The sequence below is a fragment of the Acinetobacter haemolyticus genome (assembly GCF_900406815.1).
Taxonomy (GTDB): domain Bacteria; phylum Pseudomonadota; class Gammaproteobacteria; order Pseudomonadales; family Moraxellaceae; genus Acinetobacter; species Acinetobacter haemolyticus_A.
The window spans coordinates 1-57,671 of sequence record NZ_OVCN01000014.1 but is presented as its reverse complement, the minus strand read 5'-3'; the positions used below and the strand labels follow the sequence as shown (position 1 = coordinate 57,671).

50 protein-coding genes (1 of these 50 running past the window's edge) are annotated in these 57,671 nt (G+C 41.3%); 15 read left to right on the top strand and 35 right to left on the bottom strand.

Going from position 1 to position 57,671, the window contains the following annotated elements:
- From DK207_RS11160 to mhpT, 4 genes are all read right to left on the bottom strand, one after another.
- Nucleotides 1-338, bottom strand: the 5' portion of a protein-coding gene (locus DK207_RS11160) for a MarC family protein (RefSeq protein ID WP_109441238.1). It extends 280 nt beyond the left edge of the window; 338 of the gene's 618 nt are visible here — the first part of the coding sequence; its start codon is at nucleotides 336-338; its stop codon lies off the left edge, out of view.
- A 70-nt stretch (nucleotides 339-408) separates the two neighbouring features.
- Nucleotides 409-816: a J517_1871 family lipoprotein gene (locus DK207_RS11155; protein ID WP_416224675.1), complete on the bottom strand. Its 408-nt coding sequence runs from the start codon at nucleotides 814-816 to the stop codon at nucleotides 409-411.
- A gap of 150 nt (nucleotides 817-966) precedes the next feature.
- Nucleotides 967-1,425, bottom strand: coding sequence for a MarR family winged helix-turn-helix transcriptional regulator (locus DK207_RS11150; protein ID WP_109441236.1), 459 nt, complete (start codon nucleotides 1,423-1,425; stop codon nucleotides 967-969).
- A 74-nt stretch (nucleotides 1,426-1,499) separates the two neighbouring features.
- Complete coding sequence (mhpT, locus tag DK207_RS11145; RefSeq protein ID WP_109441235.1) at nucleotides 1,500-2,732, bottom strand: 3-(3-hydroxy-phenyl)propionate transporter MhpT; 1,233 nt, start codon at nucleotides 2,730-2,732, stop codon at nucleotides 1,500-1,502.
- A gap of 261 nt (nucleotides 2,733-2,993) precedes the next feature.
- Here mhpT and DK207_RS11140 point away from each other — a divergent pair, with 261 nt between their 5' ends.
- The 8 genes from DK207_RS11140 to DK207_RS11105 all read left to right on the top strand — a co-directional run bounded on the left by DK207_RS11140 (nucleotide 2,994) and on the right by DK207_RS11105 (nucleotide 12,650).
- Complete coding sequence (locus DK207_RS11140) at nucleotides 2,994-3,833, top strand: p-hydroxycinnamoyl CoA hydratase/lyase (RefSeq protein ID WP_171293673.1); 840 nt, start codon at nucleotides 2,994-2,996, stop codon at nucleotides 3,831-3,833.
- A 37-nt stretch (nucleotides 3,834-3,870) separates the two neighbouring features.
- Complete coding sequence (locus DK207_RS11135; RefSeq protein ID WP_109441233.1) at nucleotides 3,871-5,322, top strand: aldehyde dehydrogenase; 1,452 nt, start codon at nucleotides 3,871-3,873, stop codon at nucleotides 5,320-5,322.
- Between the two features lie 81 nt (nucleotides 5,323-5,403).
- Nucleotides 5,404-7,290, top strand: a complete 1,887-nt coding sequence (locus DK207_RS11130; protein WP_171293672.1) for a feruloyl-CoA synthase — start codon at nucleotides 5,404-5,406, stop codon at nucleotides 7,288-7,290.
- Between the two features lie 75 nt (nucleotides 7,291-7,365).
- Complete coding sequence (locus DK207_RS11125; protein ID WP_109441231.1) at nucleotides 7,366-8,505, top strand: acyl-CoA dehydrogenase family protein; 1,140 nt, start codon at nucleotides 7,366-7,368, stop codon at nucleotides 8,503-8,505.
- A gap of 82 nt (nucleotides 8,506-8,587) precedes the next feature.
- The gene (locus DK207_RS11120) at nucleotides 8,588-9,838 is read left to right on the top strand and encodes an OprD family porin (protein ID WP_213066239.1); all 1,251 of its coding nucleotides are present in this window, start codon (nucleotides 8,588-8,590) and stop codon (nucleotides 9,836-9,838) included.
- A 57-nt stretch (nucleotides 9,839-9,895) separates the two neighbouring features.
- The gene (locus tag DK207_RS11115) at nucleotides 9,896-10,432 is read left to right on the top strand and encodes a DUF3237 domain-containing protein (protein ID WP_109441230.1); all 537 of its coding nucleotides are present in this window, start codon (nucleotides 9,896-9,898) and stop codon (nucleotides 10,430-10,432) included.
- A 41-nt stretch (nucleotides 10,433-10,473) separates the two neighbouring features.
- Nucleotides 10,474-10,863 (top strand): PaaI family thioesterase, encoded by a 390-nt coding sequence (locus DK207_RS11110; protein WP_109441285.1) that lies wholly within the window; start codon nucleotides 10,474-10,476, stop codon nucleotides 10,861-10,863.
- A 32-nt stretch (nucleotides 10,864-10,895) separates the two neighbouring features.
- The gene (locus DK207_RS11105) at nucleotides 10,896-12,650 is read left to right on the top strand and encodes a tannase/feruloyl esterase family alpha/beta hydrolase (protein WP_109441229.1); all 1,755 of its coding nucleotides are present in this window, start codon (nucleotides 10,896-10,898) and stop codon (nucleotides 12,648-12,650) included.
- 71 nt (nucleotides 12,651-12,721) lie between these two features.
- On the opposite strand, the gene pobA is transcribed toward DK207_RS11105, so the two are convergent.
- Nucleotides 12,722-13,936, bottom strand: a complete 1,215-nt coding sequence (pobA, locus tag DK207_RS11100; protein ID WP_109441228.1) for a 4-hydroxybenzoate 3-monooxygenase — start codon at nucleotides 13,934-13,936, stop codon at nucleotides 12,722-12,724.
- 140 nt (nucleotides 13,937-14,076) lie between these two features.
- Here pobA and DK207_RS11095 point away from each other — a divergent pair, with 140 nt between their 5' ends.
- A complete protein-coding gene (locus tag DK207_RS11095; protein WP_109441227.1) occupies nucleotides 14,077-14,892 on the top strand; it encodes an IclR family transcriptional regulator domain-containing protein in 816 nt (271 codons plus the stop codon).
- Nucleotides 14,893-14,965: 73 nt separating this feature from the next.
- On the opposite strand, the gene DK207_RS11090 is transcribed toward DK207_RS11095, so the two are convergent.
- The 10 genes from DK207_RS11090 to DK207_RS11045 form a co-directional block, all read right to left on the bottom strand.
- Nucleotides 14,966-16,666, bottom strand: coding sequence for an NAD-dependent malic enzyme (locus DK207_RS11090; RefSeq protein WP_109441226.1), 1,701 nt, complete (start codon nucleotides 16,664-16,666; stop codon nucleotides 14,966-14,968).
- Between the two features lie 292 nt (nucleotides 16,667-16,958).
- Nucleotides 16,959-17,345: a carboxymuconolactone decarboxylase family protein gene (locus DK207_RS11085; RefSeq protein WP_109441225.1), complete on the bottom strand. Its 387-nt coding sequence runs from the start codon at nucleotides 17,343-17,345 to the stop codon at nucleotides 16,959-16,961.
- Nucleotides 17,346-18,797: an NAD-dependent succinate-semialdehyde dehydrogenase gene (locus DK207_RS11080; RefSeq protein ID WP_109441224.1), complete on the bottom strand. Its 1,452-nt coding sequence runs from the start codon at nucleotides 18,795-18,797 to the stop codon at nucleotides 17,346-17,348.
- Between the two features lie 210 nt (nucleotides 18,798-19,007).
- Nucleotides 19,008-20,180: a hypothetical protein gene (locus tag DK207_RS11075; protein ID WP_109441223.1), complete on the bottom strand. Its 1,173-nt coding sequence runs from the start codon at nucleotides 20,178-20,180 to the stop codon at nucleotides 19,008-19,010.
- 25 nt (nucleotides 20,181-20,205) lie between these two features.
- Nucleotides 20,206-21,606 (bottom strand): purine-cytosine permease family protein, encoded by a 1,401-nt coding sequence (locus DK207_RS11070; RefSeq protein WP_109441222.1) that lies wholly within the window; start codon nucleotides 21,604-21,606, stop codon nucleotides 20,206-20,208.
- Nucleotides 21,607-21,925: 319 nt separating this feature from the next.
- Nucleotides 21,926-23,395, bottom strand: coding sequence for a (Z)-2-((N-methylformamido)methylene)-5-hydroxybutyrolactone dehydrogenase (tgnC, locus tag DK207_RS11065; protein WP_109441221.1), 1,470 nt, complete (start codon nucleotides 23,393-23,395; stop codon nucleotides 21,926-21,928).
- A gap of 10 nt (nucleotides 23,396-23,405) precedes the next feature.
- Nucleotides 23,406-24,443 (bottom strand): flavin-dependent trigonelline monooxygenase oxygenase component, encoded by a 1,038-nt coding sequence (tgnB, locus tag DK207_RS11060; protein WP_109441220.1) that lies wholly within the window; start codon nucleotides 24,441-24,443, stop codon nucleotides 23,406-23,408.
- A 2-nt stretch (nucleotides 24,444-24,445) separates the two neighbouring features.
- Nucleotides 24,446-25,378 carry a flavin-dependent trigonelline monooxygenase reductase component gene (gene tgnA / locus DK207_RS11055; protein ID WP_109441219.1) on the bottom strand — a complete coding sequence of 311 codons (933 nt, stop codon included), beginning with the start codon at nucleotides 25,376-25,378 and terminating at the stop codon, nucleotides 24,446-24,448.
- Between the two features lie 30 nt (nucleotides 25,379-25,408).
- Complete coding sequence (locus tag DK207_RS11050) at nucleotides 25,409-26,200, bottom strand: alpha/beta fold hydrolase (protein ID WP_109441218.1); 792 nt, start codon at nucleotides 26,198-26,200, stop codon at nucleotides 25,409-25,411.
- Nucleotides 26,169-26,771, bottom strand: a complete 603-nt coding sequence (locus DK207_RS11045) for an amino acid synthesis family protein (RefSeq protein ID WP_109441217.1) — start codon at nucleotides 26,769-26,771, stop codon at nucleotides 26,169-26,171. Before DK207_RS11045 ends, DK207_RS11050 begins: the two co-directional genes overlap by 32 nt.
- A 152-nt stretch (nucleotides 26,772-26,923) precedes the next feature.
- Here DK207_RS11045 and DK207_RS11040 point away from each other — a divergent pair, with 152 nt between their 5' ends.
- Nucleotides 26,924-27,586 carry a GntR family transcriptional regulator gene (locus DK207_RS11040; RefSeq protein ID WP_109441216.1) on the top strand — a complete coding sequence of 221 codons (663 nt, stop codon included), beginning with the start codon at nucleotides 26,924-26,926 and terminating at the stop codon, nucleotides 27,584-27,586.
- A 56-nt stretch (nucleotides 27,587-27,642) separates the two neighbouring features.
- Nucleotides 27,643-27,930 carry a DUF1330 domain-containing protein gene (locus DK207_RS11035; RefSeq protein ID WP_109441215.1) on the top strand — a complete coding sequence of 96 codons (288 nt, stop codon included), beginning with the start codon at nucleotides 27,643-27,645 and terminating at the stop codon, nucleotides 27,928-27,930.
- Nucleotides 27,931-28,003: 73 nt separating this feature from the next.
- Here the strand turns inward: DK207_RS11035 and DK207_RS11030 are convergent, their stop codons facing one another.
- The gene (locus DK207_RS11030) at nucleotides 28,004-29,056 is read right to left on the bottom strand and encodes a fatty acid desaturase (protein ID WP_109441214.1); all 1,053 of its coding nucleotides are present in this window, start codon (nucleotides 29,054-29,056) and stop codon (nucleotides 28,004-28,006) included.
- Between the two features lie 188 nt (nucleotides 29,057-29,244).
- On the opposite strand from DK207_RS11030, the gene DK207_RS11025 reads away from it, so the two are divergent.
- Nucleotides 29,245-30,264: an AraC family transcriptional regulator gene (locus tag DK207_RS11025; protein WP_109441213.1), complete on the top strand. Its 1,020-nt coding sequence runs from the start codon at nucleotides 29,245-29,247 to the stop codon at nucleotides 30,262-30,264.
- A gap of 60 nt (nucleotides 30,265-30,324) precedes the next feature.
- On the opposite strand, the gene DK207_RS11020 is transcribed toward DK207_RS11025, so the two are convergent.
- From DK207_RS11020 to DK207_RS10975, 10 genes are all read right to left on the bottom strand, one after another.
- Complete coding sequence (locus tag DK207_RS11020; RefSeq protein WP_109441212.1) at nucleotides 30,325-31,698, bottom strand: amidohydrolase; 1,374 nt, start codon at nucleotides 31,696-31,698, stop codon at nucleotides 30,325-30,327.
- Between the two features lie 27 nt (nucleotides 31,699-31,725).
- On the bottom strand, nucleotides 31,726-32,622 hold the full coding sequence (locus DK207_RS11015) for a bile acid:sodium symporter family protein (protein ID WP_109441211.1): 897 nt from the start codon (nucleotides 32,620-32,622) through the stop codon (nucleotides 31,726-31,728).
- A 44-nt stretch (nucleotides 32,623-32,666) separates the two neighbouring features.
- Nucleotides 32,667-34,052, bottom strand: a complete 1,386-nt coding sequence (locus DK207_RS11010; protein WP_109441210.1) for an OmpP1/FadL family transporter — start codon at nucleotides 34,050-34,052, stop codon at nucleotides 32,667-32,669.
- A 232-nt stretch (nucleotides 34,053-34,284) separates the two neighbouring features.
- Entirely contained in the window at nucleotides 34,285-35,775 is a 1,491-nt protein-coding gene (locus tag DK207_RS11005; RefSeq protein ID WP_109441209.1) for an amino acid permease, read from the bottom strand.
- Between the two features lie 175 nt (nucleotides 35,776-35,950).
- Nucleotides 35,951-36,925 carry a succinylglutamate desuccinylase gene (astE, locus tag DK207_RS11000; protein ID WP_109441208.1) on the bottom strand — a complete coding sequence of 325 codons (975 nt, stop codon included), beginning with the start codon at nucleotides 36,923-36,925 and terminating at the stop codon, nucleotides 35,951-35,953.
- 89 nt (nucleotides 36,926-37,014) lie between these two features.
- On the bottom strand, nucleotides 37,015-38,355 hold the full coding sequence (astB, locus tag DK207_RS10995; protein WP_109441207.1) for an N-succinylarginine dihydrolase: 1,341 nt from the start codon (nucleotides 38,353-38,355) through the stop codon (nucleotides 37,015-37,017).
- 33 nt (nucleotides 38,356-38,388) lie between these two features.
- A complete protein-coding gene (astD, locus tag DK207_RS10990; protein ID WP_109441206.1) occupies nucleotides 38,389-39,858 on the bottom strand; it encodes a succinylglutamate-semialdehyde dehydrogenase in 1,470 nt (489 codons plus the stop codon).
- Nucleotides 39,858-40,901, bottom strand: coding sequence for an arginine N-succinyltransferase (gene astA, locus DK207_RS10985; protein ID WP_109441205.1), 1,044 nt, complete (start codon nucleotides 40,899-40,901; stop codon nucleotides 39,858-39,860). Before astA ends, astD begins: the two co-directional genes overlap by 1 nt.
- A gap of 21 nt (nucleotides 40,902-40,922) precedes the next feature.
- Nucleotides 40,923-42,128, bottom strand: coding sequence for an aspartate aminotransferase family protein (locus DK207_RS10980; RefSeq protein ID WP_109441204.1), 1,206 nt, complete (start codon nucleotides 42,126-42,128; stop codon nucleotides 40,923-40,925).
- Between the two features lie 79 nt (nucleotides 42,129-42,207).
- Entirely contained in the window at nucleotides 42,208-43,482 is a 1,275-nt protein-coding gene (locus tag DK207_RS10975; RefSeq protein ID WP_109441203.1) for a Glu/Leu/Phe/Val family dehydrogenase, read from the bottom strand.
- 222 nt (nucleotides 43,483-43,704) lie between these two features.
- Here DK207_RS10975 and DK207_RS10970 point away from each other — a divergent pair, with 222 nt between their 5' ends.
- Complete coding sequence (locus tag DK207_RS10970; protein WP_109441202.1) at nucleotides 43,705-44,127, top strand: Lrp/AsnC family transcriptional regulator; 423 nt, start codon at nucleotides 43,705-43,707, stop codon at nucleotides 44,125-44,127.
- Between the two features lie 73 nt (nucleotides 44,128-44,200).
- On the opposite strand, the gene DK207_RS10965 is transcribed toward DK207_RS10970, so the two are convergent.
- A complete protein-coding gene (locus DK207_RS10965; RefSeq protein ID WP_109441201.1) occupies nucleotides 44,201-46,666 on the bottom strand; it encodes an acyl-CoA dehydrogenase in 2,466 nt (821 codons plus the stop codon).
- Between the two features lie 389 nt (nucleotides 46,667-47,055).
- Here DK207_RS10965 and mdh point away from each other — a divergent pair, with 389 nt between their 5' ends.
- Nucleotides 47,056-48,228, top strand: a complete 1,173-nt coding sequence (gene mdh / locus DK207_RS10960) for an iron-dependent methanol dehydrogenase (protein ID WP_109441200.1) — start codon at nucleotides 47,056-47,058, stop codon at nucleotides 48,226-48,228.
- A gap of 207 nt (nucleotides 48,229-48,435) precedes the next feature.
- Here the strand turns inward: mdh and DK207_RS10955 are convergent, their stop codons facing one another.
- The gene (locus DK207_RS10955) at nucleotides 48,436-49,617 is read right to left on the bottom strand and encodes a helix-turn-helix domain-containing protein (RefSeq protein WP_109441199.1); all 1,182 of its coding nucleotides are present in this window, start codon (nucleotides 49,615-49,617) and stop codon (nucleotides 48,436-48,438) included.
- Between the two features lie 140 nt (nucleotides 49,618-49,757).
- Here DK207_RS10955 and DK207_RS10950 point away from each other — a divergent pair, with 140 nt between their 5' ends.
- Nucleotides 49,758-51,269: an aldehyde dehydrogenase family protein gene (locus tag DK207_RS10950; RefSeq protein WP_109441198.1), complete on the top strand. Its 1,512-nt coding sequence runs from the start codon at nucleotides 49,758-49,760 to the stop codon at nucleotides 51,267-51,269.
- 82 nt (nucleotides 51,270-51,351) lie between these two features.
- Here the strand turns inward: DK207_RS10950 and DK207_RS10945 are convergent, their stop codons facing one another.
- The 7 genes from DK207_RS10945 to DK207_RS10915 form a co-directional block, all read right to left on the bottom strand.
- Complete coding sequence (locus tag DK207_RS10945; protein WP_171293671.1) at nucleotides 51,352-52,044, bottom strand: SDR family NAD(P)-dependent oxidoreductase; 693 nt, start codon at nucleotides 52,042-52,044, stop codon at nucleotides 51,352-51,354.
- 1 nt (nucleotide 52,045) lies between these two features.
- Nucleotides 52,046-52,786 carry an SDR family NAD(P)-dependent oxidoreductase gene (locus tag DK207_RS10940; protein ID WP_109441197.1) on the bottom strand — a complete coding sequence of 247 codons (741 nt, stop codon included), beginning with the start codon at nucleotides 52,784-52,786 and terminating at the stop codon, nucleotides 52,046-52,048.
- On the bottom strand, nucleotides 52,783-53,457 hold the full coding sequence (locus DK207_RS10935) for a glutathione S-transferase family protein (protein WP_109441196.1): 675 nt from the start codon (nucleotides 53,455-53,457) through the stop codon (nucleotides 52,783-52,785). Before DK207_RS10935 ends, DK207_RS10940 begins: the two co-directional genes overlap by 4 nt.
- Nucleotides 53,458-53,543: 86 nt before the next feature.
- Entirely contained in the window at nucleotides 53,544-53,987 is a 444-nt protein-coding gene (locus DK207_RS10930) for a PaaI family thioesterase (RefSeq protein WP_109441195.1), read from the bottom strand.
- Between the two features lie 136 nt (nucleotides 53,988-54,123).
- On the bottom strand, nucleotides 54,124-54,987 hold the full coding sequence (locus DK207_RS10925) for a metal-dependent hydrolase (RefSeq protein WP_109441194.1): 864 nt from the start codon (nucleotides 54,985-54,987) through the stop codon (nucleotides 54,124-54,126).
- 296 nt (nucleotides 54,988-55,283) lie between these two features.
- Complete coding sequence (locus DK207_RS10920; protein WP_416224676.1) at nucleotides 55,284-56,525, bottom strand: OmpP1/FadL family transporter; 1,242 nt, start codon at nucleotides 56,523-56,525, stop codon at nucleotides 55,284-55,286.
- Nucleotides 56,526-56,923: 398 nt separating this feature from the next.
- A complete protein-coding gene (locus tag DK207_RS10915; RefSeq protein ID WP_109441192.1) occupies nucleotides 56,924-57,532 on the bottom strand; it encodes a TetR/AcrR family transcriptional regulator in 609 nt (202 codons plus the stop codon).
- Between the last annotated feature and the right edge of the window lie 139 nt (nucleotides 57,533-57,671).

Here is a 57,671-nt window from a genome sequence, read left to right as displayed (position 1 = left end):
ATGGCAATGGTTCCAGCAAGATGCTCAGGAGCGCCTCGCATTTCGCCGATTGTCTCTGCACCTTGAAATACATAACGATAGCCAATAACCAAGAAGATTAAACCGCCAAATATTTGGAATGATTCAAAACGAACATTTAAATAACGACTAAAAATGCTTTCCCCACCCCAGGCAAATAGGATAAATACAGCCAAGGCAATAACGCTACCTTGGATCAATGCTTTGTTAAATACCTTAGCATCTGTATTGCGAATCATCCCCACCATATAGACACTCATCAGGAAAGGATTTAACAGTGAGAAAAATAAAGCAAATGCATGAACGTGTGCAGAAAACATAAATCTCTCTTTATTGGCAGCAAAGGTTAAATGATTTTAGATTTAGACAGCTTAATAAAAATTAAATTATTTAGGAATTTATAAAGGACTTGCAACTCGGTGTTGCATGGTTTAATGCATCATCTTTATTTAAATCAAATGATACACCTAGCCCCAGCATACGCATATGCAAATTGGCTTGAGCAGCATTGATCGACTTTACACCAAACTTTAGGCCCTGATCACTATAAAGCTCATCATTGACGAACTTCACTCGGTAAGACAGAACTTCTTTGCTGTTATCAATACAAAGTTTGCCATGACCTTCACGATTTAAATGTAATACAGCAGAAGCGTCTTCGACTTGACCTGACCAATTGCCAGAAAATGGGAGTTGTGAAGTGGCCAGTTGGTTAAATTGCTCAGGTGACATTGTGCTCATCGAAGTACAACCGCCCAGCCCGAAAAACAACACACTCGATAAAAGAATATATTTCACTATCGACACCCAAAATCATAAAAAAGCAAAGAATTACAATTATTTTCCCACAGCTGAAAGCGCTATAAATTGTAGGGTATGTATACACCAAGTATGGGATATGTAACTCTTCTTGCAATGCAATTTAGGGGCTATTCAAATATAGATTTCTTATTCATCTATTTTTAAATTGGTCACCATCTGCTCTAAATTATTTCGAATCAAATAGGCCAAGTTAATATCAATGCCTTGTAGCATTTTCTGTTCGATTTTTTCAACGACGATATTACAATCATGCAATTTTTTTAAACCACTCTCCGTCAATGTCACCAAAATACGGCGCCCATGAGTCGGGTCTGGCGTTTTCTCGACCCAGCCATGACTAAATAAATCCTGAAGAATTTTATTTGCTGATTGGGGTTTGATTAGTGAACGCTCAGCCAGTTTAGCATTAGATAAATTACGCTTCGATGCCAAAACAGACAATGCTGTGAATTGAGGCAGGCTAATATCCAATGGTTTTAATTGCTCTGTTAAATGTTTACTAATAATACGATCTACACGTGCGATCATATAGCTTAGTCTAGGTTCATCTTGAATTGTTGTTGGAACTACATTTGAACGTGCCATAACTCATCATTTCATTCATCATAAAAATAGAAAAAGTATGAAGCCACAGCCTCATACTTTATTAAAATTGCAACTTATTGAGCACTTGGGCTTTGTACTAAATGTACAGGCTGTTTAGGCTTCTTGACAAGTAACAAAGCAGAAATTGCAGCGATTAGAATAACAGGGATACTCGCGCCAATCACGATCGTTGAACTTTGTCCAAGCGATAACAGAAAACCCGCCATCAAAGGGCCTGCAAATGAGCCTATACGGCCAATCGCAACGGCTGAACCAACTCCTGTACCCCGCATTTCAGTCGGATAGTACATTGCAGCCAAACCATATAGTGCAGATTGTCCACCCACAATAAATAGACCGCATCCTATTGCCGACAGGACAAGTAAAGCAACTGTTGGGGAAATAGATAAACAGCATAATGAGAGTAAAATTCCAGTATAGATTAATTTAATCACAAAGCTCATGCGTAGTTTATCGAGCATCATGCCTATTAAAATTGACCCAAAGATTCCTCCGATGTTATAGCCCATTTGAACATAATTGGCTTCGAATTTTGACAAGCCTTGTGCGCCCATCAACAATGGCAACCAATTCAGCAGGAAATACAAAACGACGAGGGTACAAAAGAAACTGATCCAAATTTGAATCGTGGACATACGACGTTCTTTTGCAAATAAAACCTCAAAAAATGGAATGGCTGTTTGATGTTGTGTTTTACGCTTTAAATAATCACTTGATTCTGGCAAATATTTAATAATTAAAGGAATCAATAGAATGGGAGCAATGCCGCCAATATAGAAAATATGCCGCCATTCACTATCCCCTGCCAATAACATTGCCACAACCGAAGTGAGCAAACCTCCAAACGGAATACCACTATACATCACACTGACTGCTGTTCCCTTATATTGATCTGACACAGCCTCAGATGCCATGGTAATCATAATAGGTAACGCACCACCCATTCCCAAACCAGTTAAAAAGCGAATCAACAACAGTAAGTTATAATCAGCCGCAAAAGCTGTGAGTAACGACATAATTCCAAATAATAAAATGCTTAAGATCAGAATTTTTTTTCTACCTACAATATCTGCTAATCGACCACCCAAAATTGCACCAGGAAGTGTTCCAAGAATTGCAGCACTAAATGCCCAAGCCATTTGAGCATTGTCTAACATAAATTCCGCCCGCATACGTGGTGCGGCGACACCCATTGATTGAAGGTCAAAACCTTCAAAAATTGCGATTGCAAAACAGAGCAGTAAAGTTAATTTTGCACTGCCCGACTGTCCAAATACTTTTTCCATTACCTTGTCCTTTTTCGACCAATCTATCCATTCAGCCCTTTTTGTGTATTGTTTATTAAACACTCTAAAAATATCAGTTAAACTTATCAAAAATGCAATATATTTTTTAATTTGTTTCAATTAAAAATAGTTAAAAAATAAAATAATTATAAAATTCATAAGATTAAAAAATATATTATCAAAATATCAAAAAAGACTTGAATGTAAGTTAAACTGATATTAAATTAAATCACAGAACACAAAAACGTCACTTCAAGGAGTATGACCATGACATATGAAAATCGTTGGGAAACCGTAGAAGTTAATATTGAAAATGGAATTGCATGGGTTATGTTTAATCGCCCAGAAAAAAAGAATGCCATGAGCCCAACTCTCAACCGCGAAATGATTGATGTACTTGAAACCCTAGAACTGGATCAAAATGCCAAAGTCGTAGTTCTAACAGGTGCTGGAGACTCTTGGACAGCGGGTATGGATTTGAAGGAATATTTCCGTGAAGTTGATACTCAACCTGAGATTTTCCAAGAACGTATTCGCCGTGACTCATGTCGTTGGCAGTGGCAACTTCTTCGCATGTATTCAAAACCAACCATTGCCATGGTTAACGGCTGGTGCTTTGGAGGCGGTTTCTCACCTTTAGTCGCTTGTGATCTTGCGATTGCAGCAGATGAGGCGACCTTCGGTTTATCTGAAATCAACTGGGGTATTCCACCGGGCAACCTTGTCAGCAAAGCAATGGCCGATACCGTAGGTCATCGTGCATCTTTGTACTACATCATGACGGGTAAAACCTTTAGTGGTAAAGAAGCTGAAACGATGGGATTAGTGAATAAAAGCGTCCCTCTTGCTGAGTTAAAAGCCGAAGTTACCGAGCTTGCAAATTGCTTACTTGAGAAAAACCCTGTGGTACTTCGAACCGCTAAAAATGGCTTTAAGCGTTGTCGTGAACTGACTTGGGATCAAAACGAAGATTACTTATATGCCAAGCTCGATCAATGTATTCATCGTGATACAGAAAATGGTCGCCAACAGGGTCTGAAACAATTTTTAGATGAAAAATCAATTAAACCGGGTTTACAGAGCTATAAGCGTACTGGTTAACTTTTGATTCTTTAATGGCAATGTAAGGACGCAACCCATGCAAAATGTACAGTTACTTATTCACGGTCAATCTGTTGATGCATCAAATCAGGCAACTTTTGAGCGTATTAGCCCAATTGATGGATCGGTGGCAACTCAAGCTGCTGCTGCAACATTGGAAGATGTTGATCGTGCAATCGATTCGGCGCAACAAGCGTTTACGGTTTGGTCGAAACTCTCGCCTACTGAACGCCGTTTACGCTTATTAAAAGCAGCCGACTTAATGGATCAAAAGACCGAACAATTCATTCAAATCGGAATGCAAGAAACAGGTTCTACTGCCACATGGTATGGGTTTAACGTTCATCTTGCTGCCAATATGTTACGTGAAGCAGCAGCCATGACCACACAAATGGACGGAAGCCTGATTCCGTCCGATGTGCCGGGCAATCTTGCGATGGGTATGCGGGTTCCTTGCGGTGTCATTGTTGGCATTGCACCGTGGAACGCCCCAATCATTTTGGCAACCCGTGCGCTTGCCATGCCGCTGGCTTGTGGTAACACAGTTGTATTAAAAGCATCGGAGGCTTGTCCAGCAACCCAACGTTTGATTGGTGAAGTGTTACATGAAGCAGGTTTGGGTGAAGGCGTGGTCAATGTGATTACGCATGCTGCCGAAGATGCACCACAAATAGTAGAACGCTTAGTATCTCACCCAGCCGTGAAACGCATTAATTTTACCGGTTCAACCAAAGTCGGAAAAATTATTGCAGAGACTGCTGCTAAATATTTAAAACCTGTTTTACTTGAATTGGGTGGTAAGGCGCCTGTCGTGGTTTTAAATGAAGCTGACATTAATGAAGCCGTAAATGCAGTTGCTTTTGGAGCATTCTTTAATCAAGGGCAAATTTGTATGTCGACCGAACGTGTTTTGGTTCAAGACAATATTGCCGACCAATTTATTGAAAAACTGATTGAGAAAACCCGCTCTATTCGAGCAGGTAATCCAACCTCAAAAGACAATGTACTGGGTGTTTTGGAAAGTCGCCGCGCTGCGAACCGTATTCAGCATTTGCTGGAAGATGCTCAAAACAAAGGTGCCGATTTACCTTTAGGTATTCATATTGAAGACACCACCATGCAACCGACGTTGGTGCTCAATATTAAACCTGACATGTTGCTTTACCGCGAAGAATCATTTGGACCAGTATGCACAGTTCAACGTTTTTCCAGTATTGAAGAAGGCGTAGCACTGGCAAATGACAGCGAGTTTGGTCTGTCTTCGGCAGTGTTTAGCCAAAATATTTCACAGGCATTAGAAGTCGCTCAACAGATTGATTCGGGTATTTGTCATATTAACGGCGCGACCGTACATGACGAAGCTCAAATGCCATTTGGCGGAACAAAATCGAGTGGTTATGGACGATTCGGTAGTAAAGCCTCTATTGCTGAGTTTACCGACTTACGCTGGATTACTATTCAAACCCAATCACGTCATTACCCGATTTAATCGGACTAATGCGGAAAACGACATATTAAATAAAAATTGCATGATGCAAAAAATATAGCGCAGTGATGCGCTTGCCATGGAGTGAAAGAAATGCAAATGAATGCCACTCAATCACAAGACCGCGAACGGTTCGTAAAATTAGGGCAACATGATATTCATTATCAGCATAAAGATGACATGCTCTATATCAGTCCAAAAGAGCAATTAAAACCGTATCCACAAAAACTCACAGATCGGTTAATTCATTTTGCCCAAACCAAACCAGACCATATTTTTGCGGCAAAACGAAATGCTCAAGGTGAATGGGTCAAACTGAGTTATGCAGAGGTTTTACAACGTGCATGGCACATTGCTCAGGCTTTATATGAACGTAATTTAAGTCAAGAAAGACCACTCGTCATTTTAAGTGGTAATGACCTCGAACATTTAACACTCTCTATGGGTGCTATGCTGGCGGGTGTGCCTTTTTCGGCAATTTCACCAGCCTACTCTCTGATTTCTCAAGACTTTGGCAAACTCAAACATGTGTTTGAAGTGCTCACACCTGGTATGGTTTATGCCAGCGATGGACAAGCTTTTGCCAAAGCGATTCAGGCATGTATTACGCCTGATATTGAAGTGGTGACCAATAAAGGCATTGTAGGCGATCAGATCTGCACATCTTTTCAGTCGTTGTTAGATACGCCTGTTTCAAATGTTCAAGCGTTTTATCAGACTATTGATGAAAACCAGATTGCCAAATTTCTATTTACCTCGGGTTCAACCAAACTCCCTAAAGCTGTGCCGACCACGCATTTAATGTTGTGCGTTAATCAGCAAATGCTATTGCAGACTTTCCCTGAGTTTGAAGAAACCCCACCTGTCCTACTCGACTGGCTGTCTTGGCACCATACTTTTGGCGGCAGTCATAATGTCGGCATCGCACTCTATAACGGCGGTACCATTTACATTGATGATGGCAAACCCGTTGCCGGAAAATTTGACGAAACCATTCGTAATCTCAAGGAAATTTCTCCAACCGTTTATTTAAATGTGCCAAAAGGTTGGGAAGAACTCACCGAAGCATTAGAAAAAGATGAAGAATTAAGAGAGCGCTTTTTTGCTGAAGTCAAAATTTTATTCTTTGCGGGTGCAGCGCTTTCTGAAGCGGGCTGGAATAGACTCGATAAAATTGCTCAGCAACATTGCGGAGAAAAAATTCGCATCATGAGCGGACTGGGCATGACTGAAACTGCTCCTTCTTGTGCTTTTACCACTGGCCCACGCGTGATGGCCGGCTTTATTGGCTACCCTGCTCCAGGTTGTGAAATTAAGCTGGTGCCATGTGGTGACAAACTTGAGTTCTGTGTTCGTGGCAAACATGTCATGAAAGGCTATTGGCGCTTAAAAGCAGACCAACAAAGTACTATTTTTGATGAGGAAGGCTTTTTCCATACTGGCGACGCCGTTCGATTAGTCGATATCAATGACCCGACCAAAGGCTTGATGTACGATGGACGAATTGCCGAAGACTTTAAACTCAATACAGGTACTTTTGTCAATGTCGGCACACTACGCAATAAAGTGCTCATCCAAGGTAATTTATTGGTTCAAGATGTTTGTATAACAGGTTCGAACCTAAATGCGGTTGGTTTTCTGATTTTTCCAAAATTAGAAGCGTGTGCTCATTATGCAGGTCTTAAGCTTGATGAACATTCTGCAACAGAGATATTACAACACCCAAAAGTCCAGCAATGGTTCCGCCAATTTTTAACCACCTTTAATAAAGATGCGACTGGCAGTTCAAATACCGTCTCCATGCTTTATTTAATGACCGAGCCACCTCAACTTGATGCAGGCGAAGTGACCGATAAAGGCAACCTCAATCAAAGCAATATTACCAAGCGTCGTGCAGCTTTAATTGATGAGCTTTATCAAAAGCAAACTGATAACCCGCTGATTATTCGGGTACCCACCTTAAAGCAATAAGCAATTGAAATAAAAAAGGAAGCTCAAACTTCGGTTTGGGCCTTAGCCTCACTTTTGCCTAAAAAAAGGTTCAACATGCCACACGATACAGAATTTGAACTCTTTCGGGACAGCTATCGCAGGTTCTTAAAAGAACAGGTTGCTCCGTATTATGAACAGTGGGAACACGATGGCCTTATCCCACGTGATCTATGGCTTCGTCTTGGGGAAAATGGCTTTTTGTGCGTCGATGTGCCTGAAGAATATGGCGGCTACGGCGCTCCTGTTCATTACTCCCTCATGCTGGTTCAAGAAACTGCTCAAGCTGGCTTTGCATCTTTGGCGGTTGCCATTGGTGGGCAAAATGAGCTGGTTTCTCCTTATCTGCAAAATATTGGGTCCGAAGAACAAAAACTTTATTGGCTACCGAAAATGGTGACAGGTGAAATCGTCACTGCAATTGCCATGACAGAAGCGAATGCGGGTTCAGATCTACAAGCGATACGTACCCAAGCCATTTTAGAAAATGATCATTATCGTGTGAATGGTTCAAAAACCTTTATTTCAAATGGATTGCATGCTGACCTGATCGTTCTGGTAGCGAAAACTGATCCTCAAGCCAAAGCAAAAGGCATTTCGATTTTTTTAGTCGATGCTGCTTTAGACGGCGTTAAAAAAGGTCGCTCTTTACAAAAAATTGGACTGCATGCCCAAGATACAGCCGAACTGTTTTTTGATGATGTTTATGTGCCTGCAAGTCAACGTTTAGGTGAAGAAGGACAAGGTTTTGCTTATTTAATGCAAGAGTTACCTCGTGAACGTTTGAGCATTTCTATGATGGCTTTGGGGTCAATTTTAGGCGCCATCGACCTCACCAAAGACTATGTACTGGAGCGTAAAGCTTTTGGACAACCTTTAAGTCAAATGCAAAACACGCGCTTTGTGCTCGCAAAAGCGCAAATAAAAGCAAAAGCTGCCCAAGCTTTTGTAGACCAATGCGCCGCACTGTATCAACAACACCAGTTAAATGTGACCCAAGTTGCCGCATTGAAATGCTTTATCACAGACGTCCAATGTGACGTGATTGATCAATTACTTCAGCTCTTTGGTGGCTACGGTTATATGCAGGAATATCCGATTTCACGCTTTTTTGTGGATGCGCGGGTACAAAAAATTTATGGAGGAACCAACGAGATTATGAAAGAAATCGTTGCCCGTGAACTACTCGGAAAATAATTCGATTTAAAAGCTGAACAAGGCAGACAGAATAATCAAGCCTTGTTTGAAAACAATAATACTAGTTTCAGGAAGAAATACCATGTCGAAATTATGGATCTACTCTACCTTAATGCTCACCAGTTCAGTCTATGCGGGCAATTTTATTGATAACAGTTCAGTAGAACTGACTGCACGAAACTTTTATTTCGATCGTGACTATCAAGAAGAGTCAAAATATCCTGCCGCGAAAGATTGGACACAAGGCTTTATTCTCAAAGCAAACTCGGGCTACACCGAGGGGGCCATTGGTTTTGGGCTAGATATTCTTGCAACAGCAGGTTTCAAACTCGATGCCGATGCAGAACATGCAGGTACAGGTAATTTACTTAGAAATACGGTCACCAATGAACCCGCTGACTCTTACGGCCAAATTGGTGTCACAGCAAAAGCGAAAATGAGCCAAACAGAACTTAAAGTCGGTACCTTAAGACCGATGAATCCTGTTCTGGTTGCCTCACCTGCCCGTTTATTACCACAGACCTACCGTGGTCTCTCAATTGAATCAAAGGATCTTCAAGATTTTGATTTACAAGCGGCTTATATCAATCGGGTCAATCATCGTGATTCCACCAATCATGAAAAAATGAAAATTTCAGGGGTAAATGGACGATTTAAAAGTGCTGAAACTGATGGTCTATATTATTTAGGGGGAAATTATCAATTTAATCCCGCCTTCAAACTCACAGCGTTCTATATGGATGTTGACGATCTTTACAACCAAGTGATGTTTGGCGCTTCCCATCAATTCAAAATTAATGACACCACCCATCTGAGTTCACAATTACGTTATTACCGTAGCCGCGATGATGGACAGGCAAAAGCAGGTTTAGTTGATAATGATCTTTATCATGCGTATTTCGAACTCAAACATCAAAACCACAAATTTATTGTTGGAAGCTTTCAACATCACGGCGACACCGCCTTTCCATATTTGACGGGGGGAGAAACTGGACTACTTATCGATACATGGCCAGGAGAGTTTTTAAATCCGAAAGAGAAAGTCTACAGCTTCCGCTATGAATATGACTTTAAAGATTATGTTCCGGGCTTACGTTTTATGACCCGTTACACCACTGGTCACAATATTTATGCGCCCAACTTAGGTGGAACCAATCTAAAAGAACGCGAAACAGACTTTGATTTAGGTTACACCGTTCAAAGTGGCTGGTTAAAAAATTTAGGGCTTCGCGCGCGCTACGCCATTTATGACAACAATATGCTTTCTACTGCCAACATCAAACCTTCAAATGAAACCCGTTTCAACATTGATTACACATGGAAGTTTAAATAATTCAAAACCAGAGGTTCTGTCATGCATAGAACCTCTTTTTATTGAGGATAATTCATCATGAAGAAAGTTGTAACGCTACTCTGCGGATTTAGTCTGATTGCCTTGACTCATGCCGAGACACAATATAGCCCGCCCCCTATCCAGCTTGAACCTTTAGCAAAATTTAGTGTTGATCTGAATGCACCCGTTTGGGAATTAGGCTCAACCAGTGACGCAGGTAAACGCCGAATTATTCCGATTACAGGTGGGACATTCGAGGGGAAATCACTAAAGGGCCGCATTTTAAAAAATGGCGCAGATTGGCAAATTGTCGACAGTAAAGGACTCGCCATTATTGATACGCGATATTTGCTAGAAACAGATGACGGTGCGCTCATTTATCTTCAAACCAAAGGATACCGACATGGTTCGGCAGAAACATTAAAACAGCTTGCTCAAGGCAAAGATGTTGACCCGAAAAATTACTATTTCAAAATTACCATGCAATTTGAAACCAGCTCACCAAAATATTCATGGCTTACCCAGACCGTTGCGGTAGGTAGTGCAATGCGCTTGGGCAAAGCGGTTATTTATGATGCCTATGCCCTGAAATAATAATTTTTAAACCTTAATACAAAAAGGATGAAACCCTCATGATGGATCAAAAAATTTTAGAACACTTACCGCCCATCCATCACCATTTAGGTGGACATAATCTCCATTGGAATGACAAAAACACTGAACTCACCATCCATTACACCGCCCTAGAAAGCTTTACCAATCCACGCGGCACCGTTGAAGGCGGCATGATCTGTGCCATGCTCGATGACGTGATGGGGCTGTTTGCATATCTCGCCAATGGCCACAAACCAGCCACCACCATTAACTTAACCATGGATTTTTTAAGACCCTGTGCTGTAGGTGAAGTCATTACAAAATGCCGTTTTATTAAACAAGGCAAAACCGTACTGAATCTCGAAAGTGAAGCTTGGCAAAACAACAAAATGATTGCTCGAAGCACCGCTAATTTTCTGGTTTTAGATTAATTACGAAATTCATTCAATAAGGATTTGAATCAATGAATTATTCCAACAATAAACAAATTTTGACTCACTCAACTTTAGTGCTTGCTATGCTGGGCGCTTTGGCAGGCTGTGGAAATGATGGTGATGACACGTCGGTGCCTTCAACAACGAAACCACCTCAGCTATCACCGGCTGTGGGTGCAAAACTGACAGGAAGTTGTTCAGACTTGCTCGGTTTTCAATACAATAATACGGTCATTAGCTCAGCTACGCTTCAAGAAGCAGGCACTTTGACTGTCGCCAATAAGCCAATTGGCGCTCATTGTTTAGTCCAAGGTTATATGGACCAACGTGTCAGCCCTGTCGATGGACAAACCTATCAAATTGGTTTTGAAATGCGCTTACCTGTTGATTGGAACGGCCGTTTTCTCTATCAAGGCAATGGCGGAGCCGATGGTTATGTAGTGCCTGCAACGGGTCAGGTCGGCAGCGGCGGTCCACTCACCAATGCCCTGCATGACGGTTTTGCAGTTATTTCATCCGATGCAGGGCATAATCCCGCACAGAATCCAATGTTTGGTTTAGATCCTCAAGCCAGAATCGACTATGGATATGGTGCGTTGACCAAACTCACGCCGATGGCAAAGAATTTAATTCGAACCGCCTATGGTAAATCGCCAGACCGCTCCTATGCAGGCGGCACGTCTAATGGTGGGCGTCATGCCATGATTGCCGCAACCCGTTTAGGCGACCAATATGACGGAATTTTGGCAAGCACACCTGGCTTTCATTTACCACGAGCGGCCGCGGCTCAACTCTACACTGCACAGCAGCTTCGTCGTGTTGCAACAGATGAAAATGACCTAAGTACCGCCCTGACCCTTTCAGAGCGTAAAGTTTTAGCAAAAGCGATTTTAGATCGATGCGATGCTTTAGATGGTATTGCAGATGGCTTGGTTCAAGATGTCGAGGCTTGCCGTACAGCTTTTGATATTCACCAGCACGTACCCATTTGCTCAAGCACAAGAGATGGTACATGCTTAAGTACAGAACAAATTGAGGTGTTAGCCAACATTTACCGTGGTCCTGTAAACTCTGCTGGACAAGCGCTCTATGCAACCCAACCTTTCGATCCTGGTTTAGTCGGCAATAACTGGGCAAGCTGGAAATTCGAATCTTCGGTGGGAACAGCACGAGATCCCGTTGCAGTCGGTATTATTTTTCAGGTTCCACCTGATCCAACAGTGATGCAAAATTCTAGACAATTTGCCTTTAATTTTAACTTCAATATCGACTATCCAAAACTATCAGCGACCAATGAGGTGTACACAGAAAGTGCGATGTCATTCATGATGCCACCCGATGAACTTAATCTGGATAAACTCCGTAATCACGGTGGAAAAATGATTGTGGTGCAAGGCACAGCAGACGGCGTTTTCTCTGTGGATGACACTCAGAATTGGTACGATCAACTGCTCCAACGCTATAAAAATGATGCAAAAGGTACAGCACCTGAATTTGCACGTTTCTTTAGGATTCCGGGCATGAACCATACCCGTGATGGCATTGCGACCGACCAATTTGATGCATTGACTGCTTTGGTCAACTGGGTGGAATATGGGCAAGTACCTGACAAAATCATTGCGACTGCACGCGGCACAGGTAACCCAAGTGGTCAAGTGAATGCTGAACTTCCGCCAGACTGGGCACCTGATCGTACTCGTCCACTTTGTCCTTACCCACTGATTGCTCGCTACATTGGTCAAGGTGATAGTGAAAAAGCCGAAAACTTTAGTTGTAAACCATAAAACTGATTTAAGTTTTAGTCTTGAATAAAAAATATAAAGAGAGCGTGAATGCTCTCTTTATAGCTTAGTAACTACCCTACTGGCTGAAGATTATTTAAAGGTTTAATTTCGTACGGCAAGCCGACATAATTTTCTGCCAAGGTGGTCTGTCCTGCCTGAGACGTTAATATATAGCTTAATTCAGCCTGTTTAATTTTATGATCAAACTCACTTTCGGTTTCAAAACGATGCAATAGATGCGTCATCCACCAAGAAAATCGTTCTGCTTTCCAAACACGTTTCAAGCACTTTTCAGAGTATTCATTGATCCCTTGTTCCGAACCTTCATGATAATACTCAACCAATGCACTCGATAAATAAGCAATATCTGAAGCAGCCAGATTTAATCCTTTGGCTCCTGTAGGAGGTACAATGTGTGCAGCATCGCCGGCTAAGAAAAGTTGGCCAAAACGCATTGGTTCTGTCACAAAACTACGTAATGGTGCAATACTTTTCTCAATGGATACCCCCGTGACTAGCTTTTCACGACTTTCAGGATCTAAACGGCGTTTCAACTCTTCCCAAAATCGCTCATCAGACCACTCCTCAACATGATCTGTCAGTGGTACTTGTAAATAGTAACGGCTACGTGTTTCTGAACGCATACTACACAAAGCAAAACCGCGTTCAGATTGCACATATATCAGCTCATCCGCAACTGGGGGTACATCAGCTAAAACGCCCAGCCAACCAAAGGGATACACTTTTTCAAAGGTCTTAATTTTATCTTCTGGCACACTGGCACGACAAACACCATGATAGCCATCACAACCTGCAATGAAGTCACATTCTATTTGATAGTCTTTTCCGCGATAATTGAACGTGACTTTAGGTTTGCTGTAGAAGTCATCAACTTGTACTTGTTCCGCCTCATAAAATGAGGTTAGTTCAGCATGTTCACGTGCTTGCATTAAATCTTTGGTCACTTCTGTTTGACCATAGACCGTGACTTGTTTTCCTTCAGTCAATGAAGACAAATCAACACGATGTTTTTTTCCATTGGTTAAAATCTCAATACCTGAGTGTGGTAATCCTTTTGCCTTTAGATTCTGATCGACACCAGCTTGTTCTAATAAATCAACAGATACTTGCTCTAAAATACCTGCACGAATACGAGATGCGACATACTCAGCACTGCGTTGTTCAATGATCACATGATCAATACCCGCTTTATATAAAAGCTGTCCAAGTAATAAGCCCGCAGGTCCAGAACCAATAATTGCAACTTTCGTTTTAACGATTTCCATAACCACATCTTTGCAAATTCCTTATCTTTTAAATTACTGCTTGCGTGGTACAGCATCTATATATGAAAATCGAAATTAACCGCATATCATTATGTATGTCCGATATTCGGACAAAACTAATCTAGAACAAGGAAGTTCAAATGCCTCACCCAGACGATTATTTGCAGCATCCCTATTTAAATGAACAAATTCGGCAAGAAGACTATATTGCGGGCTTAGGTAAAGGCCTAAGTTTATTAGAAGCTTTTGGTGTAGATCGCCAGCGGTTAAACGTCACACAAGTCGCTGAACGTACAGGTATTAGCCGAACAGCAGCAAGACGGTATTTGAAGACTTTAAAATATTTAGGATATTTAGAGACTGATGAGCATTATTACTGGCTTACGCATCGGGTTTTACGCTTTTCAAGTTCATATTTAAGCTCCGCACATTTACCTAAAATTACCCAATCTTTTTTAAATCTCTTATGTGCACAGACAACACTAACTTTTTCCATCGTTGTTTTGGATGAAAATGAAGTTGTTCCCATCGCACGTAGTTATTTACCTCAGCAAGATAATCTCAGAGTCAGCCCATTTGGGATGCATCTTGGTCATCGTTTACCCGCACATGCCACATCAACAGGTAAAGTTCTTTTAGCCGCATTATCACAAGAACAGCAAAAAGTTTGGGTACAGAAATACGGATTAAAACGTTTAACCGCATTCACAGAAACAAATGAACTTGCTTTCTTAGCGCATTTACAACACATTGCAAGCTCGGATTATTGTTTATCCAAAGAAGAACACGAGCTTGGCGTGATTGCGATTGCAGTCCCTGTTTTAAATGCTCAAGGTCAAGCAATTGCAGCATTAAACTGCATGTCACAGACCAATCGCGTCCAAGAAGATTATTTAATTCAACACGTCCTCCCGCTATTGCATAACACGGCGAATGAGTTGAGAAGTATGGTTTAGATTACGGAGAATAGATCATTTTCCCCCAAAAAATGACCTCCACTTCGGAGGCCACTTCTATTTAAAAAAGGGATTAGAAGGTTACTCGACGATAATGACGGTATTCAGGTGTCCAGAAGTTATCATCAATTACCGTTTTGAGTAGATCATTGCTCATCGGTACAGCCAGCCCGTCGGCCATCGCAGCTTTAGCTACCTTAAAAGCAATAAACTTTGAAACCTGTTGAATATCATTGATATTTGGCAACAAGTCAGCTGTTGGGTTTTTCAGTCTTGGAGAATAGTCCGCCAAAGCAGTACTTGCTGCCATTAACATGGAGTCACTAATATGCGTCGCTCCACAAGCAATCACCCCCAGCCCAATTCCAGGGAAAATATATGAGTTATTACACTGTGCGATCGAATAGGGTCTGCCCTCGTAATACACAGGAGCAAACGGACTACCTGTTGCTACAATCGCTGAACCTTGTGTCCATTCAATGATATCTTTAGGTTGCGCCTCAACTTGGGAGGTTGGATTCGACAATGGCAAGATAATTGGATGCTTATAATATTTAGCTAAAGTCTTAATCACTTCTTCGCTAAATAATCCAGCCTGTCCAGATACGCCAATCAAAATGCTCGGTTTGGCATTCTTCACCACATCCAACAAGGCAATATTGTCACTCAATCCTTCCCATGATTGAATCGCAGCGACTGGGGTTGCCAATTTTTTCTGGAAATCCAAAAGATTTGCTTGTTGATCAGTCATCAAACCAAAGCGATCCACCATGAAGATACGTGAACGCGCTTCATGGTCACTCAAACCTTCATCAATCATTTGTCTTACAATATGTTCCGCAATACCACAGCCTGCTGAACCTGCACCGACAAAAGTAATGGTCTGATCTTTAAGTTGTTTGCCCTGTGCACGTGAAGCCGCAATCAAGGTTGCAACGGTGACTGCTGCGGTACCTTGAATATCATCATTAAAACAACAAATCCTGTCTCGATACTGGTTGAGTAAAGGCATCGCATTATGTTGCGCGAAATCTTCAAATTGGATAAGGACATTGGGCCAGCGTTTACGAATCGCAGAAATAATTTTTTCTACAAATTGGTAGTATTCTTCACCTGTAATCCGCGGACTTTTCAGTCCCATATAGATCGGATCATTTAACAATGCTTGGTTATTGGTTCCTACATCGATCGTGATCGGTAATGTATAAGCAGGACTAATCCCACCACATGCGGTATATAGCGACAGTTTTCCAATTGGAATTCCCATGCCGCCGATGCCTTGATCGCCCAAACCGAGAATACGCTCCCCATCGGTAATCACGATGACTTTAACATTCCGCTTATTTACATTATGGATAATTTGATCGATATATTCTTTCTCACCATAAGAAATAAAAATACCACGATGACGACGATAAATATCAGAGAAACGTTGGCAAGCTTCCCCTACAGTTGGGGTATAAATAATTGGCAACATTTCATCTAAATGCTGACTCAATAAGTTATAAAAAAGCGTTTCATTGGTATCTTGGATGTTTCTTAAATAAATATGTTTATTTAAGTCACTCCCAAAGGAAAGGTACTGCTGATACGAACGTTGTGTCTGCTCTTCAATATTTTCAATATTATTTGGAATCAAACCATGTAAATTAAATCTTTCACGTTCGTCTTCAGTAAAGGCTGAACCCTTATTTAACAAAGGTAATTCTAAAAGTGCGTTTCCAGCATAAGGGATATACAAAGGTTTTTTGATTTTAATTGGATTTACAGTCATACCGTACTCGTTCACTTCACCGTCAAATATCTAATCTTCATCGCTCAAATTCATCTATCGCTGAACTTTGGCCTAGTAATAATTTACACTAATCAAGCCCTAGAACTGTATTTATCTGGTTGTATAGAAATTTATCCGATATTTAGAAACTAAATGGTTTAGAATAAAAATCATTCTTATAGATTGAATCCTAATGATTCTTAAGTGTTTTCCCCCTGTATATGCTCAAAATTGTAAATATTGTTGAACAAATATCCTATCTATTGAGATAAAATATTTGCTCAAAAATCTACTAACTACTTTCTTGTTCATATTCCTGAATTGCTTGCTTAGCAATACGGAAACTATCTACTGCAGCAGGGACACCACAGTAAATACCAACTTGTAACAGCACTTCACGGATTTTCTCTTTTGGCACGCCATTGCGCAATGCACCTTTGACATGCAATTTCAGTTCATGCGGTCGGTTTAGCGCAGAAATCATCGCTAGATTAATCAGGCTGCGTTCAGGTTTGCTCAGTTCCTCACGCCCCCAAACTGCACCCCAGCAATATTCAGTCACTAACTCCTGCAAAGGCAAATTAAAATCATCGGCATTATTGATGGAGTTATTAACATATTCCTCACCTAAAACCTGTTTACGGATTGCTAGGCCTTTTTCAAACTTTTCGCTGCTCACTTAAATGCCTCCAAACAAGGTGTATTTAATTTCTAGATAATCATCCATACCATATTTTGAACCTTCACGCCCGAGCCCTGAAGATTTAACTCCGCCAAATGGGGCAACCTCGTTAGATATCAGTCCTTTGTTAATCCCGACCATACCATATTCAAGTTGTTCGCTCATGCGCCATGCACGACCTAAATCCTGCGTGTAGCAATAGGCGGCTAAACCAAACTCAGTGGCGTTCGCCATTTCAAGCGCCTGCTGTTCAGTTTCAAATTTAAAGATGGCGGCCAATGGGCCAAAGGTTTCCTGTGTAGCAACATCCATCTCGGAAGTAACATCAGCAATAATGGTGGGTTGATAGAACAGTTCACCTGCACTGTGACGTTGACCACCTGCAATTAAACGGGCTGATTTTGCCAAGGCATCCGTCACATGGGCTTCGACTTTTTTCACCGCATTTTCATTGATCAGGGGGCCAATCTCACTCCCCTGCTGCAAGCCATTACCGATTGCAAAGGTTGTTACCTTTTCTTTTAATGCGGCAATAAATTTCTCATAAATACCTGCTTGAACCAGAAAGCGGTTGACGCAAACGCAGGTTTGTCCTGCATTACGATATTTAGCGATCACTGCACCATCAATTGCAGCTTCAAGATCAGCATCATCAAATACGATAAATGGTGCATTGCCACCTAATTCCAGAGAAACCTTTTTCAAGGTTTGCGCTGAACGTTGATACAGCAACTTACCCACTGGTGTTGAACCCGTAAAGGTAAATTTACGCACATCATCACTTTCAAAAATTGCATCACCAATAGTGACCGCATCTCCTGTGATGACTGTAAAAATCTCCGCGGGAACACCTGCCTGCACTGCCAAATCAACTAAAGCCAAAGCGGTAAATGGCGTTTCAGGAGCAGGTTTCACAATACATGGACAACCCGCCGCCAATGCAGGTCCTACCTTACGGGTAATCATGGCCGCAGGGAAATTCCACGGTGTAATAGCTGCCACCAGTCCAATCGGTTGTTTACTGACGATGATACGAGCATCGGGATAAGGACTCGGAATCACATCCCCATAGACACGTTTGGCTTCTTCGGCAAACCATTCAATAAAACTGGCCGCATAGAGGATTTCACCTCTTGCCTCTGCAAGCGGTTTACCCTGTTCGCTGGTAAGGATAAATGCCAATTCATCTGCATGCCAAATCATTAAGTCAAACCATTTCTTTAAAATAATTGAACGATCTTTGGCAGTTCTATTCTTCCATGCAGCCCAGCCATTCATCGCAGCCTGTATCGCTCGTTCTGCTTCAGCCTTCCCCATATTGGGTACAGTCCCAAGTATTTCCTGCGTCGCTGGGTTATAGATCTCAGTGCTCTGCTGGCTGTCAGCATCACACCACACCCCAGCAACAAAGGCTTGCTGGTGAAACAAAGACATTTGATCGAGTTGCATAAATCACTTTTCCATACAGTGTTCATCAATCAGTTTAAGAACAGCATTGGCATTATTAATGCCAACTAGTTCCCATTTAATTTAAGAACAAATTTCTTATCCCATTTGACCATTTTCTTTAAATAAGAAAGTGGTCAAGATTTTTTGTATTATGGCATACCATAAAAATCTTGAAAAAAATTTTCGGTTGCCCGACGTTTTTACTTTGCCTTAGAAATAATAGAATAAAGTCAAATTCAATAACTTATTCCATTTATTGTCATCACCCAGTGCCAACGAACTAGCTGTTCCGCCGATAAAGGGGTCATTCTTCCCAATGATATATTCCGCTACCAATGAGAGCTGTTTATGGTCAACGCTCACCCCAATAATGTGACGAATGGAATCCTTAGCCGCATCCATATCCTTGTCATAACGACTATGCATGACGTATGGAGTAATATTACCAATCTTGCCTACATCCTTAAAACTATAACCCGCATCTACGGTGTAATAGCTGGCTTTATTGGCAACCTGATATTCACTGTCGTATGAACCCATCAATGATGCATCTGGCTGGACAAGGTCCTTATTGCTCACATCATTTTTGCCCCCTGTCAGGGTCACACCCAAATTGCCATAATTGACCTTGCCAAAGACTGCCCAGGCCTCACGGCGACCTGTCTGATCCGTGCTTTTATTGTCAATGTCAGATCTCCAATAGGAGGCTCCTACCTGTGTACCCAAGCCATCAATCCCCAATGCAATATCCTGGCTGATGCGTGCAATCCACATATTTTTTTCCTGTAGATCGGTTTGGGTCGGGTCATCGGAATGGACATAATTTGATGTATAGCGTCCTGAATCAGGAGTGTACTGACCTGAGTAATGACCACCATCAATTGCAAAATACCCGACATCAAATTTGGTCGATGTTGGCAATTCAACATGATAGTTCACACCAACATTGTGTACATCTTCCAGACCAGCGGTAGTGTTGACGCTGCCATATAAACTGTTACTCCAAAAGCGCCCCACACCAAATGGGATCGGTTGCATACCTACCATAACGTGATCGGTTTGATTGAAACGGTAACCCATATAGACATCAATCATAGTAGAAAAATCACAAAGACGTTCATATTGGTAACAACGGTATTCTGCATGACCAAACACGTCACCACGTTCATAATCGAGTTTCAATTGCGCAACATCAAAACGAAGCTTTTGGTCATCTGCATCCTCACCATAATGCTTGAGCTGGTAATTGCCGCGTACGTAACCAGCAACTGTGAGTTTGCCTCTTGCACTGTTGGCTTCACCAAAGCTGATGCCTGCATAACTTGGTGTGAAGATGGCGGTTAGCGCAGAGGCCAATGCAAGCTGTAAATAAGTTCTTTTCATGTTTTAGATTCCTTTCATCTCATGTTCAGTGTTGTGTCTCGGCATCGAATGCTGGACTTGCACATTTAATCTTTCCTAGATTAAACAGGTAATACACAACAAAACTGACCACTAAACCAATCACCCAAGACACATCCACATCGGGAATGAGATTCGCAAATGGCCCTATAAAAAACGCATTAGTTAGGAAAGGAATTTGCACCACGATTCCAATAAAATAGGCAGTTAAAGCTTTGGCATTAAATTTGCCGTAAACACCGCCGTCCTGTGCAAAGATAGATTGAATATCGTAAGATTTCTTGTTGATGACATAGAAATCCAACAGGTTAATCGCCACCCAAGGTACCAGAATAAACAGCAAGGCAAAAATTACATTTAGGAAGAAGCTGATGAAGTTGCTTGAAGCCCACAATGCGATGAATGTTGCAAGAATAAGTACAATAATGGATAGCGCAATACGGATATTTTTACTTGGTATCCATTGCCCTGCAAAAGTCTGGATCGAAGTAATACAGGAAAGAACCGCCCCATATAGATTCATCGCATTATGACCAATGATGTTGCAGAGGAACAAAATCATCAGTACATAACCAAATATACCTGTGCCCGACTTAACCGCCTCCATCGCATCTGTACCTGAACCGATACTTACCGCAACCGTACCAAAGCCCATAGCAAAGATTGTTCCCAATGACGCACCCAAGTAGGTATAGATAAAAGGTTTATAAATTCCGATACTTTTAGGTAGATATCTTGAATAATCTGAGGTGTAGGGTGAGAAACTGATTTGCCAGACCGCACAGAGACCAAACATGGCAAACCAACCTTTCATATTGAAAGAGCCTTTGGCCAAAACGTCAGCATTGATATGCGGGATCATGATGATTAGACCAATCAACAATGAGCCACCCATAAACCAAGTACCAATCTTGTTAAACTTATGAATTAAGTGATAGCCGATAATACCCATGGTGGTGGCGGCAACTGCCCCAATCACCGTAGCGGTTGGCACAGGAATGGCTGGAACGACTGTATGCAGGGTTTTTCCAGATAAAATAATGTTGGAAATAAAGAAACCGAGATAAATCAGGGTAGTAAATAACACCACCAACAATGCACCATAACGCCCAAACTGCGCACGGCTTTGAATCATTTGTGGAATACCGACCTGTGGCCCTTGTGCAGAGGTCAGAGCTAGAATCGCGGCACCAAAAAAATGTCCGCAGCAAATCGCCACCAACGCACTAATCAGGCTCAAATTAAAGGTTAACATTGACATTGCGCCTGTGATAACCGCTAAAGGTGCAATATTGGTGCAGAACCAGAGGGTAAACAGATCCCGAACCTTACCGTTTCGTTCAGATGGATCAACGTAATCAATTGAATGGCTTTCTATCGCGAAAGCATTTTTTTCATTTTGGCTCATATCCTTAATCTCTCTTTGAGGAACTCATTTTCCTCAATATCAATCTATTAGTGAGAGTAAACTTAGGTTTCACAACCTGCCTAGTCAGTGCCATATCTAGATAACCTGACTTCAATTTCTTTAGTTGTTACACACTGTTTTTTCAGCAGTTTTGGGGAGTAAATGGCAAAAAAAGATAAAGCGAACCCTGTTGATGCATTTTAAGGCCCAACAATAACGATCTTTTTTAAACCCTGATTCGGTTTATAGGATTCTAAAATTCAATCTATTCATAAGTTCATCCATGAAACTCAACTTCCTTTATCTTGTCTTTGCGGTGCTATCGCATTACAAAGGGATCATCAATCGGCTGATCTGACGTGCGCAGCCACACCGTTTTTGTGGTGGTGTAATCCAGCACCGCATCTGATCCACCTTCGCGCCCGTGACCAGACAAGCCATGACCACCAAAAGGAGCCAGCGGTGACACGGCACGGTAAGTATTCAACCAGACAATGCCTGAACGTATGGCTTTAGTCATACGGTGAGCACGGCCTAAATTATTGGTAAATACACCTGCGGCAAGCCCATAAGGCGTATCATTGGCTTTCTGGATGGCTTCTGTCTCAGTACTAAAACTCACAACCGCCAATACAGGACCAAAAAGTTCAGTCATGACACAATCTGCCTGTGGTACATCACTACAGTCCAGAATCGTCGGCGAGTAATAATAACCCTCACGAGCTAGTGATTTCCCACCTGTAAGCAATTTCGCGCCTTGCTGAATGGAACTTGCGACCACCTGCTCGATTTTCTGGCGCTGACGTAGCGTGCATAGAGGACCATATTCAGTTGCCATATCATCAGGCAAACCAATCTTGATGCTCTGTACCCGCTCAACCAGACGCTGTACAAACTCATCCTTGATGCTTTCCTCAACCAGTAAACGGGAACCCGCAACGCAGCTTTGCCCAGTAGCGGCGAAGATTGCAGCCACCTGCGCATTTACAGCGCTTTGCAGATCTGCATCTGCAAACACGATAAATGGAGATTTTCCACCCAGCTCAAGTGATACTTTGGCAAGGTTTTCAGCCGAATTACGCACAATATGACGTGCGGTTTCTGGACCACCTGTAAATGCCACGTGCGCCACATCTGGATGGCTACTCAGTACAGCACCACATTCAGGGCCAAAACCAGTAATGACATTAATCACCCCTGCTGGAAATCCTGCTTCATGAACCAGACGGGCAAAGGCAAGTAACGGTGCAGGTGCTTCTTCCGAAGCTTTTAGCACAACTGTACATCCCGCAGCTAAAGCTGGGCCAACTTTAACCGCTGACAGGAATAACTGACTATTCCATGGAACGATCGCAGCCACCACGCCGACAGGTTCACGAATGGTCCACACCTGCATGTCCTGCTTGTCGATAGGCAAATAACTACCCTCAAGCTTATCCGCGATTCCCGCATAGTATCGATAATATTCCGCCACATAGGCAATCTGGCTGGAAGTTTCACGAATGATCTTGCCTGTATCACTGGTTTCATACTCCGCCAGTTGGGGTGCAGCCTTTTCAATCAAGTCGGCAAGTTTATACAGCAACTTGCCACGCTGTGATGCGGTCAGGTCTGCCCAAGCACTGTTCTGTAAAGCCTGTGATGCGGCAGCAACCGCACGATTGACTTCATCAGTACGCGCCTCAGGCATTTTTGTCCATACCTGACCCGTCGCTGGATTGATACTGTCAAATTGCGCAGCACCGTCCTCAAATTGACCATTAATATACAACTGGAATTGAGAAGTCATATCTTCTCTCCTATGCAAATGCAGGCATTACTTCATTAATCATACGCTCCAATGAGGCTTTCTTACGTTCAAAGCTCATGCCCGTATCAATCCAGAATGAATATTCGTTATAACCCATCGCCTCATAGGTCTTTAAGCGTTTAATCACTTCTTGTGCGGGACCAATCACATTATTTTTACGCATTGCTTCTGCACTATAAAACGGATGTGCTGCAATTTCATCTTCGCTTAATGGTGCAATCAAACCCTGATTAATTTCGCGCTCGTTTTTAAACCATGCGCCAAAATAGTTATAGAACACATTGATTTCGTCTGCTGCCAATTGAGCATCCTCTTCACTGTCAGCCACATAGGTATGACGCAGTAACATAATTTCAGGACGTGGCACATTAGCAAACTTCTCACATGCAGCATTGAAATGACCCATCAATTTCTCAACTTCGTCATCACCAAAATGCAGTGGTGTTACTTGCACATTACAACCATTTTGTACCGCAAACTCATGACTGTTTGGATCACGGGCCGCTACCCAGATTGGTGGATGTGGCTGCTGCAACGGTTGTGGTGCAGATGTGGTTTTTGGGAACTGCCAGAACTCACCATTATGTTCGTAGTCACCTTTCCAAAGATTCTTGATCGCAGGAATCATTTCACGTAAACGCTGCCCCGCACTCCATGCATCCATACCTGGCACCATACGTTCATATTCAAATGAATAAGCACCACGCGCAATCCCGATGTCTAGACGGCCGTTGGTGATGATGTCAGTCATGGCCGCCTCACCCGCCAGTTTAATCGGATGCCAGAATGGTGCCACCACCGTTCCTGTACCCAAACGCACATTCTGGGTTTTATTGGCAATATCAACTAGATTAATAAATGGGTTAGGTGCAATGGTAAAGTTCATGGCATGGTGTTCACCTGTCCATATGGCATGCATACCGCCACGGTCTGCAATCTGGCACAGCTCGATCATTTCATCATAAAGCTGCTTTTGGGTTTGCTGGTCAGAAACACGTTCCATGTGTACAAATAATGAAAAGCGCATGGTTAAACTTCCTCTTTAACAATTTGACGAACCGTTCCATTGGTTTGATTACCGTAATAAACACCATAGGTTTTTAGATGATTTTCCTTGCGATAGCGCATCAACATGCTCTGCAAGGCACTATCCACAAAATTCAACTGATCAAGGTCATTCAAGTCTACAAATTGACCTTTATGTGCCGTGGGTACAGGCGTATTGCAAAGGAAGGCAATATATTGCTGCTGTGTGGTCACATCATCATAGACAGAGTAAATAAAACTCGGTGATGCTTCTGGCTGATAGGCTGCAAAGATTTTTTCCAGCGCTTTTTCCGCCCCATCCTTATCCACCACCAAATGCGGCAATGTCCATTTATTATCAGCCGTTTGTTCAAGCAAAATCTGGTTTTCATGTCCAACTAACGCCATCATCATCACTTTCATGCTTGAAATAACGTCAGTGGATGATTTAGCTGGGGTGAAATATGCGCCGCGGTAATAACCGAGACCTGCAAAGCCTGCTGAAGCGAAATCCTCAACTTTACCAATCAGGATCGCATGATCACCAGCATCAACAATTTGATACGTGGTGCAGTCAAACCATGCACTCACCCCGTCAATCAATGGATTTTGGTGTTCGCTTGTTGACCATGCCACTTGGGCAAAACGGTCATCACTTGGGCGGGCGAAAGTGTTGGAAACGTCCTTTTGCTCTTCCGCCAAGATATTGATGGCAAAATGGGATGCGTTGGCGAAGTTATTGTAGTTGCTGGATGTCTTGGCAATGCTCACCAAAAGCAAGGCTGGGTCCAGAGATACCGAAGCAAAGGAGTTTGCGGTAAAGCCTAATGGTGTTCCATCCTCTTTGCAGGTGGTGACCACCGTCACGCCCGTCATAAATGATCCAAAGGCATCACGGAGTTCACGTATTTTATTGACAGTTTCCATCTCACTCATTGTTATATTCCTTCATTGATATATGGCAATCTAGAGGCTGGTTTCCAACCATGCCTGCATTGCATTGTTCACTTTATCTGGTGCGGTCAAGTTCACCATATGGCGTTCATTTTCAATCACAATCGCTTTGCCATTTTTTGCCTTACTGGCCATCTGGATTGCCATTTCCGCAGTTGAATTAGGATCACCTGTGCCTGTTAAAATCAGGGCTGGACAACGAATATTTGACCACTGATCTGCATATACCGCATCGCCTCGCGCAAAAGCGGAATAAGCCGTTGCATAACCAGACCTATCAACATCTTCTAGCCACGATTTCACTTTGCGCGCAGCCTGCTGCTCAATTTCGCTATCGCCAAACCAACGCTGCAATGGAGTCTCAATATCAATATGGCCAGTCTTTAATTCTTCCGCCCGCCGAATCACGGCATCCTTTGCCTGTGGGGTACGTTTATACACGCCATTCAGCACTGCCATCCGTTTTACCAGATCAGGTCGGGTAGCGCTTACGCCTGTGGTAATCAGAGCCCCCATTGAATGACCCGCCAGATTTACAGCACCTAGATCCAGCGCATTAATAAACTCGATAGTCCAGTTTACAAAGTCCTGCAATTGCGCATCATCCGCCAACTTGGTGCTTTGGCCATGCCCTGGCATATCCAACGAAATGACTCGGTAATGTTTTGAGAAATACTCAATTTGTGGATACCATGCCTGTGCTTGCATTCCCACGCCATGAATCAGCACCAATGGTTCTCCCTCCCCCTGCTCAAAATAATGAGCAATACGGTTATTTGATAGCGGCTGGGTTTTCGAGATCATGACCTAATTCCTTTAAATCCTGATAACGGTCACCAATACGATGATGTGGACGACCACCTGTAGCAGCACCTATCACGACCACTAGTTCATCAGCCGCAGGTGCATCTGGAATGGCAAACTGTAGAGTTAAATAGTGTGAACGGCGACCTTCATCATTTTTATCCACCATTGGAATCAGGATTGGCGCATTGGCGGGACCTCGAGTGTTGTTAAAGGCTAAATAAGATTTTGCGCCAACTGCTCCACGGTAAGTATTACCAAAATGTAAGGTATGGATGAGTGCGGATGCATGTTCAAGTTCTCCATCTAATCCCACGACCGCACTTTTACCAAAGGCCTCCACGGCTTCACCTGAACCCACCTCATCTATAATCAGTTTAGTCAGATGTTCACTTAGAATAGGTGCAATACGGCGGATTTCGGGTGTTAGGTTTTCGACATAAGCCTGCCCTGCCCAGGGATTTTTAATTACAGCCGCAGCAGCGACCATCTTTAATGGTTTTGCTGCTTCTTTACCGCCATCGACATACGTCGTTTCAACGTGAAGTACTGTTTTACGGATTAGATTCATGGCATTTCCTTGCGAGTGAATATATCTTGTCATTCGTATTATGGTATACCATAATACATAATGAAAAAAAAGCAAGAGTTTGCTATGCTCTTTTTTGGTAAAGAACATGTAACAAAACTCTGCATTACTGAAATCAGGAAAGATTAATTTCTATGAATCTTAAAATTGAAAACCCACCTGTGACTTTGCGTGAGCTTTGTCTAGATAAAGTGCGTAATGCCATTATTACAGGTTATTTTCCATCAGGAAAAAGATTGGTTGAACGGACCCTTTGTGAAGAACTCGGCGTTAGCCGCTCCGTGGTACGTGAAGTCATTCGCTATCTGGAAGCAGAGGGTCTGGTTGAAATCTTGCCGAATAAAGGTCCAATTGTTTCATTACTGGATTGGGAAATTGCTTCACAAATCTATGAAATCCGTCTTTTACTCGAACAAAGTGCTGTTGCGGATTGCACCAAAAATCTTACTGATCAAACCACTCAACAATTAAAAGAATTATTGGCGGAACTTGAACAAGCTTTTGCTGCTGATGATATTAATTTGATTATTGCCACCTCAGCAAAGCTGTATGAGACCATTTTCACTACAGCGAAACATTACATCGCCTGGGAAGTGGTACAACGTCTAAACGGTCGTATTAGTCGACTTCGTGCCATGACCATGAAATCCACTAGACGTGAGGTTTCAGGTTACCAACGTATAAAAAATATGTGCGAAGCGATCTACTTAGACAAAGATGCTGACAAAGCTAAGCGAGCTGTTGCTGAACATATTGCTGAAGCGGCCTCAGTCGCAAAAAATATTTTGAATAGTTAATGATTAAAGTGCAAATATAAAGGCTATGACGCCTTAAATTAGATAAGGATATAAAAATGTCAGCTTACTGGATTGCTCACGTTACCATCCACGATCTGGAGCAATATAAACAATATATGGCTTTAGCACCTCACGCTTTTGAAAAGTATGGTGCAAAGTTTCTTGCAAGAGGCGGTAACTCGTATTGCTTGGAAGGCGAAGAATATCAACGTCATGTCATTATCGAGTTTTCAGACCTAGCAACAGCCCATGCTTGTTATGATTCAGAAGAATATAACAAAGCCCGAGCTGCCCGCCAAGGTTGTGCTGAGGTGATGATCAACATTGTTGAAAGCCTAGACTAACAGTAATTAAAAAAAGCAGATTAAAAGAGAGTATTAAATCTCTTTTAACCTGCTAATTTCATCCTTATCGTATTTAACCTTGTCCAGAAAGTGCTTTAGATCCCCATCGGTTGGCGCGTTTAAATGTGCCTAGATCATTAAATCGCACGCCCATATCACGCATAACTTTGTGCGCAACAGGCGCTGTCATTTGACGAAGATAAAATGGCTCTTTAACCACAAAGTGATGAATCGCATGAGTGGAACCAAAATTAAAACAAAATAACTGGAATGGCATCATCCACCATGGCTTGAGCACTTGAGTTTGCTGAATCACATTGCCTAACTCGACATCGCCATAGTAATGCATATTACTGGTCACAAAATGTAAGCAGAAAGTCCGCAATACATTCGGTGCAATCCAAACAACCGTTAAGATATTCACTACATGCATCACTTGCAAAGTATTAACTGACCATAAAATTGAAATATCTGCCAACATTGCAACCAAGTTAACCGCATGGAACCCTAAAAATACATACCAAAGTGACCAGTGAATAATACCTAATGGGAAATAGGCTTTGAAACTACGCTTTAAAATCATTTTGCGTACAGTCCAATTATTCGCAGCAAGGACTCGAAATAAGACGGCTAACCCATTATCACCTGTCGCAAATAAACGGCGGATTCCCCAGACATCACCATTCCCTAATGCTCTTTCTTCAATATCATGTTCGGTACCAGACATTTTATGATGATTAAAATGTAACTCTCGGCGCGCCCAAGGATTAATGGTGCTTGGACGAGCTAACCATACCAATCCCATCATCAAATGATGTGCCCACGGTTTTTTACGAAAATACATCCAATGAATCAAATCATGTTCTAACTCATGGGTTAAAGAGGCAAAAAAAGCAATGAGTGGAATCGTCCACCAGACAGAGAGTTGATGTACGATATAAAAGTAAGCTGTCACGCCCATACCAGCTAAAGAAAAAGCCAAAATCAGGGCGCCTATGGCATTTTGATGTTGCAAAATAGAATATTTTTTTCGTAATGCAACGCCTTCTGCGTTTACTACTTTTTTTATATATTCTGTTTTTTCTGCGTCCGTCCAACCCGATGAATCTTGGTAAGTGTAACTCATAAACTTGTCCTTGGTTTTTCCAATACCTTTAATTTATTTATATCGCCCTGAATACGCTTAACTCAAAATGCCAATCTCTTGGCTGTCGACGCCAACTTATTGTTATCTACACAAATATGCAGAAAAACTTTGAATAAAACCTTCTATACTTGTCAATGGAATCTGATTTATACGTTATAGGATATGACATGTCACAGACAGCAACAGCACTAACCAGTTGGGTGAAAGCTATTCAAAAGGCGCTTGAAAAAGCAGGCTGTGATAGTCAAGTCTTATTAAAGCAAGCGGGCTTGGATATTCAAGTTTTAAATGATCCTAATGCTCGATATTCATTAGAACAAACGGCATATCTATGGCGTTTAGCCGTTCAAGCTACAGAGGATTCCTGTTTTGGGCTTAAAGTTGCCAGTCAGGTCAATCACCATACCTTCCATGTTCTAGGGAATTCACTTAATACCAGTGTTACGCTTAAAGAAATGTTTGGGCGAATTATTCGTTATTTCCGTTTGGTGACCAATATTCCCGAGCTTGAATTTTTTAGTAAAGGCAGCAATCACTATTTCTTAATCCATGTGCCTGAACAAGTCCAACCTGAAGCAATCGATGCATTTATTTCTGTATTCATTCGGGCTTCACGGGCATTACAAGGTTCTGATTTCTCACCACTACGAATCGAACTACGTCGTTCAGAACCAGCGGATCTTGATACTTATCAAAGTATTCTAAAAACGCCTATCGCTTTTAATGCGCCAAAAGACATGATCGTGTTTGATACAGCCAGTATCGAACAGCCCTTAGACGGTGCAAACCCTGAGCTGACGCAAGAATATGATGAAATTATCATGCGCTATCTCGCCCGTTTTGATAAAGAGAATATACTTGCCCGCGTTAAACTGAAACTTATTGAGCGCTTATCGACTGGGGAAATACATCAACATGAGATTGCCAAAAGCTTAGGCTTGAGCATACGCAGTTTGCAACGAAAACTGTCTGAGGAAAAAACAACTTTTAGCGAGTTATTGGATAACACAAGACAAGAGTTGGCCATGTCGTATATCAAGAACATTGCTTATAGTATTACTGAAATCGCCTATATTCTCGGCTTTACTGATGTGAGTAGTTTCTCTCGCGCTTTTCGACGTTGGACCAATTCCTCACCAGTAAAGTATCGTGAAAACAATATTTCCAATCCATTGTCCAATCACTAAAAATAAAATAGATAAAAAACGGATACATCTGATTGGATATATCCGTTTTAGATGAATGAATTATTGTTTATTTAATAATTCCAACATAGAAACAGTGATCACTTTCACTCCTACTGGTAATGCTTTCAAATCCACCATAAATTCTGAACTATGCGGAACGTAGGGCATCTGTTTACCCTGTTTAATTGCATTGGCGAACACAACGGGATCTGCCACACCGACAAACATGAAATTAAATGGAACATCGTTGTGCTCACCTAATAAATGATGCACATCTTCTGAACCCATAAATGCGGGATAGTCTGTTAATACTTTGTTCTCCCCCAGTAATGCTTTCAAGGGTGCATTTAAGCGTGTTGAAAACTCTTTATGGTTCACCACAGGTGTGGTTGAGCCTTTCAATGTAATCTGAGGAAGCTGCTCTTTTGGCATTCCTTGCATTTGAGCAACCCCTTCACTCACTAGATGAATACGATTCACCATGGCTTCACGTGCTTTAGGATCAAACCACCGAAGATTCATTTTGACCATAGCCGATGACGGTACAACATTATTCACACTACCCGCCTGAATTGAACCCACAGATAAAACGACTGGCTGTTGGGCACTCACTACATTGCTCCCAATGCTTTGATATTCTGTAATTGCATTGGTGGCCATATAGATCGGGTTTTTGCTTAAGTGAGGCATCGAACCATGCCCTGGCACACCTTTAAATAACACATCGACTTGATCTGTTCCCGCCATTCGTGGTCCTGGCGCATTGATAACTATACCTACGGGTGCAGGAACAGTATGAACAGCAAAGAAGTAGTCTGGTTTAGGTATATTATACTTACTCCATAAGCCCTCTGAGACCATCGCTTTTGCTCCAGTCACTTCTTCTTCAGCAGGCTGGGCAACCAAAATAATCGTGCCACGCCACTCTTTTTTGAGCGCCACCATAGCCCGCGCCATACCCAGCATCCATGTCACATGTGCATCATGCCCACACATATGTGCAACAGGCGTTTCCGTTCCATCCTTTAACTTGACCCGAACTTTACTAGCGTATGGCAAACCCGTCGCCTCTTCAACGGCATTGGCATCCATATCTGCACGAAACATGATGGTTGGACCATCACCATTTTTGAGAACACCAACCACGCCAGTTTCTGCAATACCTGTTTTAACATCAAAACCCAATGATTTAAGCTCTTTGGCAACAATGGCTGCTGTCCGCGTTTCCATAAAAGCCAATTCAGGATGTTGATGAATATCTTTATAGACTTTACTGAGCCAATCGGTTTGCCCATCAATCAATGAGACGGCTTTGACTGAGACAGCAGGTAAACTAAGTGGTGCGTTCGTGGTACTTTGAGCGTTCACCACGCCGCTCAAGGCAAGTGTGGAAAACCCAACCAAATGACATAAATGTTTGGCTATACGCTTCATGAAATTATTCCTTTATTACATATACCGTTAAGCTCGATTCACAACATTGTTGATGCTTTGTTGTAACTCTCTCTTTTCTAGTTTATTTAACAACATGCCAAACAAGGCAGCCATGATATACATGAATATTGAGTAGATTGCGGCGGGCATCGCTGCCATTGAGCTGGCCATAACAGTAAGTGCGATTGTTAATGCTAATGTCCCGTTGTGAATACCGATTTCAAAGGCACAAGCCTTGGCTTGAAAGCGGTTAATACCAAATAAACGCGGTACAAAATAACCCACGGCTAAACTACAAATACAGAAAACAAAGGTTGCGCCACCGACTTGTCCGATATAAGTCATCAACTTTTGATAATCTTTAGCGATCGCTAGCGTGACAATAAATAGCAAGAACACGATTGCAAAAATACGCACAGGTTTATGAAGTTTTTCAGAAAAATTTGGAGCAAAATGACGGATAAACATTCCAATAATGACAGGCACCAAAATCAACGCAAACACTTGAACAATCTTGGAGAATTGCAGCCCCACCTCTTGTGAACTCGACATGAAATGCTGTAAAGAAAAGTTCACAATCAGAGGCAAAGTAAATGCAGCTATAATGGAATTGACCGCAGTTAATGTCACATTCAGCGCCACGTCTCCTTTAAATAAATAGCTATATAGATTAGCTGTAGGTCCTCCTGGTGAAGCAGCAAGCAACATTAGCCCCACAGAAATCATCGGTGGTAAAACAAATATTTTACAGATCATGAATGCGATCCCCACCAAAACAATCAATTGGCAGAATAAAGCAATAAATACAGCCTTCGGGTGCTGACGAACGCGTTTAAAATCATTCGGTGTAAGTTCTAACCCAAGACCAACCATCACAATGGCAAGTGCCATCGGCAAAAATACGGTAATTAATACTGAATCCATGAGCGAAATTCCATTCATTAAAATAATTGTTGATGTATTTTTATTTAAAACTTGTAGCCAATTTTTAAGCCATATCCAATCGAGTGATTCTTATTAAATTCAGCAACATAATAATCACTACCAGCCTGTGCACCCAGTTGACCCTTGGCATCTCCTAACCAAAAATATTTTGCACCACCTGAAATAAAAGTTTGCGGTGTAGGGCTATATTGTGCACCTAAGCCCAAATTGTAATAACCTTTCGCTGGCCCACCTGTAGAAACTTTCTCACCTGCACCTGAGTCCCAACCTACAGATACAGACCCAAACCATTGAGGTGAAATACGCTGTCCAAGTCCAAGCGTCGCGGACCATTGATCGTCAAAATAACGAACTAAATTAAAACCCTCTGGACGACTTGGCGTTGATAAAACCCCAACTATTTTTGAAACCTCCCCAAATCTGTAAGGCTGCAATGCTAACTCACTCCAATTCACCCAACGTACATTACCAAACAGTAAGGTTCCTGGACGTAACCCTGTTTTAAACTCTAAATTAACTGAGTTTGGTGATTTAAATTTCGTTGTGCCTGAAGTTTGGGCATTTGGAAGTTCTGCAATAATTTGATTTAGAGCTGCTTTTTTTTGCTCAGTCATCTGTCCGATTGAAACCATATAATCTAAATGCTGATCCATCAGATCACGGCCTTGCTGAGTACTAAGCATGTCAATTAATGGAAGGTTTTCATGAGCTGTGACTTTATGGGTAATTGCTGAGCGATAAGTTACAGACACTTGCATCGCTTTTTCAGGAATTTGATAAGCAAAGCCTGCCAACCAGCCCCAGTCCCCAACTGTTTTAGTATGAAAGTCATACCCGTTGTACAGACTAAATACCGCTCCTCTTAACTCAACTTGACTTTTAAAAGTTTGGTACGTTGGCCCTAAATAAAAGTTCCAGTTTTTGTTAGGTTGATAGCCGAAAACTAAACTCAAATTTTGCATATCAAAACTGGACTTAGAGTTACCTGTTGGTACTTCTCTGTCGGTTGCATCGGCAAGCTTTGTTGTCGTGATGCCTGGTAACATGGCTGTATCATTTGGACTTGCAACAAAACTATTTTTTCCTGAATATTCTGTATCCGCACCAAATGGTTGATCATAAAGTAAACCCAATGAAAACTGTGGTGAAAGCTGCAATTTCAAAGCGGTGGTAGGACGATAATCAGTATGAGCAATATCAGAAATTGTATTATGCGTTAAGTTAGTTCCTGCTTCTTTTCCCTTTAGTGATGTATCAGTGACAGATAGCCCAGCTTCAAAATAATTGCCAGGTTGTAAAAATGCAGATATCGACTGCCCTGTTCTATCAAATGCGGCTGCATAGGTCTGATTGGTGCAGATTGAAGCTAAAACCGTGAGTAATAACTTTTTTTTAATTTCAATATTCATGAATCCATCCTGGACTTTTATTTTTCACCTCTTAATTTATTTATTTTTATAATTAAATGCTTAACTCAGAACGCCAAACACTTGGCTGTTGGTGCCAATCTTTTCAGTCTATGGATATATGACAAACATAAACTTAATAAAAAACAAAAGTATAAAGGATAAAATCCCAATCAAAATACGTATACGTTCAACGCTTAGATCACGTATACGTACTTCATTGGGTTGGCGTCATTTAAACCAATTTATCTTTATAAAAGAAATAATAACTCGCATAACAAGCAATAATAAATAGCAGGCAACAGACAAAACCGACTTGCATTGATGGATCAGCGACCATACTCAAGCAGGTAATCACACAGAATACGCCACCTAAAATTGGTGTCAGAGGAAACAACGGCGCAGCAAATTTCAGATCTTTAACTGTTTTACCTGATTTGATCCATTGTCGACGGAAGTTAAATTGACTAATACAAATCGTAATCCACACCACCACCATGGTAAATGCAGCGACACCTAACAAGTTTTTAAAAATCGTTTCAGGTGCGAAATGTTCTGATAGTAGTCCAGGAATTGCCCCAAACATGGTGACCACAATCGCAATAATCGGTGTACCGGAAGCGGTTAAGGTAGAAAAAACTTTGGGCAATTGTTTTTGAATCGAGAGCGACCACATCATGCGAGATGCAGCAAATAAACCTGAGTTTGCTGCAGAAAGTAATGCGGTAATAATTACAAAACGAATAATATCTTCTGCATAAGGAATCCCAATAAAATTAAATACCGTGACAAATGGACTGCTACTAATTCCACTGGCATTGAGACCGGCCATTTCAAATGGAAGTAAGGCACAAATCACCACAATCGTACCCACAAAGAAAATCAATAAACGCCAAATCGCAGCATTAATTGCTTTCGGTACAGTTTTGGCTGGATCTTCTGCTTCACCTGCAGCCACACCAATTAACTCAGTGCCGGAAAAGGCAAAATTTACGATCAGCATCGTGGCAAAAATTGGGAAAATACCTTGTGGAAACCAACCATGTTCAGTTAATTTACTAAACAAGGGTGCTGATTCATGACCTTGATAAGGAATAAAACCAAATATCGCCACAAGCCCTAAACCAATAAAGCAAATAATCGTCAACACTTTAACAAGTGATAACCAGAACTCCGACTCAGCAAAAAAGCGAGTCGAGCTCACATTTAATCCAAAAACTAAAGCTGCAAATATCAGCGTCCAAATCCACATCGAAATCGAAGGAAACCATTCCTGCATAAGCAATGCAGCAGCAGTAAATTCTGTACCGAGGGTGGCAGTCCATGTCAACCAGTACAACCATGTCACCATGTAACCTGTACCTGGACCAATATAGGTTCGTGCGTATTCACCAAAAGCCCCAGAAACAGGCATGTGTACAGCTAACTCACCTAGACATAACATCACCATATAGGCAATAACACCACCGAGTAAATAAGCTAAAACGGCCCCAAAAGGCCCAGCCTGAGAAATGACATCTCCCGACCCAAGAAACAATCCTGTTCCAATCGCGCCACCTAATGAGAGCATCACCAAATGACGTTTGGTCATGGCACGTTTTAATGGTTGTCCAACTACCACACCTGAGGATGGAACATTTGATGGGTGAGATGCCTCTTGCTGGGGTGCATAGTCCCCACTCAGCACATCTCCTGTCAGAAATGTCTTCTCATTGTTATTACTCATACACAATTACTCCAATTGTATTCTTATGACAACTTGTCCTTGCTGTTTCGATTTTTAAAAAAGATTGTTAAGAGAATCCTTCATTTTCAATGATTTGTTTCTACTGAATATCCATATTCAAACTCCATGTACAGTGTTTCCTTGAACCGTTTTAAATATTAAGACTGGTTTTTATCTACATCATTTCTTTGAGGACAAGCCCTGCCCTTAATCCAATTTTCACATTCGGATTTGGAAATAAAATCCAGACTTGCTGATCGTGTGCAATATAATTTCCAGCTTCTTGGGTCGCGATTACATCGCCTTTTTGAAAGGTTGAAAAGTTAGGTGCATCCGCATCGAGCTGTAGTTGGAAGTTCTCACTTTGTTTTAAAATTGAATCCACAACCTTAAATTGGCGAATGGTTGTTTTTTGTCGTGAAGGTAAAACTGCACCTGTAATTACAGCGCGAAGCACTTGATCAATCCCGGAAAATTCAGCTAAATCATTTTGACCAAAGGGCTTGGCTTTACCTAACTCCAAAGTACTGCTCGCTGCCTGAAAATACTCTGCAGTAAAATGCGTGAAGGTTTTACCCACTGCATTGTGATAGACCAAAGCATCAAGATTTGCAGCATTGAGACTTTCAATCAAAAAATCATCGTAGGGTTGGGTCTGATAAGGAAATAAGGCAAAGACAGGAAGTAATGAAGCTCGAATTGCCGTATGCAAATCATAATGATAGCGTTGAGCATCCACATTACTTTGTTGAAAGAATTGCATTGTGACTTGTTCTAGCCGTGCAGCCCGTTGGGTTTCATCATCCATCGTTAATTGCTGATAAGCGCCACAAAACATGCGGTTCATATCATTTTCCAGATAACGCACACCTTTGCGAATCGCTTGCGTATTACCAAAAACAAAAAGAACGCGCTCGGTTAAATGCAAGTGATGCGTAAACAAGTCTTGAATAATCTTCGCAAGCAATTCGATCGGTGCTGTTTCATTTCCATGAATTCCTGCTGAAAGTACGAGGGCTTTTTTATAGCTTGTTTTAGGCGTGCATATTAACAACCCTTCACCTAACCATTGCCAAGTAAATCCTGCTGTTTCACCTTGAGTTTGCTCAGGTATTTGCTGTGATAATGTCAACGTTAATAAATCAAGCATGTACTTTTATCCCTTATCTAAATCTTCCCTAACCCCTCTTTGCAAAGAAGGGAAAACGTAAGGGAAGATTTTTATTCCTATGCTTATCTTTATCTCTGGAAGTGATAAACCGACCCTAAACCTAAGATTTGGGTTAATTCATCCAGTGCAGTACGACTCTCAATCAGCAAACTTGGATCCGCTAAATCATCCTGCGTTAATTCATCACGATAATGTTGATCGACCCACTGATTCAGGGTTTTAAACAAACTATCATTCATAAATAAATTCGGATTGACTGCTGCAAGTTCAGCTTCATTCACCGCGACCCGTAAGCGTAAACATGCAGGCCCACCGCCATTACGCATGCTTTCACGTAGGTCAAATACCTTGATGTCATCAATAGGCGTGCCCATTTGAATCATGTCATTCAAATAGCTCCAAACCGCTTTGTTCTGACGAGATTCTTCAGGTACAACGATACTCATCCCACCATCTGCTCGTGTCAGAATCTGGCTATTGAACAAATATGTCGCAACAGCATCTTCAACAGTTACACGGTTTTCAGGGACTTCGATTGAGATAAATTCTTGCTCAATCCCTGCCATTTTCTGGCGAATTTCATCCAAGGCTTGTGTTTGATTCAAAAACGCATGTTGATGATGGAAAAGTACCTGTTGGTTGCTGACCGCAATCACATCGTTATGAAATACACCTTGATCAATCACGTCAGGATTCTGTTGAATAAATACCGTCCGTTTTGCATCTAAACGGTGTAAACGTGCAATCGCCTCACTCGCTTCACGGGTTTGACGTGCAGGGAATTTCTTCGGTGCAACCGTACCACCGAGCTGTTGCTGTCCGTAAACAAAAACTTGAACGCCAGCTTGCTCATATCCACCGCCTAGACGGTTATGATTGGCTGCACCCTCATCACCAAATAGTGCTGCATCTGGTAAGGCGTCATGATGCGCGAAATATATATCATTATCGAACATCGCTTTCAGAATTCGCGTTGTCGTATGATGCTCAATTGAGCGATGGAACTTATTATTTAGATTTGCGGCTGTAAAATGTACACGTCCATCCGCGCTATCAGCCGATGGTGACACGGTGCATGAGTTTGCAGTCCACATAGAAGATGCTGAACTGAGTGAAGATAACAATGCAGGTGCTGTTCGCATTGCTTGTGCAATCACCTCAATATCACTACCAGTAAAACCTAAACGGCGTAAGGTTGGAACATGTGGACGCTCTTGTGGTGCAAACACCCCTTGCTTAAGCCCTAGATCCGCAAGGGCTTTCATTTTCTTTAAGCCTTGCTTGGCAGCTAATTTCGGATTCGATGCGTTATTGCGGTTTTTGGTCGATGCAACATTACCAAAAGATAAGCCTGCATAGTGGTGGGTCGGTCCAACTAAACCATCAAAATTGATTTCATAACCTGACATTTTTTTCTCCCTATCGTCACGGCACGATTTAACTTAGAGCACAATGCCCGGTGATAATTTTGAAGGTAGTGTAACGTGATCACTTTCCAGTGAAGCCATCGGCCACGCACTATAATCTGCTGCATAAAATGCACTTGCACGATGGTTACCAGATGCACCGACACCGCCAAATGGTGCAGCACTAGAAGCACCCGTTAATGGTTTATTCCAGTTCACGATGCCAGCGCGTGCTTCGATCAGCACACGATCAAATAACTCTCGATCAGGTGAAACCAAACCAACAGCCAAACCAAAACGTGTGTTATTCGCTATTTTGAGTGCTTCATCAAAATCGTGATAACGATAGATCGTTGTCAATGGACCAAAGTATTCATCATCTGGGATTGCATTCACTTCACTCACATCCAAGATGCCAGCGGTAAGTAATGAACTGTTAGCTTGAGGACGGGTCATTGCTAATAACGGCTTTGCACCTAGTGCAATCAATTTGTTTTGTGCAGTCATCATCTGATCTGCTGCATGCGCTGAGATTACCCCGCCCATAAATGGTTGTGGTTCAACATCCCATGCACCAATTACTAAATTTTTTGCGACCTCAACAAAACGTTGAATGAATGCATCACCATTTGCACCATGTTTCACAATTATGCGGCGTGCACAGGTACAACGTTGCCCCGCAGACACAAAAGCAGATTGAATCGCCAGATTCACCACAGCATCAATATCAGTTGCTTCATCAATGATTAAGGCGTTATTTCCGCCCATCTCAAGAGCTAGAATTTTTTCAGGTGCACCTGCCATTTGTTTATGCAAGTGATAGCCAGTGTTGGCGCTACCTGTAAAGAGTAAACCATCAATTTGCTCAGCAGCAGCTAATGCCTCGCCTGTCGCACGACCACCTTGAACCAGGTTGAGCACACCATTGGGTAATCCCGCCTGTTGCCACAATTTTGCAGTTTCTTCTGCTGTCCATGGCGTAAGCTCACTTGGCTTAAATACCACCGTATTACCAGCAATTAATGCAGGCACGATATGACCATTCGGTAAATGTCCAGGGAAATTATAGGGACCAAATACAGCGAGTACCCCATGAGGACGATGGCGCAATGATGCGATGCCATCTGGCATTTCCGTTTCACTAAAACCCGTGCGTTGATGATAAGCACGAATTGAAATCGCGATTTTCCCAATCATCGATTGGACTTCAGTCAAGGTTTCCCAAAGTGGTTTACTGGTTTCTTGACTAATCACTTGTGCCAGTTGATTTTTATTTTGTTCAAGCAGATTGGCAAAACGTTCAATAATCTCAATACGTCGTTCTAATCCAAGTCGTGCCCATGCAGGGAAAGCATCTCTTGCTGCTGCACACGCTGTATCAACATCAACGGCATTGGCTTCTTGACCCGCCCAAATCTGTTGATTGCTTACTGGATTGGTTTTAATAAAGCTTGTACCTTTTCCCTGTACCCAAGCACCATTGATTAATAATGCACCTTGTGACATTAGTGATTCTCCATTTTATCTAATGCTAAAACTCGCACTTGATCATGTTCTTGGACATGCAATGCTTGAGCTTGTGCTGGTGTGATCATTAAAGTATCGCCCTCAGAGACGCAGTTATTGATCAACAGCACGCAATAATCTTGGTATTGGTCATTGGCAACCAAATAGTGAATATCCGTCGTTTCAATTTGCTCAGTGATTTTGACTGTGAGTAAACGACTTTCTTTGACTGCACGTAGATCGGCAGTGTTAGCTTCTAAAGTTGGCCCTGCATCAAAAATATCGACGTAGCCTTGATAATGAAGCCCTTCTGACATCAATACTTTCGTCGCGGGAAGAGTCTGAGGATGGACTTCCGCAATGACTGCACGAGCTTCGGCGGGTAATAAATCCACATACACTGGAAATCTTGGCATCAACTCAGCAATAAAGACTTTCTGTCCAATGCCACTCAAATAATCTGCGGTCGCAAAATCCATATTAAAGAAGTGATAGCCCAAAGCATCCCAAAATGGTGAATGTCCATTTTGATCAGAATACCCACGCATCTCCGCTATCAGTTTTGCTTTAAAGTGTGACTGAAATGCGGCAATAAAAAGAAAACGCACCTTAGATAAAAATTTGCCGTTTTGATTTTTACGATAATCAGGATCAAGGAACAACGTACACAGTTCACTACAACCCGTATGGTCATTACTTAAAAACAGCGTATCTAAGGCTTTATATACATTTAAGGTTTTCGAAGCATGCACCTGTGTGGCCACACGGAAGTTATAGAAGGGCTCGTTTAAGCCGACTGCAACTTCAATTGCACTCACGCCTACAATCTTCTGTAGAGTCGTGTCCTCAAGTACAAATAAATAACTCTCGTCTGTCTTTTCAGCTAACCCAGCCAAGGTGTTGGTTGTTCGTGTAATACGTTCAGCCAAGATCTCTTTATTGCGTGGTAAGGAGGTCAGACCAATGCCTGTCTCTCCTGCTCGTTGCGCTAAACGATAAATATCATCTAAGTCCCGATGCGCTGCATGTCTAACAATCATCATGGTTAGATGCTCACAAATAGATTAAAGACGTGCTAAAGCACGAGCAAAACGACTTAGACCTTCATCAATATCTTGTTGAGAGATAATCAATGACGGCGTAAAACGCACCACATCTGCACCAGCAACAAGTGCTAAAAGACCTTCTTCACCAGCCAAGGTCACGATGTTTTTTGCTTTGCCTGCATACTCATCTTTAAGAACGCAACCAATCAATAAGCCTTGACCACGAATTTCCTTAAACAAACCATATTCAGCATTCAATTTATTTAATGCATCTACGAAATATTGATGACGTTGTTTCACACCTTCTAAAACTTCAGGCGTATTGATGAACTCAAATACAGCACCAGCAACAGCACAAGCCAATGGATTACCACCGTAGGTTGTACCGTGATCACCAACCGCATACATATTGGCGTATTTATCTGTTGTAATCATCGCACCAATTGGGAAACCACCACCCAATGCTTTTGCAGTGGTTAAAATATCTGGTGTTACCTCTGTATTCATATAAGCGTAGAGCGAACCTGTACGTCCCACACCAGTTTGTACTTCATCAAAAATCAGCACTGCGCCTTTTTCATCACACAGCGTACGTAGACCTTTTAAGAACTCAAGATCGGCAGGAACAACACCGCCTTCACCTTGAATTGGTTCAACAATCACCGCACAGGTATTGTCATCAATTATTGCTTTCGCAGCTTCTAAATCATTAAATGCAGTATGTTCAATACCTTCTGGTAATGGCGCAAAATCTTGTGAATATTTCGGTTGACCACCTGCCGTAACCGTAAATAAGGTACGACCGTGAAAGGCATTTTTAAACGCAACAATATTTTTTTTGTTTGGATTACCACTGAGCAAACCAATTTTTCGAGCCAGTTTTAATGCGGCTTCATTGGCTTCTGCACCCGAGTTACAGAAAAATACTTTGTCTGCAAATGTACTATCCACCAGTTGTTTTGCAAGGCGCAAAACTGGTTCATTGGTATAGCCATTGCCAATATGCCAAAGCTTTTGCGCTTGCTCAGTCAGTGCCTTAACCGCAATTGGATGTGCATGTCCTAATGCATTGACTGCAATTCCACCTGCAAAATCAATATATTCTTTATCATTTTGATCCCACAGACGAGCGCCTTCACCACGCACTAAAATGAAATTTGCTGGTGCAAAAACTGGAACCATCCAGTCATTAAAGTTGCTACGTGTAATCATGACATTACTCATTTTATTTACTCACTTCCTGTTTGATCATTGGGCTGTTTTAAACATCACAGCCCCGTTTTAAACTGATGTACTAAATTGATTAACCTGGGAAAATACCGCGTTCTTTACGCGCTTTTAAAATACGTTCACACGCCAAAATATAAGCGGCTGTGCGCAAGCTACATTCTTTTTGTGCCGCAGTATTCCAAACATCAGCAATGGCTTGAATCATCAATTTGTCTAGACGCTCGTTGATTTCATCCTCAGTCCAGAAGTAGCTCGCCATATCTTGAACCCATTCAAAATAACTGACCGTTACACCACCTGCGTTACAGATCACGTCAGGGACAACGGTAATATCACGACTGACAAATACATCATCTGCTTCTGGATAAGTTGGACCATTGGCACCTTCAAGTACGATTTTGGCTTTTAATTTTTGCGCGCGTTCAACAGTAATCTGACCTTCCAATGCCGCTGGGATCAGAATATCCATATCAACTGTCCAGAATTCTTCATCCGAAATCACAGTTGAATCAGAAAAACCCATCACACCGCCTGTTTCCACCACATGCTTTTGCAGTGCTTTGACATCCAACCCTTCTGCATTAAAAATCGTGCCTGTATGGTCTTGTACACACACCACTTTTGCGCCTGCATGACTAAATAAATAAGCGGCTTCATTCCCCACATTACCAAAGCCTTGTACAGCTACCTTAGTGCCATCAATCGTTAAGCCAATACGTTTTGCAACCTCTAAACCGGTTACAAATACACCGCGACCTGTCGCACGTACACGACCTAGAGAACCACCCAAATGTACAGGTTTACCCGTTACCACACCTGTAACCGTATGGCCTTTAATACTTGAATAGGTGTCCATCATCCAACCCATGATGTTGGCATTGGTACCAACATCTGGCGCAGGAATATCAATTTGAGGTCCAATAATTGGGCTGATTTCACTGGTGAAACGGCGAGTTAAACGCTCTAACTCACGTGGAGACAATTCTTTTGGATTAACACGGATACCTCCTTTCGCACCGCCGAATGGGAGATTAAGTACGGCGGTTTTAATGGTCATCCATGCAGATAAGGCCATGACTTCATTGAGCTCAACATCTTGATGATAACGAATACCACCTTTTCCCGGACCGCGAGATAAATTGTGTTGAACACGATAACCTTCGAAATGACGGATCGAGCCATCATCCATGACAATAGGAACATCAACAATTAATGTACGTTTAGGCGTTTTTAGCGTATTAATAAAATTGCTTAGATCTGCGTCAATATATGGCGCCACTCGATCAATTTGAGTGAGGTAGGTTTGCCAAGCACCGCTGTTTTGATCCGTATATGATAAAGACATCATCTGTTCCTTAATTAATCAATTATCCCTGTTTTTACAGATTCCCTTTTATTCAGGGTTTCCTGCCCTGTCATCCCTGATGCACATTCTGCGCAGCCACATCACGTCAAAAATGTTTTGGGCTTCATATACTGATTATTATTAAGAATCAAACTGATTCACAAAATTGCTTTTAATGATTAAAATGAATTAATTTTTATCAATTTGCACATAGAAAATATCAAAATGAACAATTTAGATCATATTATTCTAGGATTGCTAAAAGACAATGCGCGTATGTCCATTACCGACTTGGCGGCTAAAGCACGTGTCTCACGAGCAACTGTACAAAAACGTATTGAATACATGGAATCTACTGGTGTGATTACGGGCTATACCATTCGTTTTCGACCGAATGCTGAAAGAAATGTGATTCGAGCATGGATGAGCATTATGGTCGAAGGCACCAAAGCCCAAGCTGTGATTCGTGAACTACGTTTAGAATCCGCCGTTGAACGCTTACATACCACCAATGGTAAATGGGACATTTTGGTGGAGTTAGAATCTGACAGTTTAATCAACTTCGATAAGGCACTTGAACGTATCCGCAATATTTCAGGGATTTACAATAGTGAAACCAGCATTTTACTTTCTACATATAAAACTTAAGTCCCTATCAAGTGAAAAGCCGCTTGATACGATATGGCATCAAACGGCTTGGTAGCTCCAATGTTAATTTAGACTAAGTTTTAAAATGTGGATTTTCTAAGGGCAGATCCTTTTCTAAATGTTCATCAAAAACATCCGTCAGCATACTGTCATAACGTTTAGCATTGTATTGCAACAGTTGTTCTGCCTCTGTGGTATTAATAAAACCGACAGCAACGGCATCTGCAATATGCTCCTCAAATGACAGCCCTTTAAACTGATCTTTAGATTCTGCTTTTTTAAACTTATTCCAAAGCGGTTGTATTGCTAACAACATTTGGAAAGTAGACTCCATGCGCCCCATCACATCACTTTCATCAGTGTTGTAATACACATGTTTTTTCAGCTCTGCTCTAAATGGCGTTTCCTGTAACAGCAATTGAGCCACGTCCTGCTTCAACTGATCAGATGGTTTAGCAATTGGGCGACCAAATGGGAAACATACCAATTTCACCAAATTCGCGGCAATTTTCATTGGGAAATTATCATAGAATCCGAAAAATGCTTCCTGTGCATTAAACAAGGCTTTATTCAATGCCAATTCAGCATGTTTTTGATCAGACGCTGTACGTTGACCATTTTCATAGTATTTTAAAATCGCTGTCGCAATAAATAGATGCGAGTGGATATCCGCCAAGCGTCCAGAAAGCATTTCTTTACGCTTCAAATCACCAGCTAAAATACCCAATGCCATATCTGCGGTCAGTGCAAAATCAGCACTCATTCGATTGATCACCGCATAATACGGTTTTGAAAAATCGTCAGCTTGCTTAGAGCCTTCACGAGATCCTCCCGTGATAGCAAATGCCACCGCTTTGGCACCACGATTAAAGGTATAAGCCAAATGCTTAAACAACAATGGACTAAATTGTTTAAGTGCCGCCGCTTTATCTTCTGATTGCAACAATTGCAATTCTTCAAACAAGTATGGATGACATCTCATCGAACCTTGACCAAAAATCATCAATGAACGTGTCAAAATATTGGCACCTTCAACCGTGATAGCCACTGGAATAGACTGATAGGTCAACGCCAGGAAGTTACGTGGTCCAAGCTGAATTGCACGACCACCGACCACATCCATACCATGATTAATCACTTTTCTCATGGTTTCAGTGGCGTAATACTTCGCCATGGCAGTCATTACTGCTGGCGTTCCACCCTGATTGAGTCCACATGTCACTAGATATCTAAATGATTCCAGCATATAAGCATCACTGGCAATATCACTGGTCGCTTCTTGTACACCCTCAAAATGCCCAACTGAGATTTTAAATTGTTGTCGGATACTCGCAAAAGCACCCACTAAAAGATAACCCATCTCCCCTGCAGCCGTCGCTAATGCAGGCAGTGAAATGCCGCGTCCAACACCGAGACACTCCATCAACATACGCCAGCCTTTACCAGCATTCTCTTGACCACCAATAATCCAGTCGATCGGGATAAAGATATCAGTCCCTTCAACCGTACCATTCATAAAAGGGGCACCAGGATGATGTCTTGCCCCGATTTTAATTCCTTCATGGCTGGACGGAATTAAGGCACACGTAATTCCATATTCAACTTTGTTTTTATCTCCCAACAAGCCATCTGGATCGTAGAGCTTAAACGCCAGACCTATCACGGTTGCTATAGGAGCCAAAGTAATCCAGCGTTTAGAAAAATTCATTTTTAAACCAAGGACTTCTTGACCATCATGGTTTCCATAACACACGATACCTGTATCTGGAATTGCACCTGCGTCAGAACCCGCTTCAGGGCTGGTTAAACCAAAACATGGCACTTCTGTACCGTCAGCTAAGCCCGGTAAATAACGCTGTTTCTGTTCAGTGGTTCCGTAGTGCAACAACAACTCGCCCGGACCCAAAGAGTTAGGGACCATACAGCTTACTGCTGCAGTTAAAGATCGTGACGCAATCTTACTCATAATGCGACTTTGCGCAAAAGCGGAAAACTCTTTACCACCAAATGTTCTTGGAATAATTAAACCAAGAAACCCTTTATCTTTAATAAACTGCCAAACTTCTGGCGGCAAATCTTTTTGGTGATGATGAATTTGCCATTCATCTAGCATTGAACACAGTTGCTCAACTTCATTGTCTAAAAAAGATTGTTCTTCAGTTGAAAGCTTTGGATAAGGATATTGATCAAATTTCTCCCAATCAGGCTCCCCCATAAATAGCTCTTTTTCCCACCAACTGGTACCTGCTTCTAACGCTTCTCTTTCCGTCGTACTCATACTTGGCATCGCATTGGAGAGAAGATTAAATGCGGGGCGACTAATCAGTGCTTCACGTAGTGCAGGAATTAATATCACGATACTCATTAGAATAATCGGTATACCAACCAATAAACTCCACGGTGTAATAAACACAGCACAGATGACTGCAACTGCAACAGAAACGAGACTACCAATTGTTTGATTTAGTTTGAAATAAAATACAGCCCACAACACAGCAAACTGAATCAACAAGCTAAGCAATATCAATAATAGAGTCATGGTTACTCCTTTGCCTTCAACTTGAATTAAGAAGAAATGTGATTAAATATTTATGCTTTACTATATTTTTTAACGTATTAAGTTAAGTGTGAAAAAAGAGTGAATTTTGATTGTACAGTGGGTTTTTTTATTTTCAGGATAAACTACTAAATATTACATAACCGCATAGAGATGAAAGGCTTTGTTGCATAATCATTAACTTTGAGTGCGATTCATTCCAAAATCATATCTTTTTTTAAAACTTTCATAATCAAATCATGATTCTACTATCTGACATCGTTTGGTAGGTATTTGGTAGGTAGGAAAAATTTTCACCCCCTGCATACTAAGCCTACAGTGATGAAATCACTGCATAACAAACAATGGATTATGGAAGAAGGAATCGCTCCATGGCTTTTAAGAATATTGCAGATCAAACTAACGGTTTTTATATCCCTTGCGTCTCACTTTTTGGACCTGGCTGTGCCAAAGAAATTGGAATCAAAGCTCAAAATCTTGGTGCTAAAAAAGCACTCATTGTCACCGACGAAGGATTATTTAAATTTGGTGTGGCGGCAACTATTTCAGAATATTTAAAAAATGCTGGTGTTGATAGCCATATCTTTGCAGGTGCTGAACCAAACCCAACCGATATCAATGTCCACAATGGTGTACAAGCATATAACGACAATGGTTGTGATTTTATTGTTTCTCTCGGCGGCGGCTCTTCACATGATTGCGCCAAAGGCATCGGCTTAGTTACTGCTGGCGGTGGGCATATTCGTGATTATGAAGGTATTGATAAAAGTACCGTGCCGATGACACCACTCATCGCAATCAATACTACGGCAGGAACAGCCTCTGAAATGACCCGTTTTTGTATCATTACCAATACTGACACCCATGTCAAAATGGCAATCGTTGATTGGCGCTGTACGCCGCTGATCGCGATTGATGATCCTAAACTCATGGTCGCTAAACCTGCAGGTTTAACTGCTGCAACAGGGATGGATGCCTTAACCCACGCTGTCGAGGCTTATGTTTCTACCGCTGCAAATCCGATTACTGATGCTTGTGCAGAAAAAGCGATTAGTATGATTAGTCAATGGTTACGCCCTGCTGTTGCCAATGGTGAAAATATTGAAGCGCGTGATGCCATGAGTTATGCACAATATTTAGCGGGTATGGCATTTAACAATGCTTCTCTCGGTTATGTGCATGCAATGGCACATCAACTAGGTGGTTTCTATAATCTTCCACACGGCGTATGTAATGCGGTGCTTTTACCCCATGTTTGCGAATTCAACCTGATTGCTTGCCAAGATCGTTATGCAAAAATTGCAGAATTGATGGGGATCAACACGGATGGTTTTACTGAAACTGAAGCAGCTTACGCCGCAATTGATGCGATTCGAGAATTATCATCTTCGATTGGTATTCCTTCTGGCTTAACTGAACTTGGTGTAAAAACTGAAGATCTTGCAATCATGGCTGAAAATGCGCAAAAAGATGCTTGTATGCTAACTAATCCTCGTAAAGCCACCCACGCTCAAGTGGTTGAGATCTTCAAAGCTGCACTTTAAATTTCCTCTCAAAAGTAAGCCAAAGCACTCCGACGACAGGCTTACTTTTTTGGGAATATCTCTACAAAGATATTCCCTTTTTTTATCTTATGTCTGAGCTTTAAATAAAATTTAACTAGATTAACTTTTATTATATTTTTAATTTTAAAATAAACTATAAACGATAAATATTTAAAATAACGATTTATAATATCTATAAGTCATGATTTAAAATATATCTTTAAACTTATTCAATGATAAATGTGCAGGATGCTCAGCTGGCAATAACTCCATTAATCGCTCAACTGCATCGATTGCTTCAGGGAAATGAGCCACGTGTTTCAATAATAAATCCGTTTCTGTGGTTTTAAAAATCGCATCACTTAAACGCGACTCTAAACAATCTCGCCATGCACATAAAAATGGGCTCTCAGTTTTAGCGAGAAAAACCCCCTTGTATAACTGTAAAGCAGAAGCCACATAACCAGAATCAAGTGCCTGTTCAGCCAAAAGAAAATCTGCTTCTACATCTGCCAATAAACGATAAGGTCTTGAACCCAGCATTCCACCTAAGATATCTCTCAGTTGTGACATTTCAGCTTTTAAAGTCCCGATGCTCACCTTGCGTTCACCATACAAAGCTTGATGTAAATTTTCTAGATTTAAGCCATTTGGACACAGCACCAAAATCGCTAAAATTTCAATCTGACGAGGTGTAAGCACCAACGATTTCCCATTAAACAAGATCTGGGGTGTCGAAAAAGCCCGAATATATAACTGTTGTCGTTGCTGCTCGATCAGTGCCGATTGAATAATCGAGGCACAACGTTCGACAGCTAATACCCCTAAACTATTGTGCTTTTTCCATGTGGTCGATAAATCTACTACGCCTAAGACTTGCTTAGAATACGGATCAATGATCGGTGCCGCATAGCAAACCCAATCATGAATCGACTCCATATAGTGTTCGTTTGAAAAGACACAACTGGATTGCTGCGTTTTGAGGGACAAAGCCAAAGCGTTTGTTCCAACCACCTCTTCAGCCCACTGACCACCTGCGATGAAATGTACCTTTTCAGCAGCACGTTGCATCTGCGTACTTGAGGCTGTCCATATAATGGTACTCCCAACATCACCTACAGCGATCACCATCGATGACTGCGCTGCAATATGACTTAACTCGTTCGCACAAGCATTTAAAGCCTTATCCAAACTACTTATATTTTTCTTATTTTGATTGAGTAAAGGTGCTGCAAGGCGTTCTTTAGGAATGGAAGACGATACAGATCGCTGCCAAGAACTCGCAATACTTTGTTCTAACTTCTCAGCGATTTGGGGAGACAGACTATTTTGTTGCTTTAACTGATCAATAGACTGTCTTTGCCGTATGAGCTCTTGTTTTGTAAACATTTGTGTATCCCTCACACTTGAGCATGGTTTCCAACCTTTCTCCAACCTTCACCGATCTATCCTAGTGAAATAGCGTACAAAAGTACCTTATACCAAAGCTGTAGATGCTTAAGATCAATTATAAGCAAAGGAATATTTATATGCGTTACATCGATCCGAATCAAGCAGATTCAAAAGTCCAATTTAAACCACAGTATGAAAATTTTATTGGTGGTCAATGGGTCGCTCCTACTAGAGGAGAATACTTCGATAACGTTTCGCCTGTCGATGGCAAAGTGTTTACAAAGATACCGCGTTCCTCTGTCGAGGACATTGAACTGGCACTAGATGCTGCACACAAAGCAAAAGCTGAATGGAATAAAAGCTCTCCAACATTCCGTTCAAATATCTTACTTAAAATTGCTGATCGCATGGAAGCAAACCTTGAAATGCTTGCGGTGGCAGAGACTTGGGACAATGGTAAACCTGTTCGTGAAACCTTAGCAGCGGACATTCCATTGGCAATTGATCATTTCCGTTATTTTGCAGGTTGTATCCGCGCGCAAGAAGGCGGCATCTCAGAAATTGATGAAGATACCATTGCCTATCATTTCCATGAGCCATTAGGTGTGGTCGGTCAAATTATCCCATGGAACTTCCCGATCTTGATGGCAGCTTGGAAACTTGCTCCTGCGCTTGCGGCAGGAAATTGCGTGGTTTTAAAACCTGCGGAGCAAACGCCAGTTGGAATTTTATTGGTTCTTGAACTCATTCAAGATCTTTTACCAGCAGGTGTGTTGAACGTCATCAATGGCTATGGTGCTGAAGTCGGTCGACCTCTCGCAACCAGCCCACGTATCGCTAAAATTGCATTTACAGGTTCAACTCAAGTTGGACAGTTGATTATGCAATATGCGACAGAAAACATTATTCCCGTGACGCTCGAACTGGGTGGTAAATCTCCAAATATTTTCTTTGAAGATATCATGGATAAAGAAGATGATTTCTTGGATAAAGCGCTAGAAGGCTTTGCCATGTTTGCCTTAAACCAAGGTGAAGTATGTACCTGCCCATCCCGTGCTTTAGTTCAGGAAAGTATTGCCGACGCATTTTTAGAAAAAGCGATTGAGCGCGTTAAGCGAATCAAAGTGGGTCATCCTTTAGATACTGAAACCATGATTGGTGCTCAAGCTTCTCTAGAACAACAAGAGAAAATTTTACGCTGCATCAGTACAGGTCGTGAAGAAGGTGCTGAACTGTTGACAGGTGGTAGTGCGAGACAAGAAGTTGGTGAGGGTTTCTATATCGAACCAACGGTGTTTAAAGGTCATAACAGCATGCAAATTTTCCAAGAAGAAATTTTTGGTCCTGTGCTGTCAGTAACGACATTTAAAGACTTTGATGAAGCCATTCAAATCGCAAACGAAACCATCTATGGTCTGGGTGCAGGTGTTTGGTCTCGTTCTGCACATACCTCATATCGTTCAGGTCGTGCGGTAGAAGCAGGTCGTGTATGGACCAACTGCTATCATATTTATCCTGCACATGCGGCATTTGGTGGATATAAAAAGTCAGGCATTGGTCGTGAAAACCACCGCATGATGTTAGATCATTATCAACAAACCAAAAATCTTTTGGTGAGCTACTCAACCAAACCTGCTGGATTCTTCTAACAATCCATATCACTCATTAGAAAGAGCAAATGTTATTTCACATTTGCTCTTTTCATAGGTCAATTATAATTTTCGCTGTCAATTAACTCGTCAAACTGAGTTCCTGAGTCCAAGTCGATTTCGGTTGTTGATGCAGATGCCAACATACTTGAGCAATCGATTGCATCAACTTTGAATTCTGATCATCCCATTTTTCTAGCGTGCAGTAAGCTACATGAATTCCTTTGGGATGAAACTCTCTTGCCAATGACTGTGATAAGGCTCGAATACTGGCAAACATACTCATCATCAATAAATCAGCTTTCTTTCCCGCACCCGCTGATCTTGCACCAAGGAAAATCACTGTTCCCTTTTTCTGTTTAAGCATGTTTGCAATCATAGCTTGCGAAACACTGACTGTATTTAGACCTGTAACTTGCCAATATTGTTCAATCATTTCAGCAGATACAGTATTGATATGATCAGTACACCCAAACTTCGGCTGGATAATAGATAATTCAATCTTATAGCCCTGTTGTTGAATATATTTGACCAGACTTTTTAATGAAGTATTCGACAACAAATTCAGTTGAATAATGGTTGTTTGATTATCTGAACTGAAAACTTTTAAATCTTGCTGGGATAGATCATGTGTTACTTGAAAAATATGTAATGGATGATCTGAATCAAGATTGATAAACGCTTGACTCAACAACTCAATATTTTCACCAAAGACCACCATACAGGACTGAGCATTTTTTGATGATTTTAATAATCGCCCTAGCTTATTCATCATTTTAGAAGCGCTCCTGATACGGACGTAAATCTAATTCATGTGTCCATAAATCATTGCTTTGCTGATATAACATTAAATAATTATCAGCAATTGCCTCAATATTTAAGCCGCCAGTACCACGCGTTAATCTTGCTAAACGTCCAAGTCCGAATAAGGCTTTATTGACCCGATCTCCATCGACCATGCCATCAACCACAATATGTGCAATATGTATATTTTTCGACTTATATAGACTTGCTAAATTAAGTGCATAAGCACGTAATGCCGACTTTCCCATGGTAAATGCAGCAAAAAATGGTTTACCTCGCAGCGATGCACTCGCACCTGTAAAAATCAAGGTTCCTTTTTGTTGCTGTTCAAAAATCTTCAGACACGACTGCGAAACCAAATAGGCTGATAAGAAAGTTGAGCGCCACATTTTTGAGAAAAAGGACAACTGCGTTTTTAAAAATAAGGATGGAATATTGCCACCTACGTTATGAGCAACGACTTCAAGCTGTTCGTTATTTGCAATGATTAAGTCAAATAAAGATTGAATCTGTTGATCATTTTCGGCATCTAAACGATAAGCGACAGCATTACCACCTTGCTGAGCAATAGTTTGAGCCACTGCTTGCAATTTATTGAGCGTTCTTCCTACCACATAAACCTTTAACCCAGATTGAGCAAAGCGTCGTGATACGGCTGCACCAATCCCTTGTTCTGCCCCAACCCCAATGACAACAGCGACTCGCATACTCATATTCGTTTTATCCAAGCTGCAATATTGGAATAGCTATTGGTTTTCGCTCCCCACACTTTACTTGTTCGTACAATCTCTAAAAGCTGTGAAGCAACTGCAATATCGGCCACCGTTTTTTGATCTCCGACTAACCAACCCGTAGCACTCAGCACCAGTTCTATACGTTCCAAATGACGAATAAACTCTGCTTCAATATCGGCTTTTGCCATACGTCCTGTGCCTTGCATTTTCAGTTGAAAACTGAGTGCAGACTTCAATAAAGGTTTCATCAAAATCACTTCATGCTTTGGACGACCTTGGGCACTGATCGCAACGGCATGATCTAATGCATCAGGATCACTCACCCGAAAATGGATTTCGTAGAAATACAATAACTCATCTGCCCAGTCTTCCCACAACTCAACATAAGCCTTTTGCATTGGATCGAGCGGATAAAGGCGCGGTAAATCGGGATATGCTTCATCCAAATAACGTGCGATGCGCGTACTGTCTTGAATTCGCTGTCCATTGATATCCAGTACAGGTACTTTTCCGACCTTACTCAACTTTGGAACTTTAGCCCCCAACACACCGTTATAATTGATGGTTTCAAATTCAATCCCTTTAAATTTCAACATTTTTGCTACTTTTTGACAAAAAGGTGAAATTTCCCACTGATGTAAAGTAACCATTATTTTTCTTTCCTGTAAAATTAGGCGCCGAAGACATTTCTCTAAAACTTTCGTCAGAGGATATTGTTATATCTTTTTAGCTTAGGCTATTTTTGACGGATAATCATATTGGTCGCTGTTGCGTGAGCATACAATTTGCCTTCTTCATCTCGAAGATAACCTTCTGAAATAACCAAGTTGCGTCCGATATTGATGACTTTACCTTCAGCGATGAGTTTCTTATTAAATGGCATTGGACGGCACATCTTAATTGCTAAATCAGTCGTTCCGTATCCTTCACCTGCTGCCAATACCGTATGGGTCGCACATCCAGTGACCGAATCAAGTGCGGTCGCAGCAAAGCCACCATGCACACCACCTAGCGGATTAGTATGACGTTCATCAGCTGTTGCAATAAAAACAATACGACCATATTCAACTTCAGCGACACCTTCCATGCCCATGGTTTTTGCAATACCTGGTGCAGGTACCAACCCTTGTTGAAACGCTTGCATGATTTCTAAACCAGTCATTTGATTTGGACTTTTCATTGATTTACTCTCTTTTTCGGTCTTTAAAAAATGATATGTACAGATAAATTGCTATTAAATATATATGCTCTAAGCTGCCCTTCTTATCATTTAAATAAAATATTTGAAGTTATGGCAGCTAGACCAAATCATTGTTTTATGAAGCTAAATGATGCGCTGTTTCAGTTATTCCCAGTTTTAATTTAGTTTTCGCTACAATATCTGTTTCATCTGTATCATTCGGATGAAAGTCAAAACGATAATAAGAGAAGAATTGAGGTACCAGTTTTCGATAAGCTTGAATGCTAAAGCCTGCAAATCTCGCCCAAGATTTTAAGTTCAGCAGTTGTTTGTCTCGCGACATTAGAACAACCTGATAAATATTTGAAAACGAAGTAATTAAAACTAAACTTAGGCTAAAAATCGCCACACGCGGAATATAAGCATCTAAGCCCTTACCATAGAGATATTCATACATATCATAGGCAACTGCTTTATGTTCAGTTTCTTCAACACTATGCCACAGCCATAAATTACGGATGGTGTTATCGGTCATTAACTCATTGACATTTTTCATCATTTCCACCACCAAAACTGCGGTGTAGTGTTCTAGACCCACTGTGACCAATAAATTCCACTTTTTGGGAAAAGTACGTTCAATTGCTTTTAGAATGATCCCAGTCATTTTTTCTAATGATTCAGGATTCAAACCATACTGCTGGGCACTTTGATGAAAAGCATGATGTTCTTTGGAATGCATGGCCTCCTGACCAATAAAGGCACCAATATCACGATTTAAGCTCTCATTATTTTTAATCTGACTTCGCAAAGCCCGGACTGAACGGACAAAATAGGACTCACCTTCTGGAAAGAGCGTAGAGAGTCCTGTGAAATAATGGGTTAGGCTCGGTTCATTATCACACCAATATTTAGGCATATCCTGAAATTCATAATCCATACGACGTACTGGGAATGATGCAGGTGTTTTTTGCTTTGATTTTTCTTTCAACACAGATGACATTGTTCACCTCAAGTAGTATCTCAAATTAACAAGTTCCAAAAAAGAACTTATAAAGCAAAATATCTGCGTAGGGTGATCTTGTCAATGTCGTTCATATCTTAAACAAGCAACTTGTCCTGAAATGACTGTCTCATTCCTCAAAAGATAAGAGACTAAAATTTAATCTATGATTTGGGCCTAAAACTGATTTTATCAAAAGATATTTAATATCTTTAAAAGGTCAATGCAGAAAAATTTATTAAAAATTATGAAGTAATATAAAATAGGAACAGCCCTAATGAGCTGTCCCCACTCACTTAGAATCGATAACCAATTTTTAAACCATACGCGATGGCGTGATTGTTTTTAAACTCGGCTTGCTCTGCAATTTCTTTAATACCCTCAATCGGTAAGTAATAACCACCATCCTCACTCTTAGCATCCCCTAACCAATAGTATTTAACACCAGCAGCAATAAAATAATTTTGAGCTGGGTTGAATTGTACACCCACACCAAGTGACCATGAACCCTTCATTGGGCCTAAGGTCGAAGCTGGATTACCAGTCCCTGAATCCCAACCGACATCAGCGGCAACCCCCCATTTTTCTGTCAGTTGATGGCCAACCCCTATCGTTGCGTTATATTGATCTTTTTGGTAGGAGTCTAAGTCCACGCCTTTCTTATATGCACCTTCTGTAAGTTCATCCAAATAACTTGCTGTAAGCGCATTATATTGTGTTGGGCGAATATTAAAATCTTTCCAATTCACCCATCTCAAATTCATATAAGCCAGTGTGTTTTGCGACACACCAGTTTGAAAATCAATATTTACAGATTGAGGCGTTTCAAGTTTTGTTTTTGCGGGGTTTACAAATTGTAAAGGCTCATCAAACATACTCTCATCTACCTGAAAACTATATTTGATTTTTGAGCGATAGGTGATCGCAGCCTTGAGTGCAATTTCTGGAATCTGATAGCTCGCGCCAGCGAGCCACCCCAATTTTCCTTGTTCTTTAAAATCAGCGTTGTAACCATTAAACGCTTCGGTATACGCCATTCCGCGAAAAGAAGCTGTACCTTTTACTTCTTGGTAAACAGGTCCACCATAAATCTGAAAATTCTTAAGTGGTGAATATCCAAAAATAAAACTTAAGTCTTGGCTCTTTACCTCTACGGAAGTACCTTGCTGGCTAAAATCATTATCCGAGTAGCTATTATTGGGGCGAAGTGGATAGGCCGTTTTGGCAGCAAAAGGCTGATCATAAAGAAGACCAAAACTGAAGTGGTCTGTGAGCTGCAGCTTTAATGCAGCAGTATAAAATTGAACATTTTGTCCAATATTGCCTGTATGACGACTTTGATTTGCTCGGACAAGATCTGGACGATCATGAACTACGCCTGAAACAGAAGGATCAACCGCAAATGCGTTGACTTCAAAATAATTACCACTCTCTAAAAATGGCAGTATCGATTGACCAGACTGGTCAAGTGCGGCAGCCTGAGTATAGCTACTCACAAGCATAGCCGTTATACAAAATACAAATGGTCCTAATTTCATTAACTCTTTACTGTTAGATGAATATTTCAGCTGATCATCTCTAAGATTTTCTTTACCTTTTGAAAAAATTGATAATAAATCAGCACCGTCCTTGCCTAAAGATTTTTCCATAATCATTCCTTAAATTATATTTTTGCTAAATCGTCATTATGATTAATCATCCAACAATTCATGTGTAGGACTAAGATTCATAGCGAACAAAAAACAAGCTACACAAATAATTACACAGTGTCAATGACAATGTGTAATTATCAGAAAGATTAACATCAAGTTTGTTTATTGTTTAAATTCAAATATTTATAAAAATTAAATTTCTTATATGAATAGGATAATTCTATTAAATTGGAAGCATTTTTATTTTAGATATTACTGTTATTCAGAAATTAAAATAACAAAAACTACTGAACAACACCGTACAGTGTTGAGATCCAAATATTTTGGAGTACTCGAATTATAAGTTCAGAGTCAACTGGATCAGAATGTCCAAAAACCTCAAATAAATATCTTTCTTCTAGCCAAATCAGTGCTTTTGCAGTTTCTTCAATATCCAAATCTTTTTTAATTCTTCCTGAAACTTTTTCTTCTCTTATATGTTGGGCTGCCGCAGTTATAAACTCCTGAACTAGATTACGGTATATCTGATTAATAAATTCATCTCCACTCGCTGCTTCAACAAATGCTCGTAACACACGACCATGCTGCATATAGACATCAACCGTATCAACGATAGCACGACTCAAATCCATCTCAGGATTATTAGTATCCAGCCAACTTTCAGCAATGTTAAATAATTCTTTTCCAATACTATGAACAAGTTTCAAAATGAGGTCATGCTTATCACGAAAATGGACATAAAAAGCTGGACGTTTTAATCCAGTAAATTTCATCACCTCATCAATGTTAAGCTCTCGAAAAGGTCTTTCATTTAAAAATTTTTCTGCAGCCTCTAGTATTTCTCGCTCAGATTCTTTGGGATCATGTTTTGGTCTACGGCGAGAAGTTGTCATACTATGCTATCTATGATTTAAATGCTGTCATTGTAGATATCAATAAAAGTTTCGACAAGTCTAATATTATCTTGCAGACTAAATGATTTTTGGTTTAACAAAACGACTGATATTTTAAAATCATCCGAACGATTACCTG

Bases quoted from the DNA above. Each gene is read 5' to 3' on its own strand.
- DK207_RS11150 (WP_109441236.1), bottom strand. From the start codon at position 1,425: ATGGCACGTTCAAATGTAGTTCCAACAACAATTCAAGATGAACCTAGA.
- mhpT (WP_109441235.1), bottom strand. From the start codon at position 2,732: ATGGAAAAAGTATTTGGACAGTCGGGCAGTGCAAAATTAACTTTACTG.
- DK207_RS11140 (WP_171293673.1), top strand. From the start codon at position 2,994: ATGACCATGACATATGAAAATCGTTGGGAAACCGTAGAAGTTAATATT.
- DK207_RS11135 (WP_109441233.1), top strand. From the start codon at position 3,871: ATGCAAAATGTACAGTTACTTATTCACGGTCAATCTGTTGATGCATCA.
- DK207_RS11125 (WP_109441231.1), top strand. From the start codon at position 7,366: ATGCCACACGATACAGAATTTGAACTCTTTCGGGACAGCTATCGCAGG.
- DK207_RS11120 (WP_213066239.1), top strand. From the start codon at position 8,588: ATGTCGAAATTATGGATCTACTCTACCTTAATGCTCACCAGTTCAGTC.
- DK207_RS11115 (WP_109441230.1), top strand. From the start codon at position 9,896: ATGAAGAAAGTTGTAACGCTACTCTGCGGATTTAGTCTGATTGCCTTG.
- DK207_RS11110 (WP_109441285.1), top strand. From the start codon at position 10,474: ATGGATCAAAAAATTTTAGAACACTTACCGCCCATCCATCACCATTTA.
- DK207_RS11105 (WP_109441229.1), top strand. From the start codon at position 10,896: ATGAATTATTCCAACAATAAACAAATTTTGACTCACTCAACTTTAGTG.
- pobA (WP_109441228.1), bottom strand. From the start codon at position 13,936: ATGGAAATCGTTAAAACGAAAGTTGCAATTATTGGTTCTGGACCTGCG.
- DK207_RS11095 (WP_109441227.1), top strand. From the start codon at position 14,077: ATGCCTCACCCAGACGATTATTTGCAGCATCCCTATTTAAATGAACAA.
- DK207_RS11090 (WP_109441226.1), bottom strand. From the start codon at position 16,666: ATGACTGTAAATCCAATTAAAATCAAAAAACCTTTGTATATCCCTTAT.
- DK207_RS11080 (WP_109441224.1), bottom strand. From the start codon at position 18,797: ATGCAACTCGATCAAATGTCTTTGTTTCACCAGCAAGCCTTTGTTGCT.
- DK207_RS11075 (WP_109441223.1), bottom strand. From the start codon at position 20,180: ATGAAAAGAACTTATTTACAGCTTGCATTGGCCTCTGCGCTAACCGCC.
- DK207_RS11070 (WP_109441222.1), bottom strand. From the start codon at position 21,606: ATGAGCCAAAATGAAAAAAATGCTTTCGCGATAGAAAGCCATTCAATT.
- tgnC (WP_109441221.1), bottom strand. From the start codon at position 23,395: ATGACTTCTCAATTCCAGTTGTATATTAATGGTCAATTTGAGGACGGT.
- tgnB (WP_109441220.1), bottom strand. From the start codon at position 24,443: ATGCGCTTTTCATTATTTGTACACATGGAACGTGTTTCTGACCAGCAA.
- tgnA (WP_109441219.1), bottom strand. From the start codon at position 25,378: ATGAGTGAGATGGAAACTGTCAATAAAATACGTGAACTCCGTGATGCC.
- DK207_RS11050 (WP_109441218.1), bottom strand. From the start codon at position 26,200: ATGATCTCGAAAACCCAGCCGCTATCAAATAACCGTATTGCTCATTAT.
- DK207_RS11045 (WP_109441217.1), bottom strand. From the start codon at position 26,771: ATGAATCTAATCCGTAAAACAGTACTTCACGTTGAAACGACGTATGTC.
- DK207_RS11040 (WP_109441216.1), top strand. From the start codon at position 26,924: ATGAATCTTAAAATTGAAAACCCACCTGTGACTTTGCGTGAGCTTTGT.
- DK207_RS11035 (WP_109441215.1), top strand. From the start codon at position 27,643: ATGTCAGCTTACTGGATTGCTCACGTTACCATCCACGATCTGGAGCAA.
- DK207_RS11030 (WP_109441214.1), bottom strand. From the start codon at position 29,056: ATGAGTTACACTTACCAAGATTCATCGGGTTGGACGGACGCAGAAAAA.
- DK207_RS11025 (WP_109441213.1), top strand. From the start codon at position 29,245: ATGTCACAGACAGCAACAGCACTAACCAGTTGGGTGAAAGCTATTCAA.
- DK207_RS11020 (WP_109441212.1), bottom strand. From the start codon at position 31,698: ATGAAGCGTATAGCCAAACATTTATGTCATTTGGTTGGGTTTTCCACA.
- DK207_RS11015 (WP_109441211.1), bottom strand. From the start codon at position 32,622: ATGGATTCAGTATTAATTACCGTATTTTTGCCGATGGCACTTGCCATT.
- DK207_RS11010 (WP_109441210.1), bottom strand. From the start codon at position 34,052: ATGAATATTGAAATTAAAAAAAAGTTATTACTCACGGTTTTAGCTTCA.
- DK207_RS11005 (WP_109441209.1), bottom strand. From the start codon at position 35,775: ATGAGTAATAACAATGAGAAGACATTTCTGACAGGAGATGTGCTGAGT.
- astE (WP_109441208.1), bottom strand. From the start codon at position 36,925: ATGCTTGATTTATTAACGTTGACATTATCACAGCAAATACCTGAGCAA.
- astB (WP_109441207.1), bottom strand. From the start codon at position 38,355: ATGTCAGGTTATGAAATCAATTTTGATGGTTTAGTTGGACCGACCCAC.
- astD (WP_109441206.1), bottom strand. From the start codon at position 39,858: ATGTCACAAGGTGCATTATTAATCAATGGTGCTTGGGTACAGGGAAAA.
- astA (WP_109441205.1), bottom strand. From the start codon at position 40,901: ATGATGATTGTTAGACATGCAGCGCATCGGGACTTAGATGATATTTAT.
- DK207_RS10980 (WP_109441204.1), bottom strand. From the start codon at position 42,128: ATGAGTAATGTCATGATTACACGTAGCAACTTTAATGACTGGATGGTT.
- DK207_RS10975 (WP_109441203.1), bottom strand. From the start codon at position 43,482: ATGATGTCTTTATCATATACGGATCAAAACAGCGGTGCTTGGCAAACC.
- DK207_RS10970 (WP_109441202.1), top strand. From the start codon at position 43,705: ATGAACAATTTAGATCATATTATTCTAGGATTGCTAAAAGACAATGCG.
- DK207_RS10965 (WP_109441201.1), bottom strand. From the start codon at position 46,666: ATGACTCTATTATTGATATTGCTTAGCTTGTTGATTCAGTTTGCTGTG.
- mdh (WP_109441200.1), top strand. From the start codon at position 47,056: ATGGCTTTTAAGAATATTGCAGATCAAACTAACGGTTTTTATATCCCT.
- DK207_RS10955 (WP_109441199.1), bottom strand. From the start codon at position 49,617: ATGTTTACAAAACAAGAGCTCATACGGCAAAGACAGTCTATTGATCAG.
- DK207_RS10950 (WP_109441198.1), top strand. From the start codon at position 49,758: ATGCGTTACATCGATCCGAATCAAGCAGATTCAAAAGTCCAATTTAAA.
- DK207_RS10945 (WP_171293671.1), bottom strand. From the start codon at position 52,044: ATGATGAATAAGCTAGGGCGATTATTAAAATCATCAAAAAATGCTCAG.
- DK207_RS10940 (WP_109441197.1), bottom strand. From the start codon at position 52,786: ATGAGTATGCGAGTCGCTGTTGTCATTGGGGTTGGGGCAGAACAAGGG.
- DK207_RS10935 (WP_109441196.1), bottom strand. From the start codon at position 53,457: ATGGTTACTTTACATCAGTGGGAAATTTCACCTTTTTGTCAAAAAGTA.
- DK207_RS10930 (WP_109441195.1), bottom strand. From the start codon at position 53,987: ATGAAAAGTCCAAATCAAATGACTGGTTTAGAAATCATGCAAGCGTTT.
- DK207_RS10925 (WP_109441194.1), bottom strand. From the start codon at position 54,987: ATGTCATCTGTGTTGAAAGAAAAATCAAAGCAAAAAACACCTGCATCA.
- DK207_RS10920 (WP_416224676.1), bottom strand. From the start codon at position 56,525: ATGAAATTAGGACCATTTGTATTTTGTATAACGGCTATGCTTGTGAGT.
- DK207_RS10915 (WP_109441192.1), bottom strand. From the start codon at position 57,532: ATGACAACTTCTCGCCGTAGACCAAAACATGATCCCAAAGAATCTGAG.